The following is a 56,402-nucleotide window of genomic DNA, read 5'->3' as shown; positions in this document are numbered from 1 at the left end:
CGTTTAGTGTGACAGGCTTGGCGAGTTTATTGCCTTGGCGTAAGAACAGCTTACCCTGGAGTGGTCGTATGTACACGACAAGTCGAATAAAAGACTGGTTAGGCGTACTGAACTATGAAGTGATTCATTGCGATACCTATGCGCTGTTCCCGATGAGTAAATATCAAGCGATGTGGACATGGTTGGAAAACAGCTTAGGTGGTTGTGCATCCTTTGCCGGAAGTCAGTATTTTATTGTCGCTCGCAAGCGCACCTACCCGCTGAAGCCGATCAAGCCACATTGGCACCTTAAACGACGTTTCTCTCCTGTTGGAGCCAGTTTTAGAACCAACAGCCGTTGTACGCTGAATTCTATTAAGGCTATATACCCGTTAAAAACAGAACAAACCGACTAGTGGTCGGCTTTTCATTTTTAGATCGGGTTTAGAAGCGTATATAACGAGAACTCTAAACTCAAAAACTTACTTCAGATTCAAATCTTACTTCTTATTTAAAAAAGATCGTTAACTTGGTTGGTAACCAGTATCTTCTTTAGTTGGGTTTTCGGCTGCGGTACGCGCGAGATCATCACACATTTCATTTTCTCTGTGTCCTGCGTGTCCTTTTACCCAGCGCCAATCAACGGTGTGGCGAGCGGTTTCTTTATCTAACCTTTGCCAGAGGTCGGCGTTTTTAACTGGTTTCTTATCAGCTGTTTTCCAATCACGCTTTTTCCAGTTATGGATCCACTGGGTGATACCTTGACGTACGTATTGGCTGTCTGTTGTTAGAATCACAGAGCAGGGTTCTTTGAGTGCTTGAAGCGCAATGACTGCGGCGAGCATTTCCATTCGATTGTTGGTCGTTAGTGTGAAGCCTTCTGCTAGTGTCTTTTCGACTTTTTTATAGCGAAGTACGATGCCATAGCCACCAGGACCTGGATTGCCTAAACAAGAACCATCAGTGAAAATTTCAACTTGTTTCGTCATGATTTGATACTATTACCCCAAGCACATTATCGGCATAGTCTGACACAGATATCCTTATGAATACCAGTAGCACTCCAGAACAAAGCGTTGACGCAGCAGCGAACTCCAAATCAGAAAATGGGGCGAACGCAGAAAACAAGCGCATCATTGTACTCGATACCGAAACAACAGGTATGAATACGGAAGGTGGCCCTCACTACATGGGTCATCGCATCGTAGAGATCGGTGCCGTTGAGATCATCAACCGTAGATTGACCGGGCGTCATTTTCACGTCTACATCAAGCCCGATCGTGCCATTCAAGAAGAGGCGATTGGCGTTCACGGTATTACTGATGAGTTCTTGGTGGATAAGCCTGAGTATCAAGATATTCACAAAGAGTTTCTCGGCTTTATCAAAGGTGCTGAGCTGGTGGCTCACAACGCGCCCTTCGATACTGGCTTCATGGATTATGAGTTTGAGAAACTCAACCCAGCGATTGGTAAGACGGATGACTACTGTAAAGTTACCGATACCTTGGCGATGGCTAAGAAGATATTTCCAGGTAAGAGAAATAACCTAGATATCTTATGTGATCGTTATGGTATTGATAACTCACACCGTACTCTCCATGGCGCATTACTCGATGCCGAGATCCTAGCCGACGTCTACTTATTGATGACGGGTGGCCAAACTTCGCTGCAATTTAACGCAGGCCAAAAGGAAGGTGAAGGCGAAAGTATACGAAGAGCAGAAAGTGGCAGAAAATCCCTAAAGGTTTTACGAGCTACGGCCGATGAAGTAGAAGCGCATCAAAGTCGTTTAGATCTCGTCGAGAAAAGCGGAAGCTGCCTCTGGCGTCAGTAGGGAGAAAGTATGTTAAGGGTATTGGCTACCGGTTACTTATTGTTGTTGAGCTTTAGCTTACACGCAGCAACAGAGTCCGTAATGAGTTTATTGGATAACCGATTTCGAGTTGATCCCAGTATTGAACAAGTCACCTTTGTGATTTATCGAGCCGATAACTCTAAACCCGTCGTCTTGGTTCGTCCTGACGGCAAGAAATATTACTCTTGGCGCAATGCTGATAACGTCCGTTGGTACGAAGAGTCCTCAATGGACATTATCTCTATCGACAAGCCGATGCCAGGCCCTTGGCAAGCGGTAGGCAAAGTCTCACCTAAGAACAACATTAAACTCTTATCGCATCTTGTTTTGGATGCCAATGAATTTCCGAACAAGTTGTACCAAACAGAACACATCAAATTCACCGCTCGTTTGACATCAGATGGTAAGCCTCTCGTACTGCGTGATTTTCTTGATCGCGTGAAACTTAAAGTTACGTTTACTAAGTTTGTGGAAAACGAAGAGTCTTTAGTAAGAGAAGCGCGCCCGGTTCCTGTTGTGATGGGCGAGTTTGCCGACGATGGCGCAGACTTTGATGAAAAAGCCGGAGATGGCGTGTTCACAGTGTCGTTACCTATTGATATTGAGCCGGGTAAATACCGAGCTCGTATAACCTCTGGTAATGGTGTGTTTTTGCGAGCGCAAGAGCAAGAAGTCTTGGTGTACCCCACGCCAATCACCACTACCTTTATCCAGTCTCGCAAAGAGGGTTTACCTCATACCATAGTGGTGTCAGGTGAGCAGGGCATGATTGCGCAGAGTTCTTTGGCGGTTCATGTTGAGCACAAGGCTCCTGATGATTACGTCATGTACAAGCAAGGCCAAGCCGAAGTCGATGCGATGAAAGTGTCTTTAGAGGTGCCTTGTAATGGTGAATTGGGTATTTATAACTGGTCGGGGATGATTTATGCCACTGATGCTTCAAGCCAACGTCCACTGATTTTTCCAATTACAGAGCAGTCGTACAGTGTTGTTGAAGATATCGATTTAGCGGAGTCACGACGCCTTCAAGAGCAAGCACTTGCGGAACAGAAGCGGATCGCAGCAGAATTAATAATACTTCAGAAGCGTGAGGATGATAGGCAACGCAGCATGATCATTATCGCGGTGGGTAACGTGGTCGCAATTTTATTGGGCTTATTGATCTGGTTTGTGATTCGTAAAGTGACGGCGAAGAAAAAAGCTCAACCAGAGATGCAACTTAAGGCGCCAAAGTAACTCGCCTATATAATTAGAGTTGTCTTGAGAGAACAAACTTCAAGATAGCAAGCTATAGAGTTTGTGATAACGATGTCATGAACAAAAAAAAACGGGACTCATAGGAGTCCCGTTTTTGTTTCTTTTCTGACCTTAAGCGACGTTCTCAATCGATTGGTCTGGATACTCAGACTTTGCTGCTAGCTCCTCTGGAGAGAAGTCGTCAACGTTGATCGTGTACAGCCTGTGTTCCTCGGCGCTAACCAGCAGGTCTGCCTCTTCTTGCGTCAAGATGCCTTTCTCTAGCCCTAATTGAGCAACAAGGTCTAGTCGTAAGAAAGCGCGTTTTTGGTGCGTTTCTTTGCAGACTTTGTCGAATAGCGGTTCAGCTTGAAGAATGACTTCTAGTGCTTTCTCTATCTTACCTACTGGATTGTATTCGGTTGCTTCTAAATATTGACCACGGCCAATACGTGAACGTGTCTCGCTTGGCGTTTGTAGAATATGAGCAACTTGACTATCTAGTTTGTCATTTGGTGCGCGGCGAATACGACCAAATGGCATCAACACAACTCGAAGTAAACGACCAATCACAGGGTTAGGGAAATTTGCTAAGAACTCATCAATAGCGACTTCAGTTTGGCGTAAGCTGTCTTGCATACCCCAATGAACTAACGGTAGATCTTCAGCATGGCTGCCTTCGCTTTCAAAGCGTTTTAGTGTTGCCGAACCTAAATACAGTTGACTTAAGATATCGCCTAATCTTGCTGATAGGCGTTCTCTGCGTTTCAGTGAACCACCTAGAACGGCCATTGAAATATCAGAAAGTAGCGCTAGGTTTGCACTGTAGCGATTAAGTTTCTGGTAGTAGCGCTTAGTTTGCTGATCAGTTTTACTTGCTGGAGTTGGAGTATCAGAACCTCGGCCATCGGTTAAACCGAACCAGAAGCTACGAACTAGGTTACTTAGTGTAAAGCTAACGTGTCCAGCTAACGCAGAATCAAACTTATCCAGTGCATCGCTGCTTTCTGAATAAGCAGCTTCCATTTCATTTAGAACGTATGGGTGACAGCGAATTGCGCCTTGCCCATAGATGATCATCGAACGAGTTAGGATGTTGGCACCTTCCACGGTGATCGCGATTGGTGCGCCTTGGTAGCTACGAGCTAAGAAGTTTGATGGACCTAAACAGATGCCTTTACCACCGACGATATCCATCGCATCAATGATGCTGCGTTGGCCACGATGAGTACAATGGTATTTTACGATTGCAGAGATAACTGAAGGTTTTTCGCCAAGGTCGATGCCTGCAACGGTTAGGTTACTTGCCGCGTCCATTACGTAAGCATTCCCGGCTAGGCGTGCAAGTGGTTCTTCCACCCCTTCCATACGACCAATTGGTTGTTTGAATTGACGACGGATACGAGCATATGCCCCTGTCGCTAATGCTGCCGACTTGATACCACCCGTCGAGTTTGAAGGAAGTGTGATACCACGCCCAACCGATAAACATTCAACTAGCATGCGCCAGCCTTGTCCTGCCATTTTCTGGCCACCAATGATGAAATCGATAGGGACGAAGAGATCATCACCTTGGGTTGGGCCATTTTGGAACGGTACGTTAAGTGGTGAGTGACGATTACCAATCTTCACGCCTTTTAAATCTGTAGGGATAAGCGCACAAGTGATACCGAGCTCTTGCTTGTCGCCAAGCAGGCCGTCTGGATCTCGTAATTTAAACGCAAGCCCCAATACTGTTGCGACAGGTGCAAGGGTAATGTAGCGCTTGTTCCAAGTGAGGCGCATACCTAAGACTTCTTCGCCTTGCCATTCGCCTTTACATACAATGCCGTAATCAGGGATTGAGCCTGCATCTGAGCCAGCTTCCGGGCTAGTTAGGGCAAAACAAGGGATCTCTTTACCTTCCGCTAAGCGGGGTAGGTAGTGGTTTCTTTGTTCTTCTGTACCGTAGTGCTGCAATAGCTCACCGGGGCCTAACGAGTTAGGTACGCCAACGGTTGATGACAATACGCTAGAAACGCCAGTTAGCTTCTGTAGCACTAAAGACTGAGCGTAAGCTGAGAATTCTAAGCCACCGTATTTTTTCTTGATGATCATGGCGAAGAATTTTTGGTCTTTCAGGTATTGCCATACTTCCGGTGGCAAGTCGGCAAGTTCATGTGTCACTTGGTAATCGTTAACCATTTCACAAACCTGATTAACCGGACCATCTAAAAAGGCTTGCTCAGCTTCAGACAACTTAGGGTCTGCAATGTCTTGCAGCTTCTTCCATTCTGGTTTGCCTTTGAACAACTCGGCTTCCCACCATACGGTACCAGCTTCCAATGCTTCTTTTTCTGTCTGAGACATTGCTGGCAGGACTTTCTTAAATAAAGACAGTGCTTTTTGACTGATGATGGTTTGGCGGATGGCAGGTACAGCAAGCAATGCAACGGCCAATAGGTAACAAAGCCAGCCAGTGACAGCGACGCCGCCAAACAATGTCAGTACAACCATTGAACCGGTAAGGATGACTAAAGCGCGTACCAGACTAACTCTATGGTAAAGGCAGACACCAAAGATAGTTGTCATGGCAAGTAGGGAGAGCAATATGTTCATGATCGATTTCCTTTTCAGAGATCACTTATTGTTATGAATTTAGGTAAGAGGTCTAACCAGTTAAGTGTAAACAAAATATTAAATATTTGTAAAACTCTAAATTGGGTAAAAAGTGATCTTAATAGAGTTAAAATTCTAATTGTGAGAGGTTGGTGGTGAATAATTGGACGGTTCTGCCATGAGATATTAATTAAGGTGGCAATCTTTTGGCTTAAGTATCGACACTATTTCATGTTTGTGGGTAAACTCAGGTAAAAGAGGGAAAAACCCTCAGCTCTCATTTCACGTACTTTAAGTTGCGTAAAAAAATATAAGAGATAAGCCTTATGTACCAAGACCTAATCAAAAGTGAATTGAACGAAGCTGCTGACGTTCTTAACAAGTTTTTGAGCGATGACCATAACATCGCTCAGATCGAAGCTGCGGCAAAAATGATTGCTGACTCATTTAAACAAGAAGGCAAAGTGCTTTCTTGTGGTAACGGTGGTTCGCACTGTGATGCGATGCATTTTGCGGAAGAGCTTACGGGCCGTTATCGAGAAAATCGCCCAGGTTATGCTGGTATTGCGATTTCAGACCCTAGCCACTTATCTTGTGTGAGTAATGATTTTGGTTATGACCACGTATTTTCTCGTTATGTAGAAGCCGTGGGTCGCAAGGGCGATGTGTTGTTTGGTCTGTCGACTTCTGGCAACTCTGGCAATATTCTAAAAGCGATTGAAGCAGCTCAAGCAAAAGGCATGAAGACCATTGCATTGACCGGCAAAGATGGCGGTAAAATGGCAGGTTGTGCTGATATCGAAATTCGAGTGCCTCACTTTGGTTACGCTGACCGTATTCAAGAGGTTCACATTAAGATCATTCATATTGTGATTCAGCTTGTTGAAAAAGAGATGGAAGAATAGTTTTACAGATATTTGGAGCCTTGATTAGGCTCCATGGGTTTTAATAGGGAGTAGATTAAACCATGTGTGAATTGCTTGGTATGAGCGCGAATGTGCCAACTGATATTTGTTTTAGTTTCACCGGCCTGATGCAGCGTGGAGGGAATACCGGTCCGCATCGTGATGGATGGGGAATTACCTTTTATGAAGGGAAGGGCTTTCGAACATTCAAAGATCCTAACCCTAGCTGTGAATCAAAGATTGCCGAGTTGGTTCAAAACTACCCAATTAAAAGCCAAGCTGTTGTCAGTCATATCCGCCAAGCTAACCGTGGTGGCGTTAATCTAGAAAATACCCACCCTTTTACGCGTGAACTCTGGGGGCGATATTGGACTTTCGCTCACAACGGCCAATTGACGGATTACGATGACCTACACAGTGGACGTTTTAGACCCGTAGGCGAAACAGACAGCGAGTTATCGTTCTGCTGGTTAGTGAAGCAGCTCGAAGACCGTTTTCCTGAGCCGCCTCAAGACATGGAAGGGATGTTTCGCTATGTTGCGGAATGTTGTGACCAGCTACGAGAAAAAGGTGTCTTCAACATGTTGTTGAGTGATGGTGAGTATGTGATGACTTACTGTACTAACCACTTGTATTGGATAACAAGACGCGCTCCTTTTGGGAATGCGAGCTTAATTGATGAAGACGTTGAGATTAACTTCCAAGAAGAAACAACGCCCAATGATGTGGTTACGGTAGTGGCTACTCAACCTCTAACATGCAATGAAGAGTGGTTTAGAATGAAGCCGGGCGAATACGCGCTGTTTCATTTTGGTGAGTTGATTGGCAATAACCATCAAGAGCTGGAAGATGTCGCTTACGCACCGAAAAAGGTCGCAAGCCAGGCTCCGACAGAGGCTTTGAGCTAAAGCGACCAAATAATACTATTTTGAACCGGACAAACGAAAGGCCGCTTACTGTACTGATACTAAGTCAGTTAGCGGCCTTTTTGTTTTCTGATTTGGTGTTTGACGACTTGTTTTTCAGCGATCTGTTTAGCGAGAACGGTCTGAAGATCTATTCCTCTGCGTAACCGTGCTTACCTAATATCTTATCATCTAAGATCGCTTGCCCGTTGACCATTGATAGACGATTTTCAGCAAACCACTTGCAGACCATAGGATAAATATAGTGTTCTTGGGTGAGAACTCGGCTTGCTAGTATATCGGCATCATCCCCTTCAAATACAGGCACCTTAGCTTGCAAGATCACAGGGCCGCCATCGAGTTCTTCGGTAACAAAGTGAACACTGGTTCCGTGTTCTTCATCTTGCGCGTCGATAGCACGCTGGTGGGTGTGCAGACCTGGGTATTTAGGTAACAACGAAGGATGGATATTGACCATTTTTCCCGCGTAATGACGAACAAACTCTGAACTCAGAATACGCATATAGCCAGCGAGTACAATCAGGTCTGGTTGGTAAGTATCGATCTGAAGCATCAATTCATGATCAAACTCTTCACGCGAGTTAAATTCTTTGGGATTCACCGAGTGAGCGTCAACACCTGCTAATTTTGCTCTCTCTAGACCAAAAGCATCCGCTTTGTTTGAGAAGACAGCGTTAACAGAAGCATCAATCATACTGTTATCGCAGGCATCTAAAATTGCCTGTAAGTTGCTTCCGCTTCCTGAAACTAACACAACGATGTTTTTCTTAGATTGACTGATTTTCTTAGATTGATTGTTTTTCATAGAGTGGGTCATGCGGTTGATTAACGAGAGAGTTTACAATTTACCTACATAAACTAAGGTTTTCTGCGGGCTAAATAGCAAAATGAGGACCAATAGGTCCTCATTTATTAACTAAGTCAGTGAGCGTATCACCTATTTGATTTCTACTTGCTCTTCACCTGCTTCAGCGTTTGCGATCTCACCGATAACCCAAGCATTTTCGCCTTCAGCTTTCAGTAGTTCAACAGCAGCATCTGCTTGATCTTTAGGTAGAGCAACAACTAGGCCAACACCACAGTTGAAAGTGCGGTACATTTCAAATGTTTCCACGTTGCCTTTCTCTTGCAGCCAGCTGAAGATAGCGGGCCATTCCCAGCTCTTGCCATCAATCACTGCTTTAGTGCCTTCAGGAAGTACGCGTGGGATGTTTTCCCAGAAACCACCACCTGTGATGTGCGAAATAGCATGAATATCATGCTCAGCGATCATCTTAAGTGCCGATTTGATGTAAATCTTAGTTGGTTCTAGTAGGTGTTCACCGATAGTGCGACCTTGTAGCTCTTCACTCTTATCGGCACCAGAAACTTCGAGTACCTTACGAATGAGAGAATAACCATTTGAGTGTGGACCACTTGAGCCAACAGCGATAAGTGCGTTACCTGCTGCTACTTTAGTACCATCAATAATGTCAGCCTTTTCTACAACACCAACACAGAAGCCAGCAACATCGTAGTCGTCGCCTTCGTACATGCCTGGCATTTCAGCCGTTTCGCCACCGATTAGTGCACAACCAGCTTGAACACAACCTTCAGCGATACCAGAAACAACGTCTGCAGCTGTATCTACATCTAGCTTACCTGTTGCGTAGTAGTCTAGGAAGAATAATGGCTCACCACCTTGAACGATTAGGTCGTTCACACACATTGCCACTAGGTCGATACCAATGGTGTCGTGTTTTTTCAGATCCAAAGCAAGGCGAAGTTTAGTACCAACACCATCAGTACCTGAAACAAGTACTGGCTCTTTGTATTTCGTTGGAAGTTCACATAGGGCGCCAAAGCCACCAATACCGCCCATTACTTCAGGGCGACGAGTGCGTTTAACAGCACCTTTAATACGGTCTACTAGTGCATTACCTGCGTCGATATCAACACCAGCGTCTTTGTAGCTTAGAGAAGAAGTATTACCACTCACGGGATAGTCCTCGAACTTAAGTTGGATGTGAAAACGGCGCTATTCTAACAGGGCTTGATTACCAAGAGCAAACGTTTGCGCGGTTTTTTTTATTAGAATAAAGATTCTGAAATAACCACACAGTTCGTGTATAATCTACAGGTTTGTTTAAATATTGCCGGAGTTGGAAATGAAAGTTGTTGAAGTGAAACACCCGCTAGTAAAACATAAAATTGGCCTGATGCGTGAAGGTGACATTAGCACTAAGCGTTTTCGTGAGCTAGCGACAGAAGTGGGTAGCCTTCTAACATACGAAGCGACATCAGACTTTGAAACTGAGCGTGTAACTATTAATGGTTGGAACGGTCCAGTAGAAGTTGACCAAATTAAGGGTAAAAAAGTAACAGTAGTGCCAATCCTACGTGCTGGTTTAGGCATGATGGACGGTGTTCTAGAGCACATCCCAAGTGCGCGTATCAGCGTCGTGGGTATCTACCGTGACGAAGAAACGCTTGAACCAGTACCATACTTCAACAAGCTTGCATCTAACATCGACGAGCGTATTGCTCTCGTTGTAGACCCAATGCTTGCGACGGGTGGTTCTATGATTGCTACTATCGATCTTATGAAAGAGAAAGGTTGTAAGCACTTTAAGATTCTTGTGCTTGTTGCTGCGCCTGAAGGTATCGCTGCTCTAGAAAAAGCGCACCCAGACGTTGAGCTATACACGGCTGCAATCGATGAGAAGCTAAACGACAAGGGCTACATTGTTCCTGGTCTTGGCGATGCTGGTGATAAGATCTTCGGTACTAAGTAATTAGGTTTCGGTTTAAGTTAATTTAAATAGTGATTTAAACTTTACCTGCTTAATTAGCCGTATAAATAAAAGGGAGAGCATTCGATGCTCTCCCTTTTTTGATCTTGTTAGGTTGTGATTCTTTTGAATCCAGCCTTATCGATAAATTAATCGATTTGAGCTTTGTCTACTACGGTGTTGTCGCCTAATTCTTCAGGAAGGACTAGGTTAAGTAGAATCGCTACGATACCGCACAAGCTTACGCCTTGTAGGCTAAAGTCGCCGATGCCAAATGCCATGCCGCCGATACCGAAGACCAACGTAATACCCACAATCACAAGGTTGCGTGATTTGTGTAGGTCAACTTTATTCTGAATTAGCGTGTTTAAGCCTACCGTTGCGATTGAACCAAACAGTAGAATCATAATACCGCCCATTACAGGAACTGGGATCGTTTGAAGTAGTGCGCCTAGCTTACCAACCAATGCTAAAACAATGGCTGTTACCGCAGCCCAAGTCATGATCACAGGGTTGAATGCTTTAGTCAGCATTACAGCACCTGTTACTTCGCTGTAAGTTGTATTTGGTGGCGCGCCCAGCATAGAAGCTGCAATTGTTGCTACACCGTCGCCAGCAATAGTGCGGTGTAAACCAGGCTTCTTAAGGTAGTCTTTACCGGTTACGTTAGAGATAGCAAGCATATCGCCCACGTGCTCAACGGCTGGCGCAATTGCAACAAACACCATAAAGAAGATAGCGTTGATGTTGAATTCTGGTGCAGTGAAGTTTGGTAGTGCTAACCAAGCTGCTTGAGCTACGGGGGTAAAATCAACTACGCCGTATACCAAGCTCGTTACATAACCCGCTACAATGCCACCAAAGATTGGCAATAGTTTAAGGAAGCCTTTCGAGAATACACTGATGACAATAGTCACTAGTAATGAAATAGACGAGATCCATAACGCTGCGTCTGCATCGATAAGTTGAACCGCACCATCGCCAGTTTTACCTAGCGCCATGTTTACCGCAACAGGTGCAAGGCCTAAACCGATCACCATAATCACAGGGCCAACCACGACGGGTGGAAGCAGTTTATGGATGAAGGCTACACCACGTACTTTAATCAATACACCCATTAACACATACACAACACCTGCTGCCATTAGGCCGCCCATGGTTGCACCTACACCCCAAGTTTGAATACCAAACATGATAGGCGCGATGAATGCAAAAGAAGACGCTAAGAAGATTGGCACTGAACGGCGTGTAATAAGTTGAAATAAAAGGGTACCGATACCTGCGCCAAAGAGTGCAACGTTGGGATCGAGTCCAGTCAGTAGCGGCACTAATACAAGTGCACCAAAAGCTACAAACAGCATTTGCGCACCTTGCAGAGCATTCTTCATGTTATGTCCTTAAAAATGGTCGTTATATGAAAAGTGAAAAATAAAATTCGCGGGATTCTATCACTTAGCAATCGATTGCCACACCAAATAGATCAAATTTATTTATCTTAGTGATGTTTTATCTCTTTCAAAGCAAGAAAAATTCAGTTTTGAAGTGAACGAATTATCATGGCTAGGTGATATTTTGTGGTTATTAAACACAGTGGGCGCTATCGACCTTGCCCCACAATCCATAGTTGCTTATCATCTAGGTACAAGATTTGAATATTAGGATCAGTATGCGCTACATAGCATTGTTGTTAATGGCACTATTAGCCTCTCCGAGTTATGCATTAACTCAAGTAGATATCTTTAGTGCTGAAGTTGCGATTAACGCTGAAAACAAACAGCCAGAACAAGTGGCAAGAAATACCGGTATGGAACAGGTGTTGATTCGAGCGACTGGCCAAACCGATGTTGTTTCGAATGAAACCATTCAAAAGGCGATGCGTAAAAGTTCGCAGTACATGTCTCAAATGAGTTTTGGTGAAAGCAATGACCAAGCAACATTGCGCATGCGTTTTAACGGTGCTCAAATCCGTTCTCTATTGACCCAAGCACAATTACCGTACTGGCCTGATACTCGTTCAAACATTCTTGTTTGGCTGGTAGAAGAGGATAACTACGACAAGAATATAGTATGGGAACACTCTAACTCTCAGTTGGCTTCTGGCTTACAAGCGAATGCAAAAGAGCGAGGTTTACCACTGACATTACCTGTTGGGGATTTTGACGATATTACGGGTATTGCGACGTCTGATTTGTGGGGCAGCTTCGTCACGCCAATCAGCAAAGCGAGTCAACGTTACCCTGTTGATGCCGTATTGGTGATAAAAGCTCAATCTTCAGGGTTGCGTTGGACTTTGTATGATCAAAAGCCAAGTCAATTGACGAGTGCACCAACATCACCAGTAAGTGGTTCTTTATCGGGTAACAGCGCGACGACTTCTAAGAAGTTAGTTGACCAAATCAGTAACTACTACGCAGGTAAGAGTGCTGTCACTGTAGCTAGTGAATCATCAGAGTCTATTTTAACGCAGTTTATTAGCCTGAATAACGCTCAGGACTTCTTCAAACTGGAGAATTCACTTAAGCGTCTAAATTCAGTTGCAAGCTTAGATATTCTGAAGATTCAAAATAATGAAGTTACGTTCCGAATTCACTTATTGTCGACCCAACAAGAGTTTGAGCAAGAGGTTGAAAGCATTCGTCAAATAGCGAAGGTTGAAGAGTCTTACATTGAACCTGAAGTGAGCCCTGAATTTGAAACGCAAGACAACACCATGTCTGTAGGCGATGATTCAGCAGCTGCTACTGATACGACAGTGAACAATGACGCAGAAGCGACGGCTAACGAAGCGGACTCAAGTGTTCAAGTCATCAAAGGTAGCGAGTTATCAACTGAAGCGGATGTTGAGCTAACGAACACGTCTGACGTAACGCTAGAAGAATCTGACGCTGTAGAACTAACAGCTACTGCACCAGTGCATGCTAAGCCAAGCTTAGTATACGAATGGGTTCGCTAGTGATTGTCTTCTGACATGACCGATTGAAATGAATTTATGAAAAAAGCCCTGCTAGAGTAATCTCGCAGGGCTTTTTGTTTGTTGTCACTTTTTCTATTGGTACTAGAACAGGACAACTTAATCTAGGTTACTGTTCGAACTTAGCTTTCTCTGTCTTTTCTACTTCAGAAAGGCGCTTAAGTTTGATGCCTAATTCTTTGGCTCGAAAGCGAGTAAATAAGATATTGCCCGCGAAGCCTAGTGTTGTTAGTAGCAGTTCTACCGCCGCCAAAAGGCGTTCGCCACCGTCTACATACAAGATAGTTAAGGCGTGTAGGAAGTAGAGCATTAAGACGAAGTTTGCCCAAGCATGCGTATAGGGTTTGCCCGCTAAAATCCCCGGTAATGGCAATAAAAGAGGAACAGCCCAAGCAATAGCAAGTGTTACATTACTCAGATGAGGGTGCGGTGAAAGCGTCATCTGCCAAGCAACCACCCACAGTAAAAGCAACAAGTTGCCCGCCAATGCAAGGTAGCGAAACAGCTTAGTTTTGGGAGACATCGCCTTCTCTGGCATATACATCATTGAGAGATTCCTTTCTGGTTTATAGCGATGCGCGCTAGCCGTTTACCTAGGTTTTGCGCCAACTCAATTTCTTCTTTGCTTAATGAAGCACTCTCTCCGGTACTGCTGGCACCATAAGGTGTGCCACCGGTTTGAGTGGTATGCAGCGCCGGCTCGGAATAAGGGATTCCCACCACTAGCATGCCATGGTGAAGCAGTGGCAACATCATGCTTTGCTGTGTGGTTTCTTGGCCGCCATGCAGCGATGAAGAAGAGGTAAATACACAAGCCGGCTTATCGATCAGATCACCATTGATCCACAGTGATGTAGTGCTATCCCAAAAGTGCTTCATAGGCCCAGCCATGTTGCCAAACCAAACTGGGCTGCCTAGCGCTAAGCCATCGCAACATCGAAGTTCTTGTAACGTCGCAATAGGATCGGTTGGTTGATAACGCGAGTCAGGCTGTTCTTCTACCGTGTACACGTCGTTCACCGTTCTTAGCATAGCTTCACAGTGAGGGATGGATTCTATCCCACGTGCAATTTGTCTTGCTAGAGCCTGAGTGTTGCCGTGGCGACTGTAGTAGAGAACAAGAATGTTAATGCTCATATTGGCTTACAGGATCTCTAATACTTGCTCTGGTGGACGACCAACCTTTGCTTTGTTGTTAGCAACAACAACTGGGCGTTCAAACAGTTTTGGATTGGTAGCCATTGCTGAGAAAAGATCCTCATCAGTCACCGATGCATCGCCAAGGTTTGCGTCTTTGTAATCCGCTTCTTTGGTGCGCATCATGTCTCGAACGCTGTCAAAACCTAGTTGAGAGAAAAGTACTTTAAGTTGCTCAACAGTGAGTGGAGTGTCTAGGTACTTGATAACCTCTGGCTGTACGCCGTTTGCTTCAAGTAGTTCTAGGGTTTGACGGCTTTTTGAGCAGCGTGGGTTATGGTAAATCACGACAGACATGGTTCTTCCTCATTATCATTTTTTATTTAAATTTTTAGTTGAAGCCATCCGAGTGGCTTTTCCACTGTTTAATGTTGAGCTTTCTTTCTTATTTCAATGACAGAGTTACTGCTAGCAAATAGGTTTATTGCAGCGACAAGAAACGCTCGCGCTGAATCATTAACTGATCAATTCGTGCGTCGTAACGTGCTTGTTTCAGGCTGCCTAGCTCTGCGATTTGGCTTGCTTGCGTATAGTACTGGATAGCTTTGTTCCAATTGGCTTGCAGTGCCAAGATTTCTGCGCGAGCGGCAAGATCTTCGTCGCTATTACCAAGGCTAGTATTTACCTTTGAAAGTAGGTGCCAGCCATTGGTGTCGTTCGGGTTATCGTGTGTGTAACGTTGCAACACGCGAACGGCTTCTTGTAGATCTTCGTTTTCAATCAGTGCGTTGGCGTAGTTGATGGTCAGTACCGAGTTATTTGGTTGACGACTCAGTGCAGACTTTAGTTCTTTAATCGCAATTTCAGGTTGTTTCTGTTCAATGTGCAGGTCCGAAATCGCATCCAAATAAAACAGATTGGTCGGGTCGCTATTGATGAGCTTGGTCAGAATAGGTTCTGCTTTATCCAGTTTTTTGGAATCTAGGTAAACCAACGCCTGGCCATACTCTAGTGATGGTACTAGTGCTTTAGGTACTTTCTTTAGTTGGCGTGCAAACCAGTCGAGAGCAGCATCGTTATTGATGCCGGCATACCGCGCGACAATGCGGGCTCTCGCTAGGTGGTAGTCTAGCGAAGGTGCCAGTTTAAGTGGCGGATAGCTACGAGCACGAGCACGTGAATCTGTGATTCGATCTTCTGGTAATGGGTGAGTGAGCAGCATTGGTGGTGGTGTGCTGGCATAACGGTATTCATCAGCTAGGCGACCGAAGAAGCGTGGCATGGCATTCACATCAAATCCTGCCTTTGCGAGGGTGTTGATGCCAAAGCGATCCGCTTCTTTTTCATTGCTACGGGTGTAGTTGATCTGGCTCTGCATGTTACCTGCGGTTGTGGCAGTTAGAGCTGCAATACCGGCTTCAGGTGCCGCAATAGCCAATAATACAGAGGCTGCTAGCGCTGCGATGGTCGCTGGAGAACGACGCGCTTGATCTTCCATACTACGCGCTAAGTGACGCTGCGTAACGTGCGCGATTTCGTGCGCTAATACCGAAGCCAGTTCACTTTCAGATTGTGCATGGAGGAAGAGTCCTGAGTGCAACGCAACATAACCACCAAAGAAAGCGAAGGCGTTGATATTGCGGTCTCGAATCATAAAGAACTGAAAGGGGGTCTTTACGTCGTTGGCATTCGCCACAAGGCGGTGGCCAAGTGTATCAATATACTGGTTTAATACAGGGTCGTTAACGATGGGCTGGCTGCTTCTAATGATGCGCATATAGGCATCACCATAGATAAGTTCTTGGTCGATAGTGAGCGTGCCGCCAGCAGCGGTTCCGATATCCGGTAGCTCCAAACCATTGGTGTTTGCCAAGGTTGGGGTACTTAATGTAGCTGCGATGCATAAGCAAGCAATTGAACGAGCGCGTTTAAACATATTAGTCAGTAATACTCCGTTTCTTCTGACAGTAAGACAAGTGCAATGCAAATTGGTTCTTTATCTGATTTAACCTTTGCCAAGTACGTGCGCTATCATAAAGGAAGATGAATGAATGATGGCGCGTTTTGAAAAACAGATTACAATACGACCCTTATAATAAGCATCGAGCTCCAGAATGACACCTAATATTCTAGATTTACGCCAAGAGCGATGTCCAATGGCATTATTATTAGCCAAGCGTCACAGTGTAAAGTTAGAAGTAGGGCAATCATTGTCAATTTATGTCTCTGACCACAGCTCGATGGAAGATATTGTTAGTTTTTTGTCTAAGCAAGCTTACGTCGTCGTTATAGATGCTTGTTCTAGTTATTATCACCTCCTCGTCACTAAAAAGGAATTGCAGTCAGATGCTTGAAATGGTCAATCGTTGGTATAAACGACGTTTCTCTGATCCCGATGCTGTCAGTTTGGTTGCCATCATTCTCTTCGGCTTTATTACGATCTATTTCTTCGGTCATTTAATTGCGCCACTCTTGGTTGCGATTGTATTGGCGTATTTATTAGAGTGGCCCGTTACCCAACTTCAACGACTTGGTGTGCCAAGAACGCCTTCGGTGATGTTGGTTATCATGATGTTCTTTAGCCTGATGTTGTTTGCGTTGTTTGGTTTAGTACCAACGATTTGGGAACAAGTGGGTAACCTTATTAATGACATTCCGAGTATGTACGGGAGTTTGCAAAAATTCATTGCGACGATTCCAGATCGTTACCCAGAATTAGCTAATCTACAGATTGTTGAATCGGTGATGTCGAACGCGAAAAACAAAGCTTTAGGCTTTGGTGAAAGTGTTGTTAAAGGTTCTTTAGCTTCATTAGTGAGTTTGGCTACGCTTGCGGTTTATCTGATTCTTGTACCTCTGCTGATCTTCTTCTTACTGAAAGATAAAGAAGAGATGATCAACATGGCGAGTGGCGTACTACCAAAGAACCGACGTTTAGCGACTAAGGTTTGGGTTGAGATGAACCAACAAATCTCTAACTACATTCGCGGTAAAGTGTTAGAGATTCTAATCGTCGGTGGCGTCAGCTACGTGACCTTCGCGATTCTGGATTTACGTTATTCTGCATTGCTGGCTGTAGCGGTTGGTTTCTCGGTGTTGATCCCGTATATCGGTGCTGCGGCGGTGACTGTACCTGTCGCCATTGTGGGCTTGTTCCAATGGGGGCTTGAGCCTCAATTCTACTGGCTACTAGTTTCATACGGCATAATTCAAGCGCTAGATGGCAACGTGTTAGTGCCTGTTCTGTTCTCTGAAGCGGTGAACCTTCATCCTGTCGCAATTATTGTTGCGGTATTAGTCTTTGGTGGATTGTGGGGATTCTGGGGCGTATTCTTTGCCATCCCACTTGCGACCTTAGTGAAAGCGGTTTGGAATGCTTTGCCAAGCCACGCACTAGACGATGACCTCGAACATCAATCGTAGCCATGAAACACGAATCGTAGGCTTGCACACCAATAGCAATTGAACTCGCTATCAATTTGAATAAGTAACAAAAAGGCCGAATATCCATGATATTCGGCCTTTTGCATTTGTTTTAATTAGTCGTGAATTTAAACAATTAACTCACCAACATCGATATTAAGCGTCTTGATTAAAGTAATCTAGAACCACTTCGTGGTGAGTTTTAGTCTTGAACTTGTTGAAAACGTGTTCAATTTGACCTTCTTCGTCGATCAGGAAGCTAATACGGTGTAGACCGTCATAGACTTTGCCCATGAATTTTTTCTCACCCCAAACCCCAAACTGTTCAGCAACGCTGTGGTCTTCATCAGATAGCAGTGTGAAGTTTAGAGATTTTTTCTCAATGAAGTTAGGTAGGCGTTTAACTGGGTCGATGCTGACACCCAAAACGACAACGTTAAGATCGTCAAGTTGTGCCTTGGTATCACGCAGGCCTTCAGCTTGTACAATACAACCAGGGGTCATTGCTTTTGGGTAAAAGTAGAAAAGTACCTTTTTACCTTTGAAGTCACCAAGAGATACGATATTGCCATCTTGATCGGGAAGAGAAAAAGCAGGTGCTGGAACACCAGCTGTCAGCGTATTCATGACATTTCCTTTTTAAAGACTGTTTTTAATAAAATTGAGCGAGCCTTGGACTGATAGGCTCTGACACAGCGAATTGAATTCTTCTTGTAGCTGCATCAAGTTACATTCTGATTGCACAGAAGCGGTAATAGAGATATGGAATTGGTCGTTATCGAGCTGAACCTTGGACTTATTGATGGTTTGTGCGCTCAGTGAGTTGAGGCCGATGTTACGGTCGGCAAAGAACTGAGTGAACTGTTCGGTAAGGCCGATTTTATCGTCTGACTCAACGAATACCTCTGCAGTGTAGGAGTTCTCAATAACATCATGAGTTGAGGTTCGCTTCATTATTGTAATCAAGTCGTGCTCTTGGCCAAGCAAGGGCAGAGTTGTTTCAACGCGGGTGATGTTGTTTGCCTTTCCAGACAGCAGCATGATAAGCGTAAATTCTTCGCCAAATAGGGCGATACGGCTATCAATAATGTTACAGCCTGATTGGGTGACTAAATGTACCACTTGGTTACAAACACCTGGGCGATCAGTGCCCACAGCTGTGATTACTAGATGTTGAGTCATAAAATCACGTCTCTATATATTCCATTGATGCATGCATGTTAGCACAGTTAACACGAGGAATAAGCGTGTGAACGGGGCTTTTTATGAGGCGCTTCGCTTCTAATGCGCCGTAAATGATAGGAATATCTAGAGCGTGAAAAACAAGAAATTGAAGATAGGGCACAGCTTACTTGCTACTGACATCTAGCAATGCGGTATCCGCTAGATTGAACGCAGGTTACCCAAATTTTAGGTCGAACGCTGTTATAAGTCGTTTTACCTCAAACATACGACAATATTTAATGCAGATGTTGCCAGTAAGCCACTTTAATGTCTTGTGTTTATTGATTGGCTTACAGTAACATGCAAAAAGAATAAATTAAGGGAGATAGACATGTTTTCAGGAAGTATCGTTGCGCTAGTTACGCCATTTAATACAGATGGTGAAGTGGATTTCGACAGCCTTAAAAAGCTAGTTGAGTACCATGTTGCTGCAGGTAGTGATGGTCTGGTTGCGGTTGGCACAACTGGTGAGTCTTCAACACTCACTATTGAAGAGCATGTCAAAGTCGTCAATAAGATCGTTGAATTTGCAGATGGTCGTATCCCTGTAATCGCAGGTACTGGCGCGAACGCAACTCACGAGTCAGTGTTATTCAGCCGTTTATTAAATGGTTCTGGTATTGCTGGTTGCTTGAGCGTAACGCCTTACTACAACAAGCCGACTCAAGAAGGTTTGTACCAACACTACAAAGCAATTGCTGAAGTAAGCGACGTTCCACAGATTCTATATAATGTACCGGGTCGTACTGCTGTTGACTTGTTACCAGAAACAGTTGCTCGCCTTGCTAAGATTGAAAACATCGTTGCACTGAAAGATGCGACGGGTGATCTCGACAGAATTGCAATTCACCGTGAACTTTGTGGCGAAGATTTTATCTTACTAAGTGGTGATGACTTAACAGGCCTAGAATTTGTTAAGCGTGGTGGCGATGGTGTGATATCTGTAACGAACAATGTTGCAGCTGCTGATATGGCGACCATGTTTAAGCTAGCGAAAGAAGGTAAGTTTGAAGAAGCTGAAGCGATCAATGAGCGCTTGATGCCTCTACATAAGAACTTGTTCGTTGAGTCTAACCCTATTCCCGTAAAGTGGGCGGTTCACAAAATGGGTCTGATTGCTGAAGGTGGCTTACGTCTACCGCTGACTGAATTGTCAGAACCAGCTCGACCTGTTGTTGCTCAAGCAATGACTGAAGCGTGCATTTACTAAAAACGTATGAAGTGATGCCGAAGCGAACCTTCGGCATTTAGGAGTGTAAATGAAGTATTCTCACCAGCTAGTGATTGGATCACTGGCTGTTTTCGTTCTTACAGCATGTTCTGGCAGCCCGACTCAACGTCGCCAAGCCAAAGATGATTTCGAATACTTAGAAACACCTGAGTTTTCACAATGGCAATTGCCTGAAGATGCTCAACCTCAGTTTTACCCAAACTTTGATATCCCAAGTGGTGAGTTTAGCGGTGGTACAGGTCGTGAGGTGGATATTCGTCCACCTCAACAGGTGCTTGAACTGATCCCTGGGGCTCGTGCTGAGCGTCAAAATGGTGAAGTGACTCTGTGGCTCCTTCGTGCAGAAGAAGCCGATCGAGTGTGGCAAACTGCTGTAGATATGTTGGCTCAGCGTGGTATTGGCATTCGTGAGCAATCAGAGAATGATATTGAGACCGACTGGGTTACTTGGGTTTCTGAAGACGAAGAAGTAGAGATTGGCAGCCGTTATTCTCTCTCTCGTTTCCAAGCGAACAACCGCCATGGTTTCAAAATTAACCTTATTGATTGGCGTGAAGGTTCTGAAGAGAAACCTGTATCGGCAACCAATAAAGAGCGTTACAACGCGTTCTTAACTAACTTAGTCATGGCCAAGTACGATGAGAACCTTCGTGCTGAAGCGGCGTTGAAAGCGCAAGAATTGGTGAAACGCATTCCAATTTCAATGGGTGCGGATCGCAGTGGCTTCCCTGTGATCATTGCTCGTACTCCATACAATGTATTGTGGCAGCGTTTGCCTACCTTGCTACCGACGATGGGCTTTGAGCTTGAAGAGCGTAACCAGTCTCAAGGTACTGTAAAAGCTAAGTATGCAGCGCCAGATGATGAATTCTGGGAAACAATTGGCCTACAACCCATTGATTTGGCTCCAGGTACTTACACCTTCTTGTTTGGTGACCTTGGCAACCGTACGTCAATTAACGTAACGGATGCATCAGGTAAACCAGTAGAAGAAGCGTTACTTAAGTCTATGGTACCGGTATTGGCACATGTTGCTGACCAAACCAAAGATGACAAAGAAGCTGATGCAGAGTAAGTAAAACTGAGTGAGCATAGCTGAAAAACCACAGAGTAAGTCATATCAGCCCTGTGGTTAGCTAAAGCCAATAAAAAAGAGGACACATTGTGTCCTCTTTTTTGTATTCGTTGATTAGTCATCAGCGGATTATTAGCAAATTAGATTGACTCCTTAGAGCTACAAAATTAAGCGTCTTTGTTGTCCGTAGACTCATCTTTTTGAGCTTTCTCTTGGTTCTGTTTATCCAATTGATTGAGCTTGTCTAAGTCTTTCTCTGTTTTGTTACGACCTGTCAGATCCATATTCGCGGTTTGTTTAAGAGCGGCAATGTTACCCACCACAACGCTAACCACTATGATGATGATAACCCAAGGGTTTGTAAGCCACTCCAACATAAGCGCTCCTAATGACTGATATTCGCTACGAAGCGCGCGTAGATCTCGTCTAGCTGCTCCACAATAATCTCATACCCTAATATTGGCTTAGATTGCAGTTGCTTGCCAAGTAAAGTGGGAGATAACTGTGATAAACACGACTGTGAAACTTTACGGTGGCTAATATGCCACGGTTCTATTGCAACACCACCAAGGTCTTGGCTGTACGGAAAGAAGAACCCAAATTGCGAAGCATGAACAGATAGCCATTGGTAAAACGCCTGCTGGTGGCCAGTAAGGTATTCCCATGGTTCTAATTGAAGCTGTGTGCCTTCAGGTAAGTGATTACGAGCAAAGACATCAAAGTCACAACCCCAATGGTGACGACTCGCCCCAGGAAGCGCAGACCACCTTAAGATAGCCGACAACTTTTGATGTTCACTGAGTCTTGAAGCATCAAGTGGCTGGCTTTCTGAGTCTAATATCGGTGCTTCACCAGAAAACTTACGGTTCCAAATCAGAGATTGCCTTTCATAGTCGCGAAAGCCACTGGCAACCTCCATTTTAAACCCAGCGACTTGAGCAGCTTCAATCAAACTGTTTAGGTCATCTTTAACATCACTGTGAACCAGAAATGTCTTGGTACCTATGAGGCTAGGTTCCAGATGAGAATCGGATTGTCCGGTAAGCTGCTCTGGTGTCATAACGCGTCTCTCAATAATTAGATGCTATGAATCGCTGATGAAAGAACTATTTAGCGAACAGGTTCACTAATGTTCTCTCATACATGTCGGTTAGCTTCTCTAAGTCAGCCACTTTCACGCATTCGTTAACCTTGTGAATGGTTGCATTCACAGGGCCGAGTTCGACGACTTGTCCTTTCATGCGTGCAATAAAGCGTCCGTCAGATGTACCACCTGTGGTCAGTAAGGCTGGTTTTACGTCGTTAACGTGACCAACGGCATCAACAATAGCATCAAGCAGTGAGCCTGCGTCTGTTAAGAACGGGTCGCCATTGAATGTCCATTTTAGGTCATATTCGAAATCGTACTTGTCGAGTATTGCTGTGATTCGTTCAACGATAATATCGTTATTTAGTTCTGTGCTAAAACGCAGGTTAAATTGAACATTAAACTCACCAGGAATTACATTCGAAGCTCCGGTTCCTGCACTTACATTTGGGATCTGGAAGCTCGTTGGCGGGAAGTAGTCATTACCTTTATCCCACTCAGTCGTTGCCAACTCATTGATTGCAAGCAGAGAGCTATGAATTGGGTTGTTTGCTAGATGAGGGTAAGCAACGTGGCCTTGTGTGCCTTTAATCGTTAGATCGCCAGTGATAGAACCACGACGGCCGTTCTTCACAACATCACCCACATACTCAGTGCTTGATGGTTCACCAACAATACACATGTCGATGTTCTCACCACGAGCCATCAATGCTTCAACAACACGTACTGTACCGTTGATGAAAGGGCCTTCTTCATCAGAAGTAATAAGGAAACCAATCGAGCCTGTGTGGTCAGGGTGTTTTGCAATGAACTGTTCAACAGCAACAACCATTGAAGCCAGAGAACCTTTCATGTCTGCTGCGCCGCGCCCGTGTAAGAAACCATCGACGATCGTCGGTTCGAATGGCTTGGTATCCCAAAGCTCAACAGGGCCTGCTGGCACGACGTCAGTGTGTCCAGCAAAAGCAAACAAAGGAGCTTCTGTACCACGACGAGCCCAAAAGTTAGTTGTATCTTCAAATACCATCACTTCGATTTCAAAGCCGAGTGCTTTTAAGCGTTCAATCATCAGGTCTTGGCAGCCGGCATCTTCAGGTGTTACTGATTGGCGGCTAATGAGGTCTTTTGCCAGAGCCAAAGTTGGGCTATCTGTCATCCTTGAATTCCTTGTTTAATAAAACGTCTAGTCAATAATTGTCAGGCGCTGCATTGAGAAGGTTCAACGCCTTGATATCTGTTTATTTAGTTAAATATGCGTGATCTAAGTAAATACGGCGATTTATGTAAATATCCCCTTTTACTCAAAGCCGCGATTTAAGCAAAAATAGCGGCGTATTGGTCGGCTTTGAAGCCAATATGAAGCTTGCCATCGACTTTCAAGATAGGGCGCTTAATCATTGCTGGCTGTTCAATCAGTAAAGTCATGGCTTTTTCTTCCGTTAGCGTATCTTTTTGTTCTTGAGAAAGTTGGCGATAAGTCGTACCACGTTTGTTTAGCACAAGTTCCCAACCAAGCTCTGAACAGAAGGCAGTAACCAACTCTTCATTGATGCCTTGTTTACGATAGTCGTGGAATTCAAACTCGATGCCTTCCGCTTCCAACCATTTCTTCGCTTTTTTGATGGTGTCGCAGTTTGGGATACCGAACATAGTGATAGTCATTATTCTTCCTTTGGGTGATTTTATTTCATTGTTATGAGTTGAATCCTATCAGGAAGCAGCAACTCAGACAAAATAGAGTGAGGAATATTTCATAGAGTGAAAAAAAACAGTAAGAAAATGTCACTATTGGAGACTTATTGATCAGCCTCAACATGTTGTCAGCGAAAAAAGAAATAATTGAGCTGCACATATATAGGAGGTGTCAATGGAGTTGAGTCCTGTTTTTGCAAGGCGGCTATATTTAGCATTGTTAGTGGAAAGCCTTGATAGGCCAAATGTGCCTAAACTCATCGAAAAAACGGGTTGGCCTCGTCGTACGATTCAAGATGTACTCAAGGCGTTACCGGGGATCGGTATCGAACTTATGTTTGTTCAAGATGGGCGACGTCATAATGATGGTTATTACCAGTTATCCGACTGGGGGCCATTTGATAGTCAATGGGTTATCGAACGTAAAGGCGATATAGCAACAAGCCTTGGATTTAGTGCATAAGCCAGCGAAAGCTGGCTTTCTTTTGGGCGTCGTAAAATCAGAGCATGCAGATATGCCAATTTACTTACCTGTTTATTTGCTTATTTGTTTATCTGCTTACTCACACTGATAGGCTGTGCCAAGCATAGTGACAGAAGTGCTAAAGTCTTGGGGAAGTGTAAATATCACCGTATCTGCGCCTAGTTCAATCGTATTCGATTTGAGTTCATTCATGGCGCCCTGAATCAGGGTGTCGTTCGGGTAAAATAGGTAACTATACCAGTGGCCTTCGCTGCCCGTGACTTCCCCTTTATACTCGCACTGATCAATATTGATAAGGCCGTGGAAATCCATCTGCACTTTGTCCGCTTCATTGTGAGGGGCTGAAGTCGGCGTAGTGCATCCCAAAAGAGACCCACTCATAGCCAAAGCAACCAATTCCTTTTTCATACGTTTATCCTGCTATCTCATCAAATAAATTGCGAAGCCCACCCAACTTGCAATCAATAGCAACCACGGTAATTTATTCGAGTGATTTGATGATGGCTCAACAGTTGGCAAGACATCATGATCTTGGTCTTGGGTAACTTGTTGAGTCAGTTTATCTTTCTGCACACGCTTCTTAGCTTTGTCTGCTTGGCGACTGCGTTCTTTTTGTTGTTTTTTATAGAGAGCGATGCCCTTTTCGATACCTTGAGCGATCAGCTTAGTTTGTTCTTTGGTTTGAGCTGGCTTTTGAGTCGCTTTGGCTACCTTCAGTGCTTCTTGTTGAGATTCAACAGACGGCGTATTAGTTTTCTTTTTCATGTTGAGTTCGATAATTAAAACGGATTAGCTAATAAGATAACGCAAACCTAGTTAAGTATGAATGATTTGCGTTAAAGTGTTGGTTTGAAGATAAGTTAAAGTGAGATTTGTGCGGTACTCCATAGAACAATACGATAAGAACGGTTTTTTGAAAGCCCCAATCTTATTATGGTTGGGTTGGTTATTTTTGGCGAAAGCTCTGGTCGTTTTCATTGTTGCTGGAGCGAGCAGAGAGTCGGGAACCGATATCCTCGAAATTATTTATCCAGATCATTACATGTTCTATGTTGGGATTGCATTGAGCATTCCTAGTCTACTTGTTATGTGGTTGTTTGGACTAAGATCTCCAGATAGAAAACGTCTGAATAAAGTCGTGTCTTGGGGGCGCTGGGTCACCATGACAGCCATCTTGGCACAAGGAACTCATACACTGTATTTGATCTATTTGGACAACGGATGGTTTCGTTGGTCGAATGGGGTAACTTTATTGTTGCTCCTATGGTTAGCACTTTACCTAACCAATAGTCATACCGCTAAAGATTGCTTTAAAGTGGTCGAGCACGAAGACTGATTCTCATCAAAACATTTATCCCGTTCACAATTATACTTAGATGCTTAAAAATGAAAGGATTAATCTATGCTTAACATCTCAAATGAGCAGTCTCAAATTCAAAGCGCTATTTTGCCAGAAGCTGGGCCTTTCGCTCTTTATGTTCAACTAAAAGTAAATGCTAACGCTGCAAACGTCTTAGCTGAACTTCAAAAGCTTCCGAACCTAATCGATGAGCTAAACCAAACTCAACCCGATGCGAACTTAACGTCATCGGTTGCGTTTTCAAAGGCATTTTGGGATAAGTTTGAGCAAGCAGCCCCGTCTGACCTAATTGATTTCCCTGCGCTTGGTGAAGGTGATGTTACGGCACCTAGCACATTGTCTGATGTTCTGATTCACTGTCATTCAAACCGACATGATCTACACTTCTTTATTCTGCGTAAATTGCTATCTGAAGTGGCAGCTGATGTTGAAGTGGTTGATGAAACCTACGGTTACCGCTTCCTAGACTCTCGTGACATCACGGACTTCGTAGATGGCACTGAGAACCCGAAAGATGCACAACGCGCCGAAGTAGCGATTGTTCCTGAGGGTGAGTTTGCTGGTGGTAGTTATGTGATGGTGCAGCGTTTTGTGCACAACCTGCCAGCTTGGAATCGATTGAATGTGTCGGCACAAGAGAAAGTGATTGGTCGAACTAAGCCTGATTCAATTGAACTTGATGATGTTCCTGCTGCGTCTCACGTAGGCCGTGTTGATATCAAAGAAGAAGGCAAGGGCCTTAAGATTGTTCGTCACAGCCTACCTTACGGCACAGCGACAGGCGATCACGGCTTATTGTTCATTGCTTACTGTAATGTTCGTCATAACTTTGATGCGATGTTAGAGAGCATGTACGGCGCAACAGATGGTAAAACAGACCAACTGCTTCGCTTTACTAAAGCAGTAACTGGCGCTTACTACTTTGCGCCCTCAACTGACATGTTGAGTGTATTAACGATTAAGTAAATCGTCTTAAAGATAGTCAACAAAGGGAGCCTCAGGGCTCCTTTTTTATTAAAGCTTTATATGTACTGGTCGATATAAGAGCAATCGTGAGTTTTATTCATCTTTTTGTAAGTGAAGGTCTATGGCTATAACTGTTAATACAAATGTCTCAGCGTTAGTGGCTCAGAGGAATCTTTCTAATGCCAATAACATGCTGAACCAATCTTTGGAGCGCCTAGCTTCAGGGAGTCGTATTAATAGTGCAAAAGGCGATGCTGCCGGCTTACAAATCTCGAATCGATTAGAAGCACAGATGAGTGGTATTGATGTCGCCGTTCGAAATGCTAACGATGGCATCTCTATTATGCAGACTGCAGAAGGGGCGATGAATGAAACCACTAATATCATGCAACGCATGCGAGATTTGTCACTACAGGCGAGTAATGGTTCGAATAGCCAATCGGAAAGAACCGCTATTCAAGAAGAAGTGACCGCTTTAAATGACGAGTTGAATCGAATTGCAGAAACCACATCATTTGGTGGGAAAAAGCTCCTTAACGGTAGCTTTGGTAGTTCATCATTTCAAATCGGTGGTAGCTCTGGTGAAGCGGTGCAGATCGGCTTAAAAAGCATGCGTACTGACGACATCAACATGGGTGGTTTTAGCTATGTTGCCAACGGCATGGCAAGTGACTCATGGGAAGTGAAGTCTAACCAGAATGATATGACAATGTCGTTTACTGATCGTTTTGGTCAGCCACAAGAGATCACTATCAACGCGAAATCGGGTGATGATATTGAAGAGTTAGCGACTTACATTAATGGTCAAACGGACCTGGTCTCAGCTTCAGTTAATGATGAAGGTCAGCTTCAGATCTATATGTCTGGCGAAGACACGGCGGGCACGATCTCTTTCTCAGGTTCGTTAGCCAGTGAGCTTTCGATGTCGGCGGGTTCTTACGAATCAGTCGATGACATCAATGTGACTGATGCGGGTGGCGCGCAGCGTGCTGTCTCTATTTTGGATACAGCGATGAAGTATGTGGACAGTCATCGTTCCGAACTCGGCGCAATGCAAAACCGTTTTGACCATGCAATAAACAATCTTGAAAACGTTCATGAGAACTTGGCGACATCCAACAGCCGAATCAAAGATACCGATTACGCCAAAGAGACCACTCAAATGCTCAAGCAGCAAATATTGCAGCAAGTGAGCACCACAATACTGGCTCAAGCCAAACAAGCGCCGAATCTTGCCTTAACCTTGTTAGGTTAATAAATCATTTCGAATCTTATAAAGGTATTTCAGCTTAACTAAAGCCCTTTGGTTAATAAAAATACAACTTTCCATTCGGCCAACTTCTTTGCGACTTTAGCCTTTTTCTCATCTTTTTTTGATAATTTTACTGCCAGTCACGCTTTCTTCTCGTTTATCGCTATTTCTTTAATTTTGTTGTTTTTTTTCTAAAGGTTTCAGCATTCGCGCCGTTATTAAAAGTAACTTAGAGATAACTACTTGGTTTTCCGAGACGTCGGAAACCGCTATATCGGAAAATCAATTGGAGAAGCCACCATGGCAGTGAATGTAAATACAAACGTATCAGCGATGACAGCGCAACGTTACCTAAACAATGCAAACAGCGCTCAACAAACATCAATGGAGCGTCTAGCTTCAGGCTCTAAAATCAACAGCGCAAAAGATGACGCTGCGGGCCTACAAATCTCGAACCGTTTGAACGTTCAGAGCCGTGGCCTTGATGTTGCTGTACGTAACGCGAACGACGGTATCTCTATTGCACAAACAGCTGAAGGTGCAATGAACGAGACAACGAACATTCTGCAACGTATGCGTGATTTGTCTCTACAATCTTCAAACGGCTCAAACTCAAAATCTGAGCGTGTAGCGATTCAAGAAGAAGTAACAGCACTTAACGATGAGCTTAACCGTATCGCAGAAACCACGTCTTTTGGTGGTAACAAACTGCTTAACGGTACTCACGGTACTAAATCATTCCAAATCGGTGCGGATAACGGTGAAGCGGTAATGCTTCAACTGAAAGACATGCGCTCTGATAACGCTCAGATGGGTGGTAAGAGCTACCAAACTGAGAACGCGAAAGACAAAGACTGGAACGTTCAAGCTGGCGCAAACGACCTAAAAATGTCGTTCACTGATAACTTCGGCCAAGCACAAGAAATCGATGTGTCTGCGAAAGCGGGCGATGACATCGAAGAGCTAGCAACGTACATCAACGGTCAGCAAGACTCTGTGAAAGCGTCTGTAACTGAAGACGGTAAGCTGCAAATGTTTACTGGCAACAACAAAGTTGAAGGCGAAGTGGCATTCTCTGGCAGCCTTGCTGGTGAACTAGGCATGCAACCTGGCAAAGATGTAACGGTTGATACTATCGACGTAACATCAGTTGGCGGCGCACAAGAGTCTGTAGCAGTCATCGATGCAGCACTTAAGTACGTAGACAGCCACCGTGCTGAACTGGGTGCTTTCCAAAACCGTTTCGACCACGCTATCAGCAACTTAGACAACATTAACGAGAACGTTAACGCATCTAAGAGCCGTATTAAAGATACCGATTTCGCGAAAGAAACGACTCAGATGACTAAGTCTCAGATCCTTTCTCAAGCTTCAAGCTCGATTCTTGCTCAAGCGAAGCAAGCACCGAACTCGGCACTTAGCCTACTAGGTTAATCGATTGAAAGGCCACGTTGCCACGTTGGTTATAAGCGCTGTTGATCATAAGCGCAGTTGATTATAAACGTTAACGTCAGGCTTCCACAAATTAGCTCGTGGTGAGAGATGAGCGCTAAACAGACCCAGCTTCGGCTGGGTTTTTTATTGCCTGTCCTTTATCGAAAGGTGTGCTGAGAAAAGTACTGAGTTGGTAGTAGGGAAGGATGGAGGTGGATGAGCATAGCGTTTAACTCTGTTTAATAGGAAAGTAGGGGGAGTTAGTGATATCTAAGGGGGAGGTGTTGTAGCTTACAGAGGGCTTGTTGATAAGGGCTTTTAGTCGGACTGTCAGTACTGTGATTTAAGGAACTAGACAAATATAGCAGGCACAAAAAACGCCACCCTTAGGTAGCGTTTTAATTAAAGCAGATAAGTAATCGAAATTACTTAGTTACTTTAAGAACTGGAGTTTCGCCAACAGTTACAGAACCAGAAAGCTTGTTCAGCTCCTTGATTTCGTCCATGTTAGAGATAACAACTGGAGTAAGCGTTGATTTAGCTTTCTCTTCAAGAAGCGCTAGATCGAAAGTGATGATAGTGTCACCAGCTTTAACAGATTGACCTTCTTCAGCTACACGAGTGAAGCCTTCGCCTTTAAGTTCTACAGTATCGATACCGAAGTGAACGAAAAGCTCAACACCGTCGTCAGACTCAATAGAGAACGCGTGGTTAGTTTCGAAGATCTTACCGATAGTACCGTTAACTGGAGCTACCATTTTGTCGCCAGCTGGTTTGATAGCGATGCCGTCACCAACGATTTTTTCAGCGAAAACTACATCTGGCACATCTTCGATGTTTACGATTTCACCAGAAAGAGGTGCGATGATTTCGATTGCACCAGCATCAGCGCTGTCATCAGATACAAGCTTTTTCAGTTTGTCAAACAGACCCATTGTGTCATGCTCCTAACGTTTAGTTTTATTCTGTAGAATATACTATACCAATCTAACAAATTAGACGACTATTTTTAGCCGTCCAATCTTATTAAGCTCTTGGCGATTACTGAGTTTTCTCAGCGATGAATTTTTCTACGCAAGCTTCAATTTCAGCAGCTGTAGGTAGAGATAGTGCTTCGTCAGCCATCGCTTTAACTTCTGCGAAGTTAGAGTTACGGATTACTTTCTTAACTTTAGGGATAGAGATACCGCTCATAGAGAACTCATCTAAACCCATACCAAGAAGAAGTAGCGTTGCACGCTCATCACCAGCAAGCTCACCACACATACCAGTCCACTTACCTTCAGCGTGTGATGCGTCGATCACTTGCTTGATTACTGTAAGTACAGCAGGAGATAGTGGGTTGTATAGGTGAGAAATCATTTCGTTACCACGGTCTACTGCAAGAGTGTATTGCGTTAGATCGTTAGTACCGATAGAGAAGAAAGACACTTCTTTCGCTAAATGGTGTGCGATTGCAGCAGCAGCTGGAGTCTCAACCATTACGCCGATTTCGATTTCTTCATCGAAAGCTAGGCCTTCAGCGCGAAGTTCAACTTTGTACTCTTCGATTGCTTTTTTCAGTTCACGGATCTCTTCAACAGAAATGATCATTGGGAACATGATACGTAGATTACCGTGTGCAGAAGCACGTAGGATGCCACGTAGTTGGTCACGTAGGATTTCACGACGATCCAAGCTGATACGTACTGCACGCCAGCCTAGGAACGGGTTCATCTCTTGTGGAAGATCCATATATGGTAGATCTTTATCGCCACCGATATCCATAGTACGGATAATCACTGACTCGCCGTGCATTGCTTCCGCTACTTCTTTGTAAGCAATGTATTGCTCTTCTTCAGTAGGAAGTGCGTCACGGTCCATAAATAGGAATTCAGTACGGTACAGACCAACACCTTCGCCACCGTTACGCAGAATACCGTCACAGTCTTTAACTGTACCGATGTTACCGCAAACTTCTACTTGATGATCATCAAGAGTGATAGCTGGTAGGTCTTTAAGTTTTGCTAGCTCAGTCGCTTCTGCTTCAAAATCAGATTTGATTTTCTTAGCTTCTGCTAATTCAGCATCAGAAGGATTGATGATGACCTTGTTGTTCATCGCGTCTAGCACAAGCATGTCGCCGTTCTTAACTTGCTTAGTGATATCGTTAGTACCAACGATAGCAGGAAGCTCAAGTGAACGTGCCATGATTGAAGTATGAGATGTACGACCGCCGATGTCACAAGCAAAACCAAGAACGTAGTCTAGGTTGATTTGTGCTGTTTCAGATGGCGTTAGGTCGTAAGCAACTAGGATAACTTCTTCATTGATATCTGCTATAGAAACAATGTTGATGCCTAGTGCATTTTTAACGAAGCGAGTACCGATATCACGGATATCAGTCGCACGTTCTTTTAGGTACTCATCATCAAGTGACTCTAGTGCAACAGCTTGCTCTTCGATCACTGTGTAGATCGCGTTGTCTGCGTGCATTTTGTCTTTCTTGATGAGTGCTAAAATCTCTTCTTCTAGCTCTTCATCTTCAAGCAGCATGATATGGCCTTCAAAGATTGCTTCTTTTTCTTCGCCAAAAGTTTCAAGTGCTTTTTGCTTTACAACTTCAAGTTGTTGAGAAGATTTGTTACGAGCGTCAAAAAAACGCTGAACTTCTGCTTCAACTTGATCGTCTGAGATAGATTGAGTGTTTAGGACAATGTCATCTTCTTGAAGTAGTAGTGCTTTACCGAAAGCAATACCAGGAGATGCTAGGATGCCTGAAATCATAGCCTTACCTTAGTTGTTCAACTGTAAACGGGAGAATGTGTGACTTTAAGTCGTCGACTAGTGTCGCGCTTATTGCTATCTATTTCGAACAAAGCCACTTTGCTATGCAAAATGGCTTGGAAAGAAGGAGACCGTATTAGTGTAGTTGATCCATAAGAGCAACTAGGTGGTCTACTGCTTGCTGAGCTTGAGGGCCTTCAGCTGAAATAGTAACGTTAGTACCTTTTACTAGGCCTAAAGTTTGTAGCTTGAACAGGCTTTTCGCGCTAGCGCTTTTGCCGTTAGAAGTCACTGTAATGTCAGCATCGAAAGATTTTGCTTCTTTAACGAACTGTGCAGCTGGACGAGTGTGAAGGCCATTTTCTGCTGTGATTTCTACTTGCTTCTCGTACATTTGATATACCCCAATTAATTTATTTTTTGTAAGTTTGTAACCAGTTTAGCTTAACTGCTTTAGCCCAAATGCGCTAGAGCCTAGTACGGCATGTTCGTGTTAGAACTTAGACTGATTATAAAATTTTATCCAGCCATGGTCGTCTTTTATTGAGTACTCATGACTTTAAGAATTTGTTTATTGCTTCTTTTATTTTGAAGCGAAAAATAAAACAGACCCGATATTACCAAAGGTGGGGCAAGGATCAACAAAAAAGCCCCTAAACGGGGCTTTTTTGGACGAAAAATTGATTTGACTACATATTATTGTTGGTTCTCTTTTTCCGTAAAGACGTCGGCAAATAGGGCAGTACTTAGGTAACGTTCACCTGAGCTTGGTAACACAGTTACGATGGTTTTTCCTGCAAATTCAGGTAGTTCCGCAATTCTGTTTGCCGCAACTACTGCTGCGCCAGATGAGATTCCTGCGAGGATACCTTCCTCTTTCATTAGACGTTGAGCCATCTCAATCGCTTCTTCAGAAGTTACTGGCTCTACACGGTCAATTAGGTCTAAATCTAGGTTGCCGGGGATAAAACCTGCACCAATACCTTGGATTTTGTGCGGAGCTGGTTTGATTTCTTCGCCAGCAAGCGCTTGTGCAATCACTGGAGATTCTGCCGGTTCAACCGCTACAGAAGTGATCGCTTTGCCTTTCTCACCTTTAATGTAACGACTTGTACCAGTAAGCGTACCGCCTGTACCTACGCCCGCTACAAATACATCGATCTCACCGTCTGTTGCTTCCCAAATTTCAGGGCCAGTTGTCTTCTCGTGAATTTGTGGGTTCGCTGGGTTGTTGAATTGCTGAAGTAGCAAGTACTTTTCTGGATCTGAAGCGACAATTTCTTCTGCCTTAGCAATTGCGCCGTTCATGCCTTTTGGTGCTTCAGTCAGGATTAGGTTTGCACCTAATGCTTTAAGTAGTTTACGACGCTCTAGGCTCATTGACTCAGGCATCGTTAGCGTAAGTTTGTAACCGCGAGCGGCTGCTACGAATGCAAGAGCAACACCGGTATTACCACTGGTAGGCTCAACAAGCTCAATACCTGGTTTAAGAGTGCCTGCTTTTTCTGCTTCCCAGATCATGTTTGAACCGATACGGCATTTAACACTGAAGCTTGGGTTACGAGCTTCAATCTTAGCAAGTACATTACCTTTGCTTACTTTGTTAAGGCGGACCAGAGGTGTGTTACCAATCGTTAGGGTGTTGTCTTCGTAGATCTTGCTCATGCGATATTCCTTCATTTAATGACAGAACTAAACGTAGTATATCAATCACTTTACCGTCTAGTGTCTTTCGATGTTTGTTCAGCTTGAATTTAGATTAAACAACTTGAAAAAAAGGTAAAAGGATTAAAAAGTTATATCATATAGATATGTAGCAGAATTCACGCCTATCTTTATTGAAATCAGAACTTCAAAAAGATAGGCGCAGTGAGGAAGTGGTGGAAGGCTAAAGACGAGAACGTAGAGCTTGATCTTTAAACTCAGCAACCCACATAGCGGTAGCGCCGCAGACGGCAACCGGCATGACGATCAGATTTAAAATTGGAATTGTGGTGAACACAGAAACAAGCGCGCCGAAGCTGTAGGTCTTGCCTTGTTTTTGTTTCAAATTGTTTCTCATGTCATCAAATTTGATTTTATGGTTATCAAACGGGTAGTCAGCGTATTGAATGGCTAGCATCCATGCGGTGAAGATAAACCATAAAAACGGCGCAACAGTTTGTCCTAGTGCTGGAATTAACAAAAGCAGGAATAAACCGATCGCTTTTGGCAGAATGTAGACAAGTTTACGCCATTCTCTCGCTAATATACGTGGAGTGTCCTTTAAAGCATCAAGCAAGCCATCGTCATTAACTTTCTTGCCGCTAAGCAGCTCTTCTACTTTCTCAGCGAGCAAACCATTGAAGGGAGCTGCAATGAAGTTAGCGAGCGTGCTAAAGAAATACGAAAACGTGGCCAAGACGGTCAACACAAGCAGTGGCCATAAAATATATGATAACCACGACAGAAAGCTTGGCAATGCACCGATCCAGCCTTCAATCCAAGTGTTTAGGTTGGAGAAGATATAAAACAAGGCACCACCAACAAGTAATACGTTAGCAATAAGAGGAAGCAGTACAAACTTACGAATGCTCGGTGACAAAGCGATCTTTATTCCGAAAATAAAGTAGCCAAAGCCGGAGCGGGGAACAGATTCAATAGTCATATTTAAATTAGGTCACATGTGAATTTGGTTAAATAGCAAACATCCCTAGTGTACTAGACCGAAATTAAGAAAAAAAGCGTGGCGAAAATCACACCATGTAAGGAACTAATTGTATTAAGTTGTTCTAAAACAGTGGCTACTTTTGATAGAGTAGTGATATTGGCCAAATTAACCCAACTTAGTGACAGCGTCTTTATAGCTAGTTGACTAAGAAAGCTGAGAGCGAAAAATGCAGGAATTGCGATTTGTACTCATTATTGTTGGCGCATTAGCTATCGCCGCATTATTGTTCCACGGTCTGTGGACGAGTAAAAAAGAAGGGAAAGCAAAGTTTGGTGATAAGCCGCTTGGTAAGCTTGATAACGATAGCTTAGATGAAGCAGAAACGATCCCAAACCGTTCATTCGCCCCAGAAGATGATTTTGAGATAATCCGGAAAGAACGTAAAGAGCCGGATTTTGCTGTTTCACCATCTGTGACCGATCCACTGATTGACTCGGATCCGCTAATCGCTCCACAAGAGACAGAAATTCGCGAAGATGATATTGAACTGAATGATCTACCTTCTTTCAGTGTGGAAGACCCAGTTAAGGCTGAAAGTGAGCCTGAAGTGCTTGAAGAAGCGGTTGAACCTGAAGTACCAAGCTTTGAGTTGACTGAAGAGCAAAAAGAAAGTCACGCTGGTTTTCAAGAGCAATACGGTTCGTTTGATAACAAGTCAGAAGAAACGATTGAAGAACTATTAATTCAAAGCGAACGCTTAATTCCAAATGAGCCGCTCGTTTCGAAAGAAACTGTTGCTCCACAAAGCGCAGTGCTTACTGAAGAAGCTAAGCAAGATGAAGAGCTTGGCCTTGAAGTGATTGTTCTTAATGTTCACTGCGCCGGAGAGATCCCATTTGTGGGGACTGAACTTTTCCGTAGCATGGAAAACAATGGTCTAACTTATGGTGAAATGTCTATTTACCACTGCTTTGCACAATCTAGTGATGAGCCAAAAGTTATTTTCAGTGTCGCGAACATGATGCAGCCGGGTACGCTAGAACATGACGATCCTGCGGACTTTACAACGAAAGGCATTTCGTTCTTTATGACGCTGCCATGTTACGGCCAAGCTGATCAAAACTTCAACGTAATGCTGAGTGCAGCGCAAAAAATTGCTGATGACCTGGGTGGAAACGTTTTGGATGAGTCACGTAACTTAATGACACCAAACCGTTTATCTGACTGCCGCAAGCAAATCAGAGACTTTATGACGGCAGCGAATGCTTAAGCGCATTGTTTAGCCTTGTAAATAATCTATATTTATAGAAAAGGGCTCCTAAGGGAGCCCTTTTTGATATTTCAATCACGACAGAGAATGATATGAAAGAATCGATTCAAGTTACCTTAGAGCAGTTAAGAGAAACTCTGCACTATCATGCCGTTCGTTATTACGTAGAAGATAGCCCTGAGATCCCTGATGTCGAGTACGATCGATTAATGCAACAGTTGTTAAAGATCGAAGAAGAGAACCCGGAGCTAGTGACTGTGGACTCACCAAGCCAACGTGTTGGCGGGAAACCGTTAGACGGCTTCACTCAAGTGGCTCACGAGATCCCGATGCTTTCTTTGGACAACGCATTTTCTGATGAAGATTTGGATGCATTTAATAAGCGTATGTCTGATAGAGCACCAACGGCCAACCTTAAGACCTTCTGTTGTGAGCCTAAACTTGATGGCTTAGCGGTGAGCTTGCTCTACGTTCATGGCACCTTAGTTCAAGCTGCTACTCGTGGTGATGGCGCGACGGGTGAAAATATTACCGAAAATGTGCGTACGATCAGTTCTATTCCGCTTAAATTACAAGGTGAAGGCTGGCCAGAGCGCATTGAAGTTCGTGGCGAAGTGTTTATGCCAAAAGCCGGTTTCGACAAACTGAATGAAATGGCATTGAAGAAAGGCGATAAAGTATTTGTTAACCCGCGTAATGCCGCCGCAGGCAGTTTACGTCAGCTTGATTCTCGTATCACAGCGAAGCGTCCATTGGCGTTTTATGCGTACAGTGTTGGTGTGGTACAAGGAGCTAAGCTTTCAAATAGCCACTACCAGCGCTTTATACAGCTTAAAGGCTGGGGTCTACCAATGTGCCCAGAGACTAAGCAACTAACCTCGCTTGAGGATGTGAAAGCGTATTATCAAGATATTATGACTCGCCGCGATGCTTTGGCTTACGAAATCGATGGCGTAGTAATTAAGGTTGATGATATCGCCGCACAAGAAGTGCTTGGTTTTGTCGCAAGAGCACCGCGTTGGGCTATTGCTTATAAGTTCCCAGCTCAAGAAGAGATTACTCTGCTGAATGATGTTGAGTTTCAGGTTGGTCGCACAGGCGCGATTACACCGGTTGCTAAACTGGAACCTATCTTTGTCGGTGGTGTAACGGTGAGTAATGCAACGCTCCACAATGCCGATGAGATTGCTCGTTTAGGTGTAAAGGTTGGGGATAGCGTTATTATTCGTCGTGCTGGCGACGTGATTCCTCAAATTGTCGCTGTTGTTCAAGATCGTCGTCCTGATACCGCGAGAGACATTGTATTCCCTGATACTTGCCCAGTTTGTAACTCTGCAGTAGAGCGCGTTGAAGGAGAGGCTGTAGCGCGTTGTACTGGTGGTTTAGTCTGTCAGGCACAGCGTAAAGAAGCGCTTAAGCACTTTGTGTCGAGAAAGGCGCTGGATGTTGATGGCCTTGGCGTCAAAGTGATAGAGCAGCTCGTAGACCGTGAAATGGTCGAAACGCCCGCTGACTTGTTTAAGTTGAGCGCTGGTGTGATTACGGTGCTTGATCGTATGGGGCCTAAGTCAGCACAGAACGTAGTGAGTGCTCTCAACAAAGCCAAAGACACAACATTGGCTCGTTTCCTTTATTCATTGGGTATTCGTGAAGTGGGCGAAGCGACTGCGATGAACTTAGCGCAACACTTCAAGACTCTCGATTTAGTTCAAGCAGCAACTCATGAGCAATTGGTTAATGTGTCAGATATTGGTGACATTGTTGCAAGCCATATCACAAGTTTCTTCTCACAAGAGAAAAACAGAGCCGTAATCGAACAGTTGTTAGATCTAGGTGTGAACTGGCCTGCAATCGAAGAAGCTGCAGATGATCAAGAGCTACCGTTAGAGGGGAAAGTGGTTGTATTAACAGGCTCTCTATCTCAACTTGGTCGAAGTGAAGCTAAAGCTGCGTTACAAGCTTTAGGTGCAAAAGTGACAGGCAGTGTTTCTAAGAAAACCGACATATTATTTGCCGGTGAAGCTGCGGGTTCTAAATTAACCAAAGCACAAGATTTAGGTATCGAAATAAGAACTGAAGAAGATCTAATTACTCTTATTTCATAAGTAAATTCAGGTAAAAAAAGCTCAAAGGCACTCCTTTTAAAGGAGTGCCTTTTTTGTGTTTGTCATAAATTTATGAGCTTTTTAATTGTTGAGAATTTTGTACCTATACGAACTATCAAATCAGGACAGTGATGGCGCTCAACATTAATGAAATGCCGTTCTAGTTGTGTCAGAAATGCGAGTCACTTCTATTTTTATGAAGGGCTTGTTGTTTTAACTTGTTGTTTTTAATGATTTTTATTGTTTTTCTGTGCGAGTTTTTCAATTTGTAGATCTGGATCACTAAGTACCTACTAAATTTGCACCAACTCATATTTTTTTAGATGAAAATTAAGTTCTCATTGATCTTTTTGAGGGCGAAGTTAGTCTTAATGCCATGGATGCACACGATGTGCATAACCAGAAAGGAAATAGAGAATTCAGAATTTAGGGTTCTCAAACAAGAAAAGGTATTTCTCTCTACGGCGGCCAACTTTAGGCGGGGAATATTCAAACAGCTATATCCATTTTTAGGAGTTTTATTCCATGGAAAACAAAATTTTCAAACGTACTCTACTAGGTGCAACGGTTGCACTTTTATCGACAGGCGTAATGGCGAAAGAAGTTGGTATTAACTCTGACTTCAACGTTGACGTATACGGTGTTGCAGCTATCTCAATGGTTAACTACAACACTACTGATAATGGCAACAATAGTGACGGCTTTGTTGTAGAGAACGAATCTCGTATCGGCTTCCGTGCACATAAAGATATGTTTGATGACGTATTAATCACAATGCAGATTGAATCTGGTTACGTAGATAGCACAGACTGGTCTCATGGTGGTGTTTCAGGCGGTGTGCTTGGTTTCCGTGATACGTTCGTTGGTGCTTCTGGTTCTTGGGGTAATCTACGTGTGGGTCGTGTTCTTACACCACTATACGAAATCGTCGATTGGCCATTCTCTAACCCGGGTCTAGGTTCTGTATTCGATTGGGGCGGCATCAACGGTCACTACGATCGTCAATCTAACCAAGTACGTTACGATTCAGCTAAATTTGGTGGTTTCTCTTTTGCAGCTTCTGTTGGTCGTGATGATAACGACAACGGTGGCGGTGCTGCGACTCGTGATGCTAACTTTGTTGGCGCAAGTGCTAAGTACAGCTTCGAAAAAATTACATTCATGGGTGCGGTAGAGTCTGGTACTCGTGTAGTTGCTCAAACTGGTGGTGAATACCTGATCGCTCAAAAAGAAGTTAAACTTGCTGACGGTACGGTTGTTAAAGCTGGTGATCAATATCAATCTGACGTAGTTGCTGGATACGATGATGATACATTTGCTTATATCGTTGGCTTCGAAGCGAGCCTACCAGCAGGCTTCGGTTTTGCAGCTGCGTTTAAAGGCGAAGAGCTAGATAACGGCATCCGTAAGCAAACACAAGATTCTTACTCAATTATTGGTCAATACTGGAACGGTCCAATCGGCTTTAAACTGGGTTACGCAGCGAACTTAGAATCTGAACTTAACGGTAAGAAAGAAGCTAACTCAGATAGCAACACTATCTCTGGTCAGCTAATGGCTGTTCACAACGGTTTCGTACCTTACCTACGTGTAGCGGGTCGTACTGTTGGTGACGCTGATACAGATATCGTAACTCGCGTTGGTCTTGAGTACGGTTTCTAAGCTAAAATTATCAGCTTAAAAATAGTTAAATAGAATCAAAACGCTGGTAAATTATTTTGCCAGCGTTTTTCCATAGTGAACATAAGGAATTAGTCATAATGAATAAAGTTAGTGTAGTTGTATTATCATTATTTTTGGGAGCTTGTAGTTCACTCGATTCACAAAGTAATTTTGCAGATTCAGTTGCAGATGTGCAGCCCAAAGGTGGTTATATTCAGGTAACTGGACAATCTTACGTTGCCGAAAGTAAAGCGAATGTAGGGGCGGACATCCTGAAATCGTCACTTTACTTTACGTACAACAAAGAAGTAACACAGAATTCAGCTCCAGAATCTTCAATTATCATGGATGTTAGCTACTTCCAGAGCTATAAAGAATACGAAACAGTGAGCTTTTTCGGTAAGACACTTGAGCTAGAAGACAGACAAGTTCCAAGAGAAAGCTGCAGCGAACACTGCACAAAGACTCAATATATTAAATTTCCATTAAGCGAAGCTGATATTCAGCAGGCAAGAGAAAAGAACTTAGAGTTTACGCTTGATGGACAAAACTCAGTAATGAGTACAACTTTCATTGTGCCGAAAGCGTATATCGACACGATCTACAATGGTGCGAATAATCATACTGCGATCGCGGTTGCTCCAGTCGCGGTACCTGTAGCAGCGGTTGTTGCTGCTGAAGAACCCAAAGCTTCACAAGCTCAAGAGATGGTTAACTACTGGTATGGACAAGCGACAAAAGAAGAGCAGTCCGCAGTGACAGATTGGGCATTCAAAAATCGTAAGAACGCTTCTCCAGCATCAATTGAAGGCTCAAAAGAAATCGAGATGGTTTCATATTGGTTCAATAAGCTAGACAGTGAAGAAAAATCTCAAACTATGATTTGGCTGTTAGAGCAAGAGTAACCCTCTAACGTAAGTCTCTAGCTATGTTTTTCAACCGCAGTATTGTATAACAGCAGTACTGCGGTTTTTCATTTTAGGTCGCGCTCTTTGTTTTAGGTAACAATTTGAATTGAAGGTAATAGAGTGAATATTGGTGAAGTAGCGAAACGTGTTGGTACAACAGCTAAATCCATTCGTTTTTACGAAAGTAAAGGCATGATGAGCCCACCACACCGATCAGAAAATGGTTACAGGCAATACGGCGAGATTCATATCGACCAATTAGAGTTCGTACTGAGAGCTAAAATGGTTGGATTCACTCTCGATGAGTGTAAGTCGCTTGTCGAGTTGGCAATGAATCCGAACAGACAAAGCTACGAAGTAAAGAAGAAGGCCACTCAGAAGTTAGATGAAATTGAATTGAAACTTGCTGAGTTAAATAAAATGAAGGCTCAGTTACAGTCTTGGGTGCATGATTGCCCAGGCGACACTTCTACCGAATGTCCGATTCTAAATAATCTATCTGGCCGTAGTTAGGCTGTTTCAGTTATAAATAATCGTCAGGCCGCAAATTATATTATTAGCCTGACTTTACTCACTTATCACAGCACTTTTCCGCCGTAATGTTTACAGATCAGCAGTGGCACATGAGTGACCGAGTTACCATCTGAACACTTAACAATAGGCCCCATATTTCCATTGCCCGGAGACTGAGTCCCTGCAATAGCGCTTCCAAACGACAGGCTGAACATAGCTGTTAAAATTATTAAAATATGTCTCATACGAACTCCGTTAGGTTTATCTCTGATTGAGATAAATGAAAGTATGGACAAGGAGAGGAAAATTTCAAAAATTTGACGAGCTTAACATTTTTATTAATTATAATTAAGCGAGCTAGTGGCTTCTAATTCATATATATATTGGTGTATAAACTAGGGTTTCTTATATCTTTTTAGTCTTATTAGATAAATTAGTTTTACGAAATAAGAACTTATTTTTTATTCAGTTCGATCTATCGCAATGATAATTCGAATGTTATTTGTCGTTTGAAGCTGCCAAAGCCCACATTTATCGTTAATGTAGGCTTTATATGCACTTTAATTATAAAGGCTCTATTATTAGAACTATTCCGTCTAAAGCAACGATCTTAATTTCGGTACCAGATTGGATATCTTGACTCGCTCTTGCTGACCAAGATGAGTCGCCAACTTTAATACGGCAATTCCCACGTTGAATATCTTCTGTTAAACGAACCGTTTGCCCAACTAGCTGCTTTTCTCTTTGATTCAGGTCTCTGTTAGCATCTGATTGCTTGTCGTTAGATAACTGTCTTCTCCACCACAACCAAGTGGTGATAAGCGAGAAACTCGCAAAGGACAACCATTGCATCTGCCAGCCGATTGGTAGCGCGCCTAATAGCGCTCCGACCAACATGGCAGATATGCCTATCCACAAAAAGTAACCAGCGGTGCCAACCAGCTCTAGGGCTAGCAGCGCTAGACCAAATGCTAACCAATGCCAATGGTTTACTTGCTCTAGTAACTCGAACATAAGTTAGTCCTTACTACCCTTATCATTCTTATGTGCAAACATCTCTGCGATACCTGCGATAGAGCCCATTAGGCCAGTCGCTTCGAGTGGTAGCATGATGATCTTGCCGTTTTCAGCTTGGCCAATAGACTTCAATGCGTCGGTATAACCTTGTGCTATAAAGTAATTTACCGCCTGCATGTCACCTTGAGCGATGGCTGTCGATACCATTTCTGTCGCTTTAGCTTCTGCTTCTGCTGCACGCTCACGAGCTTCTGCTTGCAGAATTGCTGCTTGCTTTTGACCTTCCGCTTTTAAGATTTCTGATTGCTTATGACCTTCCGCTTTTAGGATCTCAGCTTGTCTTACCCCTTCAGCCGATAAAATGTCGGCACGTTTGTTTCGCTCAGCTTTCATCTGGGCATTCATTGCAGCGGTCAGATCGGCTGGCGGTTGCACGTCTTTGATCTCGATACGAGTAACTTTTACACCCCAAGGGTTTGTTGCTTCATCCACGATATTTAGCAGCTTAGTATTGATCATGTCTCGTTGGCTAAGCATCTCATCCAGTTCCATAGAGCCAAGTACGGTACGGATGTTAGTTAGGGTTAAATTACGGATCGCATGCTCAAGGTCATTTACTTCATAAGCCGCTTTCGGAGCATCGATAACTTGTACGAAGCAGACTGCGTCAATCATGACATTAGCATTATCTTTAGAGATGACTTCTTGAGCAGGGACGTCGAGTACACGCTCCATCATGCTGATTCGCTGTCCGACTTTATCAATAAATGGAATAATCAGGTTCAAGCCTGGTTTGAGGGTCTGCGTATAGCGACCAAAGCGTTCGACAGTCCAGTTGTTGCCCTGTGGAACGGTTTTGACACCAGCGAAAATGAACAGTAGTGCGACGACAGTAAAGACGCCAATAGTAATCAATGTATCAATAGCCATACAAAATCCTTTGCAAGTTTAAGTTTTTGATAGTTCACTATTGATACTGGCTCATATTTAAATCCTGAGCAAATTTATAAACGAGAAATGGGCCATAAAATATTGATTTTATGGCCCATTTTATATTATTCATTCGATAAGCTAATTGATTGATTTGTCAGTTTTCGATATTTAATCTAACGATTTTAGGCTTTTGTTAGTAAAGCAGAGAGTACAGTTGTCGACGGTACTTACTGGCAACTGGGTTTCCTTGCCCAAGCGCACTTAAGATGTCCATGAACTCTTTTTTCATATCGCCATCGCAAGCATTTAGATCTTTTGCTAGGAAAGACCACAATAGCTCCATCGCTTCTTCGTTGCGGTTCACTTGGTGATATTGCAATGCTAACTCAGAGGCAGTCTTAGCGTCATTTGGGTCTTGCTGCAGAGCGGTTTCTAATGCCTGTATTTCAGGGCTGTCTGCTGCTTGCTTGTGAAGCTCCAGTTTCGCGACTAAGCCTTTGTAGTAGTTGTCTTGGTACTCTAGAGGAATGGTGGCTAGCTGAGTTTCAGCAAGATCAAACTGTTGCGTTTCTAACAAACACTCTGCGATCGCCAGTTTTACTTCGCCTTTGCTTGTTAGCGCAGCTGGAAGTTGTTGCATTGCTGCCAGTGCTTGTGTGTGCTCACCTGCTTGCATTTGCTCCAGAGCTTGACGTAATGCAAGTTCATCTTGGCTAGGAAGGTGCTTGCTTAGCATTTCAACAATCGCTTCTAAGCTCTGAGGGCCACCAAGCCCATCGACAGGCTGACCGTTAACAAACAGTGCAATAGTCGGCAGTGCTTGAACCCCAAATTGGCTAGCAATGGCTTGCTCTTGCTCGCAATTCAACAGGGCTAGGGTGAAAGCGCCATTGTATTGCTGAGTTAGTGTTTGTAGTTCAGGAATGACTTGGGCGCTCTCTTGGCTCATTGGTGCCCAAAAATGGATGAGTACAGGTGTCTGCATCGAACCTTCTAATACTTGACGAAAGTTCTGCTCATTAAGTTCAACAATATGCGGAGATTGCATTTACGTTCCTTGAGGTTTGTTTTATGGATACGTTGCAAATATGGGGGGATAAGTCGGTAACTTCAAGATCTAACTGGGTTATCTCAGATAAAAAGAGACAAATAAAAACGCCATGCTTCGATGTTGTTAGGATGTTTATCTCAACATAGAAGGCATAGCGTTATCATTTCAGTGGTCAGTGAGGCGTTGCGAGAGGTATTCAAAACAGAATAAACAACGTAATAGCCAGACTTACACCTACCCAATTAAGGCGATTTAAAGTCATGAAATTTCCAAAGTATATTCATCAATTGGGAATAACTGATGAGATAGGCTAAATCATGACACCTTATTGTTACGAATAAATTACATCGTTACATTAAAGTTTGCGACTGTTCATGCAAAGTTAGTAATTTATGCAGCTTTTCGTAAAATAGGGTCTAGCAAACGACTCGGTAGAATTCTTTTCAATACAGCAAATACCTTGGTCGGGGTAGTCACACGGTATCTCAACCTAGGTTTATCAGCAGTGAGAGCATGGAAAACCGGCTCAATACAGCTTTCAGGTGGCAAAACAAAAGCGTTGTTCGATGATTCTTTTTCGAGACGGTCTTTTTGTTGTTGGTAAGCTTCTTGATGAGCACTGCCTGAAATGGATATCCATTTATTGAATGCTTTGAGGGCATTGGTTCTGAATTGAGTCTCAATTGGCCCCGGCTGTAATAATGATATGTGTATACCACTGCCGTGAAGCTCTAAGCGTAATGTGTCTGTCCACCCTTCGAGAGCGAACTTCGATGCATTATATGCGCCACGATATTTCATGGCGGCAAAACCTAATACTGAGCTGTTTTGTACAATGCGCCCTTCACCGCGTTCACGCATGTGCGGAAGGATTTGGCAAACTAAGTGATGCCAACCAAAGAAATTGGTTTCAAATTGCTCTCTGAGCCCTTGGGTTGGCAAATCCTCTAGCGCGCCAGCTTGACCATAAGCCCCATTATTGAATAAACCATACAACCCGTTAGGCGCGAGCTCTATCGCTCGCTTCGCCCCTTGCTCGATGCTTTCTTGATTGGAAAGGTCTAACTGGATACAAGTGAGTCCTTCGTCTTGAAGGCGTTTTACATCTCGTGGGTGGCGACAGGATGCAATGACATTAAAACCACGTTTTTGCAGTGCATGAGCACATGTATAGCCTATACCCGTTGAGCAGCCAGTGATAAGAATCGACTTGTTCACACTTAATCCTTTATTAGAGTCTCTATCTCTCTAGAGTAAAGAATTAGTCTTGATGTTGTAACAAGTTTTTCAGAGCAGGTTCGATTCTTGAGTAACTGAATATAAAACCCATCTCAGTCAATTTCTTTGGCTTAGAACGAATGCTATCGAACAGTAGACAAGAAGATTCGCCCATGAGCAGCGACATCGCCCATTTGGGTGTGAAGAGAATATGTGGACGTCGTAACTGTTTGGCTAATGTACTACTAAATTGTTTGTTGGTGACGGGATGAGGGGCGCATAGATTAAATTCCCCTTGAGCGTGAGGGATCGACAATAAGTGGTTGATGGCTCGAACCATATCAAGCATATGAATCCATGGCATGTATTGCTTTCCTGAGCCTAGTGGTCCACCCACACCAAGTTTGTATGGCATCAGCATCTTCTTTAGCGCTCCACCATTTTCGCCAAGAACAATACCTGTCCGGAGCAATATAACGCGAGTGTTATCTGATTGAGCTCGTTTAGCGATGTCTTCCCAATGAGCACAGACTTTGTGAGGAAAGCTTTCATCCTCTACTTGTAATGATTCATCAAACGGTCTTTGTTGTTGATCACCATAGTAACCGACGGCTGAGCCACTGATAAAAGTCTGTGGTGGATTTGTACTGGTGTGGATTAGCTCGACGATTTTTTCTGTGATATTCCAGCGGCTATGACAAATTCTCTCTTTTTGTTCTGCACTCCAACGTTTGTCGGCAATGGGTTCTCCCGCGAGGTTGACCACTGCGTCGAAATTATTGAGGTCGTCGATATCATCAAGAGACTGTATGTAGTGAAGATTGTTTTGGTTGAGATGGTTCAGGCTTTGCTTTGCTTTTTCTGGGCTCCGCGTCAGTAATGTCACGTCGTCAGTGTTCCAACTCTTGATCAATTCAGAGCCAATAAATCCAGTACCACCAGTTAACAATATCTTCATACCAATCTCCCTATTAAACATAATTATAGACATGGCTTGTTTTTAATAGCCAACCAATACGAAAAATTCACTATAACGATCAGTTGATTTCAATCGTGTGATAGCCAAATTATGCCCTTAATAAATAGACATATGAATTTAATCGTTGATAGCGGAATGTATACCTTTATCACACTTATGAACTTTACTCGGATAGGTTACCAACTGCGTAATATTTATCACATAAGCAACGATAAGGATTTGCCATGATTATTAGTAATTGATAACCGAGCGTAATCGTAAACAAAAGGAGTCACGATGACAGCAGTGCTTGCTTTGTTTCGAGCTATGTTAGGTAGCCTGAGAGACTTATTACCGATTGTCGCGGTGATTGCTTTCTTCCAACTCGCGGTTCTCCAAGAGCCGCTTCCTCATCTATTTTCTATTTTGTTTGGCCTGATGCTGGTGGTTTTAGGCCTCACTTTTTTCATCTTCGGACTCGAAATGGGACTTTTCCCGATTGGAGAATCGATGGCTCAAGCATTTGCTCGCAAGGGGAGTGTGTTCTGGTTACTGACCTTTGCTTTTTGTTTGGGCTTTGGTACCACCATCGCAGAACCCGCATTAACTGCGGTTGCTGCCGAGGCCGCTGAAGTGGCGGCAGAAGGCGGCGTTATCCCCAACTCTTTAGATGAGATGGAACAATACGCTGATGGTCTCAGGCTTACGGTGGCGCTTTCCGTTGGTATCGCGATTTTACTTGGCGTGTTACGAATCCTGAAAGGCTGGCCAATTCAATACATGATTATCGGTGGTTATATTGGTGTTGTGGTGCTGACAGCATTTGCTCCTGAAAATATCATCGGTATCGCATATGACTCTGGAGGCGTGACGACTTCAACCATCACCGTTCCTCTCGTTACTGCTTTAGGGGTTGGTTTGGCTTCTGCGATTAAGGGACGTAATCCTATGATTGATGGATTTGGCTTGATCGCGTTTGCCTCACTATTGCCGATGATGTTTGTGATGGTTTATGGAATGGTGGTGACATGATCAGCTTCCAGCAATTTATAGATACTTTTCTTGGTACCGTGACTGATGTTATTCCTATTGGTGTCATTATCTTTGGTTTTCAGTTGGCGGTGTTACGTAAACCTGTCACTAATTTAGGCAAAGTACTACTTGGCTTTTTCTACGTGATCTTAGGTCTCTCTCTTTTTTTGATGGGGCTTGAATTGGCATTGTTTCCTTTAGGGGAGACGATGGCGATGCAATTGACCGAGCCAAGTTTTTTGTCGGAATTTAAGATCAGCTCAGGACATGAATTGGTGTGGTTTGACTATTACTGGGTCTACCTGTTTGCATTCTTTATTGGTTTTAGTACTACGATAGCCGAACCTTCTTTGATTGCTGTCGCAATTAAGGCGAACCAAGTTTCTGGTGGCAGCATTAGGATCAACGGTTTAAGAATTGCTGTCGCACTCGGTGTCGCGATTGGTATCTCCCTTGGGAGTTATCGCATCGTTGCAGGTGACCCTATCCACTACTACATCATTTTTGGTTATGTCATTGTCGTGATTCAAACCTTCTACGCGCCCAAACTAATTATTCCGTTAGCTTACGATTCGGGTGGCGTAACCACATCAACGGTGACGGTGCCCTTGGTGACGGCTCTTGGGTTAGGGCTTGCTTCAACCGTACCTGGACGTAATCCCGTGATCGATGGTTTTGGCTTGATTGCGTTTGCCAGCTTATTTCCAATCATCTCTGTAATGGGCTATGCCCAAATAACACATTGGTTAAATCGTTTACACACCTCTAAGGAGAGTAAAGATGCGCTTTAAACTTATCTTAGCGTTTGTCGAAGAGAGCAAGACAGACATCGTGCTTGACGCCGCGCGTGATGCTGGCGCAACCGGAGCGACGGTGATTAATAATGCCAGAGGACAGGGCTTAAACCAGAAACGCACTTTCTTTGGCTTGACGCTAGAGGTTCAAAAAGACGTGTTGTTGTTTGTTGTCGAAGAGCATTTAGCGAGACATATTCTCGAAAGGATCAGTGAGGTGGGGGAGTTTGACCAAGAATCGGGGCAAGGTATTGCGGTACAGATAGATGTAGAAGATGCCGTAGGGGTTGCCCACCAAGTAGAGACGTTGACTAAAATTGTGGAGGATGAGCTATGAGTAGCAGTGAAAGAATCCGAGTGAGTGATGTAATGGCCAATACCTATGTCATTATCGATGGGTTGACCACCGTGTTAGAAGCGATTGAGATGGCAAGACAACACAAGGTAAAAGCCATTATCGTAGATAAACGTCATGAGGATGATGAGTACGGTATTGTATTGATGAATGACATTGCTAAGAAAGTGCTTGCTAAGAACCGTTCTCCAAAGCGAACCAATGTTTATGAAATCATGACAAAACCAGCCTTAAGTGTGTCGGCAGATATGAACGTTAAGTATTGCGCTCGACTGTTTGAGCGGTTTGGTATCAGTCGTGCTCCGGTGGTCAGTAATAATCAAATCGTCGGTATGGTTAGTTACAATAATATCGTAATCAACGGCATGGCGAGAGATGACGTGTAGCCTTTCGATACGTACAATAGAGGCATAAGTTTTATGGAGAAGTACGTGTGAAATTATTTTTTGCTTCCGATCTACACGGATCGCTGCCAGCAACAGAAAAGGTATTAGAACTCTATCAAGCGTCCGGTGCGCAATATTTAGTTCTACTGGGTGATATTCTGAATCACGGTCCGAGAAACCCGATTCCTGAAGGATATAATCCGCCAGCGGTCGCAGAGAAGCTAAATGAGCTCTCTCAAGAGATCATCGCGGTTCGTGGTAATTGCGATAGCGAAGTGGATCAGATGCTGCTGTCTTTCCCGATGATGATGGATTATTCGTGGGTACTGTTAGAGTCAGGTGCGCGTATTTTCTTAACTCATGGTCACCTTTATAACACGACTAAGCGACCTGCATTAAAAGCGGGTGATGTTATTGCGCATGGGCATACTCATATCCCTGTTGCCGAATACCAAGATGGTGTGTTTATTTTCAATCCAAGCTCAGTTACATTTCCAAGAAATGGCCATGCCGCTAGCTATGGCCTCTATGAAAATAACACATTCAAAGTGATTAGCTTGGAAGGTGAGTTGCTTGTGAGTGGCAAGCTATAAACTGGTCGTCTTAAATAAATAGATCAAAGCCTTCCGATAAGGCTTACTTTGAGTCTACGTGGCCAAGATCTCTATCTGGAGCAATGATGTTTCGAACTCTTTGCTTCAGAACTTTCGCCTCAGGAAAGCCTCCATCGGCTTTTCTTTCCCAAATTTGCACACCATTACACAAGATTTCAAATCGCCCACCCGTATCAGGGTGCAAACTTACTTGCTCTATTTCTTCACTGAAAGTATGCAGTAACTCTTGGCATAACCAGCTAGAACGAAGCATCCAATTGCATTGACGGCAATAGTGTATGGATATAGACGCTTTAGTGAATGATGAAGCGGTTTGCTCTGATTCTTTGCTCATGGGTAATCCTTTAAGCGCGAGTAAATTCCTAGTCCCAATATCACGGTTTCAATAACAACACCGATGTTACGGGTAATAAAAAAGGAGCATCATGCTCCTTTTTCTATTGGTATTTCGTTTAAGGCTGTACCGCGATTGATATACGGTAAATAGCTATTCAGTCTTAGTTTGAAAACAACACTGTAGAACCGTGATTCAAGCTTGTGAGCAGCAGTGCTTTCGGATTCACAATATCAATTCGACGACTCTGTTCTGCATCCATCTTGATAACCTGAGTGATAAGGTCTAATTGCTCTTCAGAGAAGTCTTGGCGTTGAGCCGAAGTCACATCTTTAAACTCAGTCGGAGAAACGAGTAAGTAGTTATCGTTGATATCCCATTGGCCTGTTTCAGAAATGTTGATCACATTCGCTGGCGCAGTTTGGGTGCTGTATAACCTAACTACCGACATTCTTAGATAGGTGCCGTTTGGTAGGTATTTTGCATTTGACGACAATTCAACTTTACGAAGTGGGCCGATTGAATCAGCTTGCTTGCTATCGCTAATCAGAGTCACCATTTTCGATTGCCATTCATGCTGAGTGAGCAAGCGCTCTACTTTTGCATCGCTACCCCAATACAACCAACCACTTAAGAAAGCAGAGAGAACCAGTAAAATAATGGATACTTTTAATTTCATGTTACTCATCGCCTTTACAAATGTCGTTTACATCCGACTGGTTTGCATAAATTCTTAGGGTTACATTCTCGCTCGAATATTCTTGAGGGTGAATGTAGTTGAGGGCAAGGTTGTTGGTTTGTCCACCCGTTGCAATCACTTCAGTTGGCTTTAACATGCCTGTGTGATTGGTGTTATAACGCAATACACATTTCTCTATCGCTGGCAGCCAACTGGTGAGATCAGGGTGATTGATTGGTGATTGCACTTTCACGCCATCAACTTCTGCTAAAGTACGAAACTCTGATTCAGCTGGATTAGTAAACGTCAAAACAAGGATTGGCATGATGATAGCGGTAAGCAACAACCCAAATGTTAACCATTTAGTATTGTTGACTGGAGCTGAAACAGAAGTCGTCGTTGGTTCTACTTCAACTCTAGTCTCTTGAACTTTTGTGATTGCTGCAAGGTCGACAGTTTCAGAAATAGTGTCTTCACTGGTTGTAGTTGTAGTTGTAGCAGTGGCAAACGTTAAAATAGGTTCTACGTCAATTTCTGCAATTTCAGCCGTCACCGATTGATCATTTGAAGAAAGTGGTGCAGAGCGCTCTACAGTGGCAATAAACTGGTAACCACGCTTTGGAACAGTCTTAACGAATTCTGGAGATTTGGTCGAGTCTTTCAGCATCTTTCTTAGTGTTGATACTGCTTGCGTCAAGCTTGAGTCATCGACTTCAAAGCCTTGGTCTCGCCAAACATATTCGTGCAATTCATTACGAGTGATAACTTCATTGGGCCTTTCTGACAGCATTAGGAGAATGCGGCTTTCATTGCTGCCAAGGCGCACGACTTCGCCGTCGCTCAGTTGATCAACAAGTGAATTGCTATTTGGATCGAAGACGAACCGCTGTGCGAGAATAAACTTTGTGCCGATATTGCTCATTGAATTCTTCTATTTTGGATGATTTTGGGTGCGAAATAGACAAATCAGAGGTGAAGTTCAGCTGATTCTTCACCAAATTATGGCTTCTTTTATGTTCTTTTATATTTATCAGGCTCAAGGATAATAAAAACAGATAAAAAAAACAGTGTTTTTATGATTTTTGACCTTGAATTTACATTTGTCATCCTCATGTTAATGAACATAAGAGTGGCATTCAGTATTCCGCCCTGTCGTTATTCAACATAAAGTATAGATGTTTTGGAGTAAAAATGAGCGAAACAGCAACGCAAAATAAAGAGACTCGTGGCTTTCAATCTGAAGTAAAACAACTACTTCACTTAATGATTCACTCTCTCTATTCAAATAAAGAAATTTTCCTACGTGAGCTGATCTCTAACGCATCTGACGCAGCTGATAAGCTTCGTTTTCAAGCGTTATCAAATGGCGACCTTTACCAAGGTGATGCTGATCTAGGTGTTAAACTGTCGTTTAACGCAGAAGCCAATACTTTAACGATTTCAGACAACGGTATCGGCATGAGCCGCGATAACGTTATTGAGCATTTAGGTACAATTGCAAAATCAGGTACCGCAGACTTTTTCTCAAAACTGTCTGATGACCAAAGCAAAGACTCTCAATTGATTGGTCAATTTGGTGTTGGCTTTTATTCTGCTTTCATCGTTGCCGATGCTGTAACCGTGCGCACTCGTGCTGCTGGCCTAGCGAGTAATGAAGCCGTGCAATGGCACTCTGCAGGTGAAGGCGATTACACCATTGAAGACGTTACAAAAGAGTCTCGTGGTACTGACATCATTCTTCATATGCGTGAAGACGGCAAAGAGTTCTTAAATGAATGGCGTCTACGTGAAGTGATTGGTAAATACTCTGATCACATCGGTATCCCTGTTTCTATCTTCACTGCTGTTAAAGATGACGAAGGTAAAGACACCGAAGAGAAGCATTGGGAACAGATCAATAAAGCCCAAGCGCTTTGGACTCGCAACAAATCTGATATCGAGAAAGAAGAGTATCAAGAATTTTATAAGCATGTATCTCACGACTTTGCTGATCCACTAACGTGGAGCCATAACAAAGTTGAAGGTAAGAACGACTACACAAGTCTGCTTTATATCCCAGCTAAAGCACCTTGGGACATGATGAACCGTGACCATAAAAGCGGCCTAAAATTGTACGTGCAGCGCGTCTTCATCATGGATGATGCTGAACAGTTCATGCCATCTTACATGCGTTTCGTTCGTGGTTTGATTGACTCAAACGATCTACCACTCAACGTATCTCGTGAAATTCTTCAAGACAACAAGGTGACTCAGTCTCTTCGTGGTGCATGTACCAAGCGTGTTCTGACTATGCTTGAGCGCATGGCGAAGAATGACAACGACAAGTACCTAGAGTTTTGGAAAGAGTTTGGCCTTGTATTGAAAGAAGGCCCAGCGGAAGACATGGCGAACAAAGAAAAAATCGCTGGTTTACTTCGCTTCTCATCAACGGAAGTTGACTCTGCTGACCAAGCTATCAGCCTCGTGTCTTACGTTGAACGTATGAAGGAAGGTCAAGACAAGATTTATTACCTAACAGCAGATAACTACGCTGCCGCTAAGAACAGCCCGCATTTGGAGCAGTTCAAAGCAAAAGGTATCGAAGTGGTTCTAATGTACGATCGTATTGATGAGTACGTAATGAACTACCTAACGGATTTCGATGGTAAACAATTCCAATCGATCACCAAAGCGGGCTTAGACCTAAGCAAGTTCGAAGGCGAAGAAGAGAAAGAGAAGCAAAAAGAGGCAGAAGAAGAGTTCAAATCTGTTGTTGAGCGCACTCAATCTTACCTAGGTGATCGTGTTAAAGAGGTTCGCACGACATTCAAGTTAGCAACTACACCTGCTGTTGTTGTTACCGATGATTTCGAGATGGGCACTCAAATGGCTAAACTTCTTGAAGCTGCGGGTCAAGCTGCTCCTGAGGTGAAGTACATCTTTGAGATTAACCCTGAACATGCGCTAGTTAAGCAGATGGCTGATGAAGCGGACGAACAAGCGTTCGGTCGTTGGGTTGAGTTACTACTTGGCCAAGCTATGCTGGCTGAAAAAGGCTCAATGGAAGATCCGTCACAATTCTTAGGTGCAATCAACGAGCTACTAACAAAACGTTAGTCTTTCGACTTTGGGCTAAGCCTATAATTATCAACAAAAGCTCGCTAATGCGGGCTTTTTTATGAACGTCGCTTAAATTCATCGAAATGTAGCTAAAGTCGCTAACAAGACGAACGCAAACGCTGTCGATACATTCTTTAGTCTTAATTTCAGCCAAATTGAATATTAATGTGATAGAATGCTCGACCTAATCAGCTGGTACTATAAACCTATCGTCTCCAGTTGTATGATTTTTAAACGTTATACCGAAACTTACCGTTTTGCTTCTGTTTACAGTTGTGCTTAGCCTCAGTTGTTACCTAACCTCTCTTGTTTGACCTAAATTAAACCAGAAAGGCGGGATAGTGAGCTTCGGTATAAATCATAATTTTTATAAGAGGATTAAACATGCGCATCATTCTTCTAGGTGCTCCTGGCGCGGGTAAAGGTACTCAAGCTAACTTCATCATGAACAAATTTGGTATCCCTCAAATTTCAACTGGTGACATGCTACGTGCTGCTATCAAAGCGGGTACTGAGCTTGGTAAGCAAGCAAAATCAGTAATCGACGCTGGTCAGCTAGTTTCTGATGAAATTATCCTTGGTCTAATCAAAGAGCGTATCGCTCAAGATGACTGTGAGAAAGGTTTCCTACTAGACGGTTTCCCACGCACAATCCCACAAGCGGATGGCCTAAAAGAAATGGGCATTGCTGTTGATTACGTTGTTGAATTCGACGTAGCTGACGATGTGATTGTTGAGCGTATGGCTGGTCGTCGTGCTCACCTTCCTTCTGGCCGTACATACCACAGTGTGTACAACCCGCCTAAAGAAGAAGGTAAAGATGACATCACTGGCGAAGAGCTAGTTGTACGTGATGACGACAAAGAAGAAACAGTTCGTGCACGTCTAGGCGTATACCACGATCAAACAGCTCCGCTTATCTCTTACTACGGTAAAGAAGCGGAAGCAGGCAACACTAAGTACCTTCAATTTGATGGTACTAAGCAAGTTGCTGAAGTTAGTGCAGAACTTGAGAAAGCATTAGCATAATTGGCTAACAGCCAGTTTTAGAATTTGATATATTAGAAGCGACCTTATAGGTCGCTTTTTTTGTTTCAATTTTTAGTACGATACCAATCTAAATAAGTTTGATTGCGCAAAATTCAAGGTTGTTAAGCTTTGATGATGGGTAGCAGTTTAGAGTTTGAGGTACCTAATGTGCAGAATGATTATTCAAACATTTGGTAGGCGTAATGATCTTCAACTTACTCAGATTAGTATATTACTTTCCAGAAAATCACACATTGGTCTCAGGTATCTATGGAAAATAATAAAAAGCAGGGCGTTTTACTGGTGAACTTAGGGACTCCAGATTCGGCGACCCCGGCTGGCGTTCGTCGATTTTTGAGTGAATTCTTACACGACAAGCGAGTCGTTAATCTAACTCGTTGGCTTTGGTGCCCTATTTTACATGGGGTGATCTTACCGATTCGAGCACCGAAAGTGGCTAAACTATACCAATCTGTTTGGATGGACGATGGATCACCGCTGCTTGTGTACTCGCAAAGACAAGCGCAAAAGCTACAGAAAAAATTACAGTTGCCTGTTGCTTTGGGAATGACCTATGGTAGCCCAAGCCTTAAAACAGGTATTGAGCAATTGATGGAGCAGGGTGTTGAAGATATCATCGTATTGCCTTTATACCCCCAGTACTCAGGCACAACGACAGCAGCTGTTTCTGATGGTTTAACTAAAGCCTTCAAGCAAATGCCTGTTATCCCGAGCTATCGCTTTATTCGAGATTATTACTCTCACCCTAGCTATGCGAAAGCATTGGCTGAAAGTGTTCGTAGCCATTGGGAAGAAAATGGCAGAGGCGATCACTTGGTGTGTTCATTCCACGGCATTCCTAAAAGGTTAGCCGATGAAGGCGATACCTACCCTCAACATTGTGAAGCGACGACCAAATTGCTTGCTGCGGAGTTAGGGTTATCCTCGGAAGACATCACCATGACATACCAATCTCGATTTGGCCGCGAGGAGTGGTTGAAGCCTTATACCGACGAAACGCTTGAAACGCTTCCAAGCAAAGGCATCAAGAAGATCGATATTATGGCGCCCGCATTCTCAGTGGATTGTTTAGAAACGTTAGAAGAGATTTCAGACCAGTGTAAAGAGACGTTCATTGAGGCTGGTGGTTCTGACTTTAGCTACATTATGTGTCTCAACGACAGAGACTCACACATCGACATGATGGCTGAACTAGTGGCGCTTCATCGCTAACTGATATGTCGATTGAATAGATAGCAAAAGGGCTGCTCATTGAGCAGCCCTTTTTGATCTTGATGTCCCGTCCTGAAATGTGTTTACACATTGAGGACGAATTATGACTACTTCAAATAATACCTACGTTAAGCGCACTCAGCGTGATTACACACTAGGCTTTAAATTACAGGTCGTCGCCGCTGTAGAA

The 56,402-nt window shown here is 43.6% G+C and carries 59 protein-coding genes (1 of these 59 running past the window's edge); 29 read left to right on the top strand and 30 right to left on the bottom strand.

Annotated elements, in window-relative coordinates; genetic code table 11:
* Positions 1 to 395: the 3' portion of a class I SAM-dependent methyltransferase gene (locus tag AACW75_RS24585; protein ID WP_145571553.1), read on the top strand. 388 nt of this gene lie to the left of the window's left edge; the window shows 395 of its 783 coding nt (coding positions 389-783); its start codon lies beyond the left edge, outside the window; it ends in the stop codon at positions 393 to 395.
* Between the two features lie 108 nt (positions 396 to 503).
* Here AACW75_RS24585 and rnhA read toward each other — a convergent pair whose 3' ends face one another.
* Complete coding sequence (gene rnhA / locus AACW75_RS24580) at positions 504 to 968, bottom strand: ribonuclease HI (protein ID WP_135456070.1); 465 nt, start codon at positions 966 to 968, stop codon at positions 504 to 506.
* A gap of 56 nt (positions 969 to 1,024) precedes the next feature.
* Here rnhA and dnaQ point away from each other — a divergent pair, with 56 nt between their 5' ends.
* Together dnaQ and AACW75_RS24570 are read left to right on the top strand one after the other, a co-directional pair.
* Positions 1,025 to 1,813, top strand: a complete 789-nt coding sequence (dnaQ, locus tag AACW75_RS24575; protein ID WP_186437209.1) for a DNA polymerase III subunit epsilon — start codon at positions 1,025 to 1,027, stop codon at positions 1,811 to 1,813.
* Positions 1,814 to 1,822: 9 nt separating this feature from the next.
* Positions 1,823 to 3,070, top strand: a complete 1,248-nt coding sequence (locus AACW75_RS24570; protein WP_145571555.1) for a TIGR03503 family protein — start codon at positions 1,823 to 1,825, stop codon at positions 3,068 to 3,070.
* A 132-nt stretch (positions 3,071 to 3,202) separates the two neighbouring features.
* Here AACW75_RS24570 and fadE read toward each other — a convergent pair whose 3' ends face one another.
* Positions 3,203 to 5,668, bottom strand: coding sequence for an acyl-CoA dehydrogenase FadE (fadE, locus tag AACW75_RS24565; protein ID WP_145571557.1), 2,466 nt, complete (start codon positions 5,666 to 5,668; stop codon positions 3,203 to 3,205).
* 326 nt (positions 5,669 to 5,994) lie between these two features.
* Between fadE and lpcA the strand changes: the two genes are divergently transcribed.
* Positions 5,995 to 6,573 carry a D-sedoheptulose 7-phosphate isomerase gene (gene lpcA / locus AACW75_RS24560; protein WP_017072644.1) on the top strand — a complete coding sequence of 193 codons (579 nt, stop codon included), beginning with the start codon at positions 5,995 to 5,997 and terminating at the stop codon, positions 6,571 to 6,573.
* A 62-nt stretch (positions 6,574 to 6,635) separates the two neighbouring features.
* Positions 6,636 to 7,481, top strand: coding sequence for a class II glutamine amidotransferase (locus AACW75_RS24555; protein ID WP_017072643.1), 846 nt, complete (start codon positions 6,636 to 6,638; stop codon positions 7,479 to 7,481).
* 148 nt (positions 7,482 to 7,629) lie between these two features.
* On the opposite strand, the gene purN is transcribed toward AACW75_RS24555, so the two are convergent.
* Together purN and purM are read right to left on the bottom strand one after the other, a co-directional pair.
* Positions 7,630 to 8,304 carry a phosphoribosylglycinamide formyltransferase gene (gene purN, locus AACW75_RS24550; RefSeq protein ID WP_135456075.1) on the bottom strand — a complete coding sequence of 225 codons (675 nt, stop codon included), beginning with the start codon at positions 8,302 to 8,304 and terminating at the stop codon, positions 7,630 to 7,632.
* 132 nt (positions 8,305 to 8,436) lie between these two features.
* The gene (gene purM / locus AACW75_RS24545) at positions 8,437 to 9,477 is read right to left on the bottom strand and encodes a phosphoribosylformylglycinamidine cyclo-ligase (RefSeq protein ID WP_145571559.1); all 1,041 of its coding nucleotides are present in this window, start codon (positions 9,475 to 9,477) and stop codon (positions 8,437 to 8,439) included.
* 169 nt (positions 9,478 to 9,646) lie between these two features.
* Here purM and upp point away from each other — a divergent pair, with 169 nt between their 5' ends.
* Positions 9,647 to 10,273, top strand: coding sequence for a uracil phosphoribosyltransferase (gene upp, locus AACW75_RS24540; RefSeq protein ID WP_004734318.1), 627 nt, complete (start codon positions 9,647 to 9,649; stop codon positions 10,271 to 10,273).
* A 146-nt stretch (positions 10,274 to 10,419) separates the two neighbouring features.
* Here the strand turns inward: upp and AACW75_RS24535 are convergent, their stop codons facing one another.
* Entirely contained in the window at positions 10,420 to 11,658 is a 1,239-nt protein-coding gene (locus AACW75_RS24535; protein WP_017072639.1) for a uracil-xanthine permease family protein, read from the bottom strand.
* Between the two features lie 278 nt (positions 11,659 to 11,936).
* Between AACW75_RS24535 and AACW75_RS24530 the strand changes: the two genes are divergently transcribed.
* Positions 11,937 to 13,223: a DUF2066 domain-containing protein gene (locus AACW75_RS24530; protein ID WP_145571561.1), complete on the top strand. Its 1,287-nt coding sequence runs from the start codon at positions 11,937 to 11,939 to the stop codon at positions 13,221 to 13,223.
* Positions 13,224 to 13,350: 127 nt separating this feature from the next.
* Here the strand turns inward: AACW75_RS24530 and AACW75_RS24525 are convergent, their stop codons facing one another.
* The 4 genes from AACW75_RS24525 to AACW75_RS24510 all read right to left on the bottom strand — a co-directional run bounded on the left by AACW75_RS24525 (position 13,351) and on the right by AACW75_RS24510 (position 16,314).
* Entirely contained in the window at positions 13,351 to 13,788 is a 438-nt protein-coding gene (locus AACW75_RS24525) for a DUF2069 domain-containing protein (RefSeq protein WP_017072638.1), read from the bottom strand.
* Positions 13,785 to 14,378, bottom strand: a complete 594-nt coding sequence (wrbA, locus tag AACW75_RS24520; protein ID WP_102553618.1) for an NAD(P)H:quinone oxidoreductase — start codon at positions 14,376 to 14,378, stop codon at positions 13,785 to 13,787. Before wrbA ends, AACW75_RS24525 begins: the two co-directional genes overlap by 4 nt.
* 6 nt (positions 14,379 to 14,384) lie before the next feature.
* On the bottom strand, positions 14,385 to 14,735 hold the full coding sequence (gene arsC, locus AACW75_RS24515; protein ID WP_102553617.1) for an arsenate reductase (glutaredoxin): 351 nt from the start codon (positions 14,733 to 14,735) through the stop codon (positions 14,385 to 14,387).
* 124 nt (positions 14,736 to 14,859) lie between these two features.
* Positions 14,860 to 16,314 carry a beta-barrel assembly-enhancing protease gene (locus AACW75_RS24510; protein WP_145571563.1) on the bottom strand — a complete coding sequence of 485 codons (1,455 nt, stop codon included), beginning with the start codon at positions 16,312 to 16,314 and terminating at the stop codon, positions 14,860 to 14,862.
* A 178-nt stretch (positions 16,315 to 16,492) separates the two neighbouring features.
* On the opposite strand from AACW75_RS24510, the gene AACW75_RS24505 reads away from it, so the two are divergent.
* Complete coding sequence (locus AACW75_RS24505; RefSeq protein ID WP_145571565.1) at positions 16,493 to 16,732, top strand: sulfurtransferase TusA family protein; 240 nt, start codon at positions 16,493 to 16,495, stop codon at positions 16,730 to 16,732.
* Entirely contained in the window at positions 16,725 to 17,801 is a 1,077-nt protein-coding gene (locus tag AACW75_RS24500; RefSeq protein WP_017072633.1) for an AI-2E family transporter, read from the top strand. The genes AACW75_RS24505 and AACW75_RS24500 overlap by 8 nt, the downstream gene beginning before the upstream one ends.
* Positions 17,802 to 17,957: 156 nt before the next feature.
* Here AACW75_RS24500 and bcp read toward each other — a convergent pair whose 3' ends face one another.
* Together bcp and AACW75_RS24490 are read right to left on the bottom strand one after the other, a co-directional pair.
* Complete coding sequence (gene bcp / locus AACW75_RS24495; RefSeq protein ID WP_145571567.1) at positions 17,958 to 18,428, bottom strand: thioredoxin-dependent thiol peroxidase; 471 nt, start codon at positions 18,426 to 18,428, stop codon at positions 17,958 to 17,960.
* 12 nt (positions 18,429 to 18,440) lie between these two features.
* Positions 18,441 to 18,983 (bottom strand): glycine cleavage system protein R, encoded by a 543-nt coding sequence (locus tag AACW75_RS24490; RefSeq protein WP_017073798.1) that lies wholly within the window; start codon positions 18,981 to 18,983, stop codon positions 18,441 to 18,443.
* Positions 18,984 to 19,356: 373 nt separating this feature from the next.
* On the opposite strand from AACW75_RS24490, the gene dapA reads away from it, so the two are divergent.
* Together dapA and bamC are read left to right on the top strand one after the other, a co-directional pair.
* Complete coding sequence (dapA, locus tag AACW75_RS24485) at positions 19,357 to 20,235, top strand: 4-hydroxy-tetrahydrodipicolinate synthase (RefSeq protein WP_029224892.1); 879 nt, start codon at positions 19,357 to 19,359, stop codon at positions 20,233 to 20,235.
* A 49-nt stretch (positions 20,236 to 20,284) separates the two neighbouring features.
* Positions 20,285 to 21,331, top strand: a complete 1,047-nt coding sequence (bamC, locus tag AACW75_RS24480) for an outer membrane protein assembly factor BamC (RefSeq protein ID WP_135456088.1) — start codon at positions 20,285 to 20,287, stop codon at positions 21,329 to 21,331.
* Between the two features lie 167 nt (positions 21,332 to 21,498).
* On the opposite strand, the gene AACW75_RS24475 is transcribed toward bamC, so the two are convergent.
* The 4 genes from AACW75_RS24475 to AACW75_RS24460 form a co-directional block, all read right to left on the bottom strand.
* On the bottom strand, positions 21,499 to 21,708 hold the full coding sequence (locus AACW75_RS24475; RefSeq protein ID WP_004734277.1) for a DUF2897 family protein: 210 nt from the start codon (positions 21,706 to 21,708) through the stop codon (positions 21,499 to 21,501).
* Positions 21,709 to 21,716: 8 nt separating this feature from the next.
* The gene (locus AACW75_RS24470) at positions 21,717 to 22,391 is read right to left on the bottom strand and encodes a M15 family metallopeptidase (RefSeq protein ID WP_135456090.1); all 675 of its coding nucleotides are present in this window, start codon (positions 22,389 to 22,391) and stop codon (positions 21,717 to 21,719) included.
* A gap of 46 nt (positions 22,392 to 22,437) precedes the next feature.
* Positions 22,438 to 23,574 (bottom strand): succinyl-diaminopimelate desuccinylase, encoded by a 1,137-nt coding sequence (gene dapE, locus AACW75_RS24465; protein WP_135456092.1) that lies wholly within the window; start codon positions 23,572 to 23,574, stop codon positions 22,438 to 22,440.
* A 158-nt stretch (positions 23,575 to 23,732) separates the two neighbouring features.
* Positions 23,733 to 24,080, bottom strand: a complete 348-nt coding sequence (locus AACW75_RS24460) for an ArsC family reductase (protein ID WP_135456094.1) — start codon at positions 24,078 to 24,080, stop codon at positions 23,733 to 23,735.
* A gap of 205 nt (positions 24,081 to 24,285) precedes the next feature.
* On the opposite strand from AACW75_RS24460, the gene AACW75_RS24455 reads away from it, so the two are divergent.
* Positions 24,286 to 24,573 carry a winged helix-turn-helix domain-containing protein gene (locus AACW75_RS24455; protein ID WP_029223467.1) on the top strand — a complete coding sequence of 96 codons (288 nt, stop codon included), beginning with the start codon at positions 24,286 to 24,288 and terminating at the stop codon, positions 24,571 to 24,573.
* Between the two features lie 96 nt (positions 24,574 to 24,669).
* Here AACW75_RS24455 and AACW75_RS24450 read toward each other — a convergent pair whose 3' ends face one another.
* Positions 24,670 to 25,002, bottom strand: a complete 333-nt coding sequence (locus tag AACW75_RS24450) for a DUF4156 domain-containing protein (protein ID WP_145571571.1) — start codon at positions 25,000 to 25,002, stop codon at positions 24,670 to 24,672.
* Positions 25,003 to 25,014: 12 nt separating this feature from the next.
* On the bottom strand, positions 25,015 to 25,359 hold the full coding sequence (locus AACW75_RS24445; protein ID WP_145564229.1) for a DUF2956 domain-containing protein: 345 nt from the start codon (positions 25,357 to 25,359) through the stop codon (positions 25,015 to 25,017).
* A gap of 109 nt (positions 25,360 to 25,468) precedes the next feature.
* Here AACW75_RS24445 and AACW75_RS24440 point away from each other — a divergent pair, with 109 nt between their 5' ends.
* From AACW75_RS24440 to AACW75_RS24425, 4 genes are all read left to right on the top strand, one after another.
* Entirely contained in the window at positions 25,469 to 25,930 is a 462-nt protein-coding gene (locus tag AACW75_RS24440) for a DUF2919 domain-containing protein (protein ID WP_029224891.1), read from the top strand.
* A 66-nt stretch (positions 25,931 to 25,996) separates the two neighbouring features.
* Positions 25,997 to 26,920, top strand: coding sequence for a Dyp-type peroxidase (locus AACW75_RS24435; RefSeq protein WP_145571573.1), 924 nt, complete (start codon positions 25,997 to 25,999; stop codon positions 26,918 to 26,920).
* A gap of 121 nt (positions 26,921 to 27,041) precedes the next feature.
* Entirely contained in the window at positions 27,042 to 28,175 is a 1,134-nt protein-coding gene (locus AACW75_RS24430) for a flagellin (protein WP_145571575.1), read from the top strand.
* A gap of 297 nt (positions 28,176 to 28,472) precedes the next feature.
* Positions 28,473 to 29,606: a flagellin gene (locus tag AACW75_RS24425; protein ID WP_004736189.1), complete on the top strand. Its 1,134-nt coding sequence runs from the start codon at positions 28,473 to 28,475 to the stop codon at positions 29,604 to 29,606.
* A gap of 425 nt (positions 29,607 to 30,031) precedes the next feature.
* Here AACW75_RS24425 and crr read toward each other — a convergent pair whose 3' ends face one another.
* From crr to cysZ, 5 genes are all read right to left on the bottom strand, one after another.
* A complete protein-coding gene (crr, locus tag AACW75_RS24420) occupies positions 30,032 to 30,541 on the bottom strand; it encodes a PTS glucose transporter subunit IIA (protein ID WP_004737851.1) in 510 nt (169 codons plus the stop codon).
* Between the two features lie 106 nt (positions 30,542 to 30,647).
* The gene (gene ptsI / locus AACW75_RS24415) at positions 30,648 to 32,372 is read right to left on the bottom strand and encodes a phosphoenolpyruvate-protein phosphotransferase PtsI (RefSeq protein ID WP_017073184.1); all 1,725 of its coding nucleotides are present in this window, start codon (positions 32,370 to 32,372) and stop codon (positions 30,648 to 30,650) included.
* Positions 32,373 to 32,508: 136 nt separating this feature from the next.
* On the bottom strand, positions 32,509 to 32,766 hold the full coding sequence (locus AACW75_RS24410) for an HPr family phosphocarrier protein (RefSeq protein WP_004734263.1): 258 nt from the start codon (positions 32,764 to 32,766) through the stop codon (positions 32,509 to 32,511).
* Between the two features lie 302 nt (positions 32,767 to 33,068).
* Positions 33,069 to 34,037, bottom strand: coding sequence for a cysteine synthase A (gene cysK / locus AACW75_RS24405; protein ID WP_017073183.1), 969 nt, complete (start codon positions 34,035 to 34,037; stop codon positions 33,069 to 33,071).
* A 223-nt stretch (positions 34,038 to 34,260) separates the two neighbouring features.
* Entirely contained in the window at positions 34,261 to 35,019 is a 759-nt protein-coding gene (gene cysZ / locus AACW75_RS24400; protein WP_017073182.1) for a sulfate transporter CysZ, read from the bottom strand.
* A gap of 229 nt (positions 35,020 to 35,248) precedes the next feature.
* On the opposite strand from cysZ, the gene zipA reads away from it, so the two are divergent.
* The 5 genes from zipA to cueR all read left to right on the top strand — a co-directional run bounded on the left by zipA (position 35,249) and on the right by cueR (position 41,480).
* On the top strand, positions 35,249 to 36,292 hold the full coding sequence (gene zipA, locus AACW75_RS24395; RefSeq protein ID WP_145572334.1) for a cell division protein ZipA: 1,044 nt from the start codon (positions 35,249 to 35,251) through the stop codon (positions 36,290 to 36,292).
* Between the two features lie 92 nt (positions 36,293 to 36,384).
* Complete coding sequence (ligA, locus tag AACW75_RS24390; protein WP_145572335.1) at positions 36,385 to 38,397, top strand: NAD-dependent DNA ligase LigA; 2,013 nt, start codon at positions 36,385 to 36,387, stop codon at positions 38,395 to 38,397.
* Between the two features lie 525 nt (positions 38,398 to 38,922).
* Positions 38,923 to 40,059 carry a porin gene (locus AACW75_RS24385; RefSeq protein ID WP_135459286.1) on the top strand — a complete coding sequence of 379 codons (1,137 nt, stop codon included), beginning with the start codon at positions 38,923 to 38,925 and terminating at the stop codon, positions 40,057 to 40,059.
* 98 nt (positions 40,060 to 40,157) lie between these two features.
* Positions 40,158 to 40,964, top strand: a complete 807-nt coding sequence (locus tag AACW75_RS24380; RefSeq protein WP_145572336.1) for a DUF2057 family protein — start codon at positions 40,158 to 40,160, stop codon at positions 40,962 to 40,964.
* Positions 40,965 to 41,087: 123 nt separating this feature from the next.
* The gene (gene cueR / locus AACW75_RS24375; RefSeq protein WP_017073177.1) at positions 41,088 to 41,480 is read left to right on the top strand and encodes a Cu(I)-responsive transcriptional regulator; all 393 of its coding nucleotides are present in this window, start codon (positions 41,088 to 41,090) and stop codon (positions 41,478 to 41,480) included.
* A gap of 564 nt (positions 41,481 to 42,044) precedes the next feature.
* Here the strand turns inward: cueR and AACW75_RS24370 are convergent.
* From AACW75_RS24370 to AACW75_RS24350, 5 genes are all read right to left on the bottom strand, one after another.
* Positions 42,045 to 42,494: an NfeD family protein gene (locus tag AACW75_RS24370; protein WP_145572337.1), complete on the bottom strand. Its 450-nt coding sequence runs from the start codon at positions 42,492 to 42,494 to the stop codon at positions 42,045 to 42,047.
* A 3-nt stretch (positions 42,495 to 42,497) separates the two neighbouring features.
* Positions 42,498 to 43,427: an SPFH domain-containing protein gene (locus tag AACW75_RS24365; RefSeq protein ID WP_145572338.1), complete on the bottom strand. Its 930-nt coding sequence runs from the start codon at positions 43,425 to 43,427 to the stop codon at positions 42,498 to 42,500.
* A 196-nt stretch (positions 43,428 to 43,623) separates the two neighbouring features.
* Positions 43,624 to 44,478, bottom strand: a complete 855-nt coding sequence (locus AACW75_RS24360; RefSeq protein ID WP_145565563.1) for a thioredoxin family protein — start codon at positions 44,476 to 44,478, stop codon at positions 43,624 to 43,626.
* Between the two features lie 393 nt (positions 44,479 to 44,871).
* The gene (locus tag AACW75_RS24355; RefSeq protein ID WP_237297568.1) at positions 44,872 to 45,699 is read right to left on the bottom strand and encodes an SDR family oxidoreductase; all 828 of its coding nucleotides are present in this window, start codon (positions 45,697 to 45,699) and stop codon (positions 44,872 to 44,874) included.
* 43 nt (positions 45,700 to 45,742) lie between these two features.
* A complete protein-coding gene (locus AACW75_RS24350; RefSeq protein ID WP_145572340.1) occupies positions 45,743 to 46,657 on the bottom strand; it encodes a TIGR01777 family oxidoreductase in 915 nt (304 codons plus the stop codon).
* Between the two features lie 297 nt (positions 46,658 to 46,954).
* On the opposite strand from AACW75_RS24350, the gene AACW75_RS24345 reads away from it, so the two are divergent.
* Genes AACW75_RS24345 through yfcE form a run of 5 tightly spaced genes read left to right on the top strand, consistent with a single transcriptional unit; the run spans position 46,955 to position 49,817 of the window.
* Entirely contained in the window at positions 46,955 to 47,689 is a 735-nt protein-coding gene (locus AACW75_RS24345) for a DUF1538 domain-containing protein (RefSeq protein WP_102552192.1), read from the top strand.
* Positions 47,686 to 48,480, top strand: coding sequence for a DUF1538 domain-containing protein (locus AACW75_RS24340; protein WP_145572341.1), 795 nt, complete (start codon positions 47,686 to 47,688; stop codon positions 48,478 to 48,480). The genes AACW75_RS24345 and AACW75_RS24340 overlap by 4 nt, the downstream gene beginning before the upstream one ends.
* The gene (locus AACW75_RS24335; RefSeq protein WP_017073169.1) at positions 48,470 to 48,820 is read left to right on the top strand and encodes a P-II family nitrogen regulator; all 351 of its coding nucleotides are present in this window, start codon (positions 48,470 to 48,472) and stop codon (positions 48,818 to 48,820) included. The genes AACW75_RS24340 and AACW75_RS24335 overlap by 11 nt, the downstream gene beginning before the upstream one ends.
* The gene (locus tag AACW75_RS24330) at positions 48,817 to 49,224 is read left to right on the top strand and encodes a CBS domain-containing protein (protein ID WP_145572342.1); all 408 of its coding nucleotides are present in this window, start codon (positions 48,817 to 48,819) and stop codon (positions 49,222 to 49,224) included. Before AACW75_RS24335 ends, AACW75_RS24330 begins: the two co-directional genes overlap by 4 nt.
* A gap of 47 nt (positions 49,225 to 49,271) precedes the next feature.
* The gene (gene yfcE, locus AACW75_RS24325; protein ID WP_145572343.1) at positions 49,272 to 49,817 is read left to right on the top strand and encodes a phosphodiesterase; all 546 of its coding nucleotides are present in this window, start codon (positions 49,272 to 49,274) and stop codon (positions 49,815 to 49,817) included.
* Between the two features lie 43 nt (positions 49,818 to 49,860).
* Here the strand turns inward: yfcE and AACW75_RS24320 are convergent, their stop codons facing one another.
* From AACW75_RS24320 to AACW75_RS24310, 3 genes are all read right to left on the bottom strand, one after another.
* On the bottom strand, positions 49,861 to 50,172 hold the full coding sequence (locus tag AACW75_RS24320; protein WP_145572344.1) for a SelT/SelW/SelH family protein: 312 nt from the start codon (positions 50,170 to 50,172) through the stop codon (positions 49,861 to 49,863).
* A 163-nt stretch (positions 50,173 to 50,335) separates the two neighbouring features.
* A complete protein-coding gene (locus AACW75_RS24315) occupies positions 50,336 to 50,851 on the bottom strand; it encodes a regulatory protein ToxS (RefSeq protein ID WP_145565568.1) in 516 nt (171 codons plus the stop codon).
* A 1-nt stretch (position 50,852) separates the two neighbouring features.
* Complete coding sequence (locus AACW75_RS24310; protein WP_145572345.1) at positions 50,853 to 51,773, bottom strand: winged helix-turn-helix domain-containing protein; 921 nt, start codon at positions 51,771 to 51,773, stop codon at positions 50,853 to 50,855.
* Positions 51,774 to 52,042: 269 nt separating this feature from the next.
* On the opposite strand from AACW75_RS24310, the gene htpG reads away from it, so the two are divergent.
* The 3 genes from htpG to hemH all read left to right on the top strand — a co-directional run bounded on the left by htpG (position 52,043) and on the right by hemH (position 56,212).
* A complete protein-coding gene (htpG, locus tag AACW75_RS24305; RefSeq protein ID WP_145572346.1) occupies positions 52,043 to 53,947 on the top strand; it encodes a molecular chaperone HtpG in 1,905 nt (634 codons plus the stop codon).
* A 387-nt stretch (positions 53,948 to 54,334) separates the two neighbouring features.
* Complete coding sequence (gene adk / locus AACW75_RS24300; protein ID WP_017073162.1) at positions 54,335 to 54,979, top strand: adenylate kinase; 645 nt, start codon at positions 54,335 to 54,337, stop codon at positions 54,977 to 54,979.
* A 270-nt stretch (positions 54,980 to 55,249) separates the two neighbouring features.
* Positions 55,250 to 56,212, top strand: coding sequence for a ferrochelatase (hemH, locus tag AACW75_RS24295; protein ID WP_145572348.1), 963 nt, complete (start codon positions 55,250 to 55,252; stop codon positions 56,210 to 56,212).
* The last annotated feature ends 190 nt before the right edge of the window (positions 56,213 to 56,402 follow it).

The sequence above is a fragment of the Vibrio sp. L3-7 genome, from assembly GCF_963898195.1.
GTDB classification, from domain to species: Bacteria; Pseudomonadota; Gammaproteobacteria; order Enterobacterales; family Vibrionaceae; genus Vibrio; species Vibrio echinoideorum.
The sequence above is the reverse complement of the archived record's forward strand: the minus strand, read 5'-3'. Positions and strand labels throughout refer to the sequence as shown.

Coding starts and splice junctions, on each gene's coding strand:
- rnhA (WP_135456070.1), bottom strand. CDS start 968: ATGACGAAACAAGTTGAAATTTTCACTGATGGTTCTTGTTTAGGCAAT.
- dnaQ (WP_186437209.1), top strand. CDS start 1,025: ATGAATACCAGTAGCACTCCAGAACAAAGCGTTGACGCAGCAGCGAAC.
- AACW75_RS24570 (WP_145571555.1), top strand. CDS start 1,823: ATGTTAAGGGTATTGGCTACCGGTTACTTATTGTTGTTGAGCTTTAGC.
- fadE (WP_145571557.1), bottom strand. CDS start 5,668: ATGAACATATTGCTCTCCCTACTTGCCATGACAACTATCTTTGGTGTC.
- lpcA (WP_017072644.1), top strand. CDS start 5,995: ATGTACCAAGACCTAATCAAAAGTGAATTGAACGAAGCTGCTGACGTT.
- AACW75_RS24555 (WP_017072643.1), top strand. CDS start 6,636: ATGTGTGAATTGCTTGGTATGAGCGCGAATGTGCCAACTGATATTTGT.
- purN (WP_135456075.1), bottom strand. CDS start 8,304: ATGAAAAACAATCAATCTAAGAAAATCAGTCAATCTAAGAAAAACATC.
- upp (WP_004734318.1), top strand. CDS start 9,647: ATGAAAGTTGTTGAAGTGAAACACCCGCTAGTAAAACATAAAATTGGC.
- AACW75_RS24535 (WP_017072639.1), bottom strand. CDS start 11,658: ATGAAGAATGCTCTGCAAGGTGCGCAAATGCTGTTTGTAGCTTTTGGT.
- AACW75_RS24530 (WP_145571561.1), top strand. CDS start 11,937: ATGCGCTACATAGCATTGTTGTTAATGGCACTATTAGCCTCTCCGAGT.
- AACW75_RS24525 (WP_017072638.1), bottom strand. CDS start 13,788: ATGATGTATATGCCAGAGAAGGCGATGTCTCCCAAAACTAAGCTGTTT.
- wrbA (WP_102553618.1), bottom strand. CDS start 14,378: ATGAGCATTAACATTCTTGTTCTCTACTACAGTCGCCACGGCAACACT.
- arsC (WP_102553617.1), bottom strand. CDS start 14,735: ATGTCTGTCGTGATTTACCATAACCCACGCTGCTCAAAAAGCCGTCAA.
- AACW75_RS24510 (WP_145571563.1), bottom strand. CDS start 16,314: ATGTTTAAACGCGCTCGTTCAATTGCTTGCTTATGCATCGCAGCTACA.
- AACW75_RS24505 (WP_145571565.1), top strand. CDS start 16,493: ATGACACCTAATATTCTAGATTTACGCCAAGAGCGATGTCCAATGGCA.
- AACW75_RS24500 (WP_017072633.1), top strand. CDS start 16,725: ATGCTTGAAATGGTCAATCGTTGGTATAAACGACGTTTCTCTGATCCC.
- bcp (WP_145571567.1), bottom strand. CDS start 18,428: ATGAATACGCTGACAGCTGGTGTTCCAGCACCTGCTTTTTCTCTTCCC.
- AACW75_RS24490 (WP_017073798.1), bottom strand. CDS start 18,983: ATGACTCAACATCTAGTAATCACAGCTGTGGGCACTGATCGCCCAGGT.
- dapA (WP_029224892.1), top strand. CDS start 19,357: ATGTTTTCAGGAAGTATCGTTGCGCTAGTTACGCCATTTAATACAGAT.
- bamC (WP_135456088.1), top strand. CDS start 20,285: ATGAAGTATTCTCACCAGCTAGTGATTGGATCACTGGCTGTTTTCGTT.
- AACW75_RS24475 (WP_004734277.1), bottom strand. CDS start 21,708: ATGTTGGAGTGGCTTACAAACCCTTGGGTTATCATCATCATAGTGGTT.
- AACW75_RS24470 (WP_135456090.1), bottom strand. CDS start 22,391: ATGACACCAGAGCAGCTTACCGGACAATCCGATTCTCATCTGGAACCT.
- dapE (WP_135456092.1), bottom strand. CDS start 23,574: ATGACAGATAGCCCAACTTTGGCTCTGGCAAAAGACCTCATTAGCCGC.
- AACW75_RS24460 (WP_135456094.1), bottom strand. CDS start 24,080: ATGACTATCACTATGTTCGGTATCCCAAACTGCGACACCATCAAAAAA.
- AACW75_RS24455 (WP_029223467.1), top strand. CDS start 24,286: ATGGAGTTGAGTCCTGTTTTTGCAAGGCGGCTATATTTAGCATTGTTA.
- AACW75_RS24450 (WP_145571571.1), bottom strand. CDS start 25,002: ATGAAAAAGGAATTGGTTGCTTTGGCTATGAGTGGGTCTCTTTTGGGA.
- AACW75_RS24445 (WP_145564229.1), bottom strand. CDS start 25,359: ATGAAAAAGAAAACTAATACGCCGTCTGTTGAATCTCAACAAGAAGCA.
- AACW75_RS24435 (WP_145571573.1), top strand. CDS start 25,997: ATGCTTAACATCTCAAATGAGCAGTCTCAAATTCAAAGCGCTATTTTG.
- AACW75_RS24430 (WP_145571575.1), top strand. CDS start 27,042: ATGGCTATAACTGTTAATACAAATGTCTCAGCGTTAGTGGCTCAGAGG.
- AACW75_RS24425 (WP_004736189.1), top strand. CDS start 28,473: ATGGCAGTGAATGTAAATACAAACGTATCAGCGATGACAGCGCAACGT.
- crr (WP_004737851.1), bottom strand. CDS start 30,541: ATGGGTCTGTTTGACAAACTGAAAAAGCTTGTATCTGATGACAGCGCT.
- ptsI (WP_017073184.1), bottom strand. CDS start 32,372: ATGATTTCAGGCATCCTAGCATCTCCTGGTATTGCTTTCGGTAAAGCA.
- AACW75_RS24410 (WP_004734263.1), bottom strand. CDS start 32,766: ATGTACGAGAAGCAAGTAGAAATCACAGCAGAAAATGGCCTTCACACT.
- cysK (WP_017073183.1), bottom strand. CDS start 34,037: ATGAGCAAGATCTACGAAGACAACACCCTAACGATTGGTAACACACCT.
- cysZ (WP_017073182.1), bottom strand. CDS start 35,019: ATGACTATTGAATCTGTTCCCCGCTCCGGCTTTGGCTACTTTATTTTC.
- zipA (WP_145572334.1), top strand. CDS start 35,249: ATGCAGGAATTGCGATTTGTACTCATTATTGTTGGCGCATTAGCTATC.
- ligA (WP_145572335.1), top strand. CDS start 36,385: ATGAAAGAATCGATTCAAGTTACCTTAGAGCAGTTAAGAGAAACTCTG.
- AACW75_RS24385 (WP_135459286.1), top strand. CDS start 38,923: ATGGAAAACAAAATTTTCAAACGTACTCTACTAGGTGCAACGGTTGCA.
- AACW75_RS24380 (WP_145572336.1), top strand. CDS start 40,158: ATGAATAAAGTTAGTGTAGTTGTATTATCATTATTTTTGGGAGCTTGT.
- AACW75_RS24370 (WP_145572337.1), bottom strand. CDS start 42,494: ATGTTCGAGTTACTAGAGCAAGTAAACCATTGGCATTGGTTAGCATTT.
- AACW75_RS24365 (WP_145572338.1), bottom strand. CDS start 43,427: ATGGCTATTGATACATTGATTACTATTGGCGTCTTTACTGTCGTCGCA.
- AACW75_RS24360 (WP_145565563.1), bottom strand. CDS start 44,478: ATGCAATCTCCGCATATTGTTGAACTTAATGAGCAGAACTTTCGTCAA.
- AACW75_RS24350 (WP_145572340.1), bottom strand. CDS start 46,657: ATGAAGATATTGTTAACTGGTGGTACTGGATTTATTGGCTCTGAATTG.
- AACW75_RS24345 (WP_102552192.1), top strand. CDS start 46,955: ATGACAGCAGTGCTTGCTTTGTTTCGAGCTATGTTAGGTAGCCTGAGA.
- AACW75_RS24340 (WP_145572341.1), top strand. CDS start 47,686: ATGATCAGCTTCCAGCAATTTATAGATACTTTTCTTGGTACCGTGACT.
- AACW75_RS24335 (WP_017073169.1), top strand. CDS start 48,470: ATGCGCTTTAAACTTATCTTAGCGTTTGTCGAAGAGAGCAAGACAGAC.
- AACW75_RS24330 (WP_145572342.1), top strand. CDS start 48,817: ATGAGTAGCAGTGAAAGAATCCGAGTGAGTGATGTAATGGCCAATACC.
- AACW75_RS24320 (WP_145572344.1), bottom strand. CDS start 50,172: ATGAGCAAAGAATCAGAGCAAACCGCTTCATCATTCACTAAAGCGTCT.
- AACW75_RS24315 (WP_145565568.1), bottom strand. CDS start 50,851: ATGAAATTAAAAGTATCCATTATTTTACTGGTTCTCTCTGCTTTCTTA.
- AACW75_RS24310 (WP_145572345.1), bottom strand. CDS start 51,773: ATGAGCAATATCGGCACAAAGTTTATTCTCGCACAGCGGTTCGTCTTC.
- htpG (WP_145572346.1), top strand. CDS start 52,043: ATGAGCGAAACAGCAACGCAAAATAAAGAGACTCGTGGCTTTCAATCT.
- adk (WP_017073162.1), top strand. CDS start 54,335: ATGCGCATCATTCTTCTAGGTGCTCCTGGCGCGGGTAAAGGTACTCAA.
- hemH (WP_145572348.1), top strand. CDS start 55,250: ATGGAAAATAATAAAAAGCAGGGCGTTTTACTGGTGAACTTAGGGACT.